Annotated in this window: 45 protein-coding genes and 3 pseudogenes (2 of these 48 only partly in view); 21 read left to right on the top strand and 27 right to left on the bottom strand. The window is 45.0% G+C overall.

What is annotated here, in order from left to right; translation table 11 throughout:
- The 3 genes from KE627_RS08355 to KE627_RS08345 all read left to right on the top strand — a co-directional run.
- Positions 1-177 carry the 3' end of a C40 family peptidase gene (locus tag KE627_RS08355; protein ID WP_013727323.1) on the top strand. It extends 315 nt beyond the left edge of the window, so the window shows 177 of its 492 coding nt (coding positions 316-492); the start codon falls outside the window, past its left edge; the stop codon is at positions 175-177.
- A gap of 218 nt (positions 178-395) precedes the next feature.
- The gene (locus KE627_RS08350) at positions 396-1,667 is read left to right on the top strand and encodes an ISL3 family transposase (RefSeq protein WP_013727284.1); all 1,272 of its coding nucleotides are present in this window, start codon (positions 396-398) and stop codon (positions 1,665-1,667) included.
- 134 nt (positions 1,668-1,801) lie between these two features.
- Positions 1,802-2,905, top strand: coding sequence for an acyltransferase family protein (locus KE627_RS08345; RefSeq protein WP_146971964.1), 1,104 nt, complete (start codon positions 1,802-1,804; stop codon positions 2,903-2,905).
- On the opposite strand, the pseudogene KE627_RS08340 reads toward KE627_RS08345, so the two are convergent.
- The 4 genes and pseudogenes from KE627_RS08340 to KE627_RS08325 all read right to left on the bottom strand — a co-directional run bounded on the left by KE627_RS08340 (position 2,897) and on the right by KE627_RS08325 (position 6,321).
- Positions 2,897-3,766: pseudogene (locus KE627_RS08340) on the bottom strand (alpha/beta hydrolase). The gene KE627_RS08345 and the pseudogene KE627_RS08340 sit on opposite strands and share 9 nt — an antisense overlap.
- A complete protein-coding gene (locus tag KE627_RS08335) occupies positions 3,766-4,998 on the bottom strand; it encodes a PTS transporter subunit EIIC (protein ID WP_013727320.1) in 1,233 nt (410 codons plus the stop codon). Before KE627_RS08335 ends, KE627_RS08340 begins: the two are co-directional and overlap by 1 nt.
- A 190-nt stretch (positions 4,999-5,188) precedes the next feature.
- Positions 5,189-5,638, bottom strand: coding sequence for a GNAT family N-acetyltransferase (locus KE627_RS08330; RefSeq protein ID WP_013727319.1), 450 nt, complete (start codon positions 5,636-5,638; stop codon positions 5,189-5,191).
- Positions 5,639-5,661: 23 nt separating this feature from the next.
- Positions 5,662-6,321 (bottom strand): histidine phosphatase family protein, encoded by a 660-nt coding sequence (locus KE627_RS08325; protein ID WP_013727318.1) that lies wholly within the window; start codon positions 6,319-6,321, stop codon positions 5,662-5,664.
- A gap of 162 nt (positions 6,322-6,483) precedes the next feature.
- On the opposite strand from KE627_RS08325, the gene KE627_RS08320 reads away from it, so the two are divergent.
- Genes KE627_RS08320 through KE627_RS08310 form a run of 3 tightly spaced genes read left to right on the top strand, consistent with a single transcriptional unit; the run spans position 6,484 to position 11,699 of the window.
- Positions 6,484-8,628, top strand: coding sequence for an LTA synthase family protein (locus KE627_RS08320; RefSeq protein ID WP_013727317.1), 2,145 nt, complete (start codon positions 6,484-6,486; stop codon positions 8,626-8,628).
- A 14-nt stretch (positions 8,629-8,642) separates the two neighbouring features.
- Positions 8,643-9,431: a potassium channel family protein gene (locus tag KE627_RS08315; protein WP_136861260.1), complete on the top strand. Its 789-nt coding sequence runs from the start codon at positions 8,643-8,645 to the stop codon at positions 9,429-9,431.
- A 6-nt stretch (positions 9,432-9,437) separates the two neighbouring features.
- On the top strand, positions 9,438-11,699 hold the full coding sequence (locus KE627_RS08310) for an ATP-binding cassette domain-containing protein (protein ID WP_056939234.1): 2,262 nt from the start codon (positions 9,438-9,440) through the stop codon (positions 11,697-11,699).
- Between the two features lie 52 nt (positions 11,700-11,751).
- Here KE627_RS08310 and KE627_RS08305 read toward each other — a convergent pair whose 3' ends face one another.
- Together KE627_RS08305 and KE627_RS08300 are read right to left on the bottom strand one after the other, a co-directional pair.
- Positions 11,752-12,747, bottom strand: a complete 996-nt coding sequence (locus KE627_RS08305) for an NAD(P)/FAD-dependent oxidoreductase (protein WP_013727314.1) — start codon at positions 12,745-12,747, stop codon at positions 11,752-11,754.
- Between the two features lie 10 nt (positions 12,748-12,757).
- Positions 12,758-13,840 (bottom strand): PrsW family intramembrane metalloprotease, encoded by a 1,083-nt coding sequence (locus tag KE627_RS08300; RefSeq protein ID WP_013727313.1) that lies wholly within the window; start codon positions 13,838-13,840, stop codon positions 12,758-12,760.
- Positions 13,841-13,988: 148 nt separating this feature from the next.
- Here KE627_RS08300 and KE627_RS08295 point away from each other — a divergent pair, with 148 nt between their 5' ends.
- Complete coding sequence (locus tag KE627_RS08295; protein ID WP_056939235.1) at positions 13,989-14,945, top strand: nucleoside hydrolase; 957 nt, start codon at positions 13,989-13,991, stop codon at positions 14,943-14,945.
- A gap of 113 nt (positions 14,946-15,058) precedes the next feature.
- Here the strand turns inward: KE627_RS08295 and KE627_RS08290 are convergent, their stop codons facing one another.
- From KE627_RS08290 to spx, 3 genes are all read right to left on the bottom strand, one after another.
- The gene (locus KE627_RS08290; protein WP_056939236.1) at positions 15,059-16,306 is read right to left on the bottom strand and encodes a M57 family metalloprotease; all 1,248 of its coding nucleotides are present in this window, start codon (positions 16,304-16,306) and stop codon (positions 15,059-15,061) included.
- Positions 16,307-16,423: 117 nt separating this feature from the next.
- Positions 16,424-17,218, bottom strand: a complete 795-nt coding sequence (locus KE627_RS08285; RefSeq protein ID WP_041805844.1) for a Cof-type HAD-IIB family hydrolase — start codon at positions 17,216-17,218, stop codon at positions 16,424-16,426.
- A gap of 297 nt (positions 17,219-17,515) precedes the next feature.
- Positions 17,516-17,911: a transcriptional regulator Spx gene (spx, locus tag KE627_RS08280; RefSeq protein WP_013727307.1), complete on the bottom strand. Its 396-nt coding sequence runs from the start codon at positions 17,909-17,911 to the stop codon at positions 17,516-17,518.
- Positions 17,912-18,105: 194 nt separating this feature from the next.
- Between spx and KE627_RS08275 the strand changes: the two genes are divergently transcribed.
- From KE627_RS08275 to KE627_RS08265, 3 genes are all read left to right on the top strand, one after another.
- A complete protein-coding gene (locus KE627_RS08275) occupies positions 18,106-20,097 on the top strand; it encodes a cation:proton antiporter (RefSeq protein WP_056939237.1) in 1,992 nt (663 codons plus the stop codon).
- Positions 20,098-20,196: 99 nt separating this feature from the next.
- Positions 20,197-21,126: an IS30-like element ISLpl1 family transposase gene (locus KE627_RS08270; RefSeq protein WP_146971951.1), complete on the top strand. Its 930-nt coding sequence runs from the start codon at positions 20,197-20,199 to the stop codon at positions 21,124-21,126.
- 99 nt (positions 21,127-21,225) lie between these two features.
- A complete protein-coding gene (locus KE627_RS08265) occupies positions 21,226-22,788 on the top strand; it encodes a bifunctional metallophosphatase/5'-nucleotidase (protein WP_013727306.1) in 1,563 nt (520 codons plus the stop codon).
- 516 nt (positions 22,789-23,304) lie between these two features.
- On the opposite strand, the gene rny is transcribed toward KE627_RS08265, so the two are convergent.
- Both rny and KE627_RS08255 read right to left on the bottom strand, forming a co-directional pair.
- Positions 23,305-24,903, bottom strand: coding sequence for a ribonuclease Y (gene rny, locus KE627_RS08260; protein ID WP_013727305.1), 1,599 nt, complete (start codon positions 24,901-24,903; stop codon positions 23,305-23,307).
- A 76-nt stretch (positions 24,904-24,979) separates the two neighbouring features.
- The gene (locus KE627_RS08255) at positions 24,980-25,924 is read right to left on the bottom strand and encodes an alpha/beta hydrolase (protein WP_056939280.1); all 945 of its coding nucleotides are present in this window, start codon (positions 25,922-25,924) and stop codon (positions 24,980-24,982) included.
- Between the two features lie 123 nt (positions 25,925-26,047).
- Between KE627_RS08255 and KE627_RS08250 the strand changes: the two genes are divergently transcribed.
- Both KE627_RS08250 and KE627_RS08245 read left to right on the top strand, forming a co-directional pair.
- Positions 26,048-26,455 carry a helix-turn-helix domain-containing protein gene (locus KE627_RS08250; protein ID WP_013727303.1) on the top strand — a complete coding sequence of 136 codons (408 nt, stop codon included), beginning with the start codon at positions 26,048-26,050 and terminating at the stop codon, positions 26,453-26,455.
- A 185-nt stretch (positions 26,456-26,640) separates the two neighbouring features.
- Positions 26,641-27,492, top strand: coding sequence for a hypothetical protein (locus KE627_RS08245; RefSeq protein ID WP_013727302.1), 852 nt, complete (start codon positions 26,641-26,643; stop codon positions 27,490-27,492).
- On the opposite strand, the gene KE627_RS08240 is transcribed toward KE627_RS08245, so the two are convergent.
- Entirely contained in the window at positions 27,464-28,039 is a 576-nt protein-coding gene (locus tag KE627_RS08240; RefSeq protein WP_013727301.1) for a methylated-DNA--[protein]-cysteine S-methyltransferase, read from the bottom strand. The two genes, KE627_RS08245 and KE627_RS08240, sit on opposite strands and share 29 nt — an antisense overlap.
- 145 nt (positions 28,040-28,184) lie before the next feature.
- Between KE627_RS08240 and KE627_RS08235 the strand changes: the two genes are divergently transcribed.
- Both KE627_RS08235 and KE627_RS08230 read left to right on the top strand, forming a co-directional pair.
- Entirely contained in the window at positions 28,185-29,603 is a 1,419-nt protein-coding gene (locus tag KE627_RS08235; RefSeq protein WP_056939279.1) for a DUF2252 domain-containing protein, read from the top strand.
- A 2-nt stretch (positions 29,604-29,605) separates the two neighbouring features.
- Complete coding sequence (locus KE627_RS08230; RefSeq protein ID WP_014939468.1) at positions 29,606-29,944, top strand: DsrE family protein; 339 nt, start codon at positions 29,606-29,608, stop codon at positions 29,942-29,944.
- A 141-nt stretch (positions 29,945-30,085) separates the two neighbouring features.
- Here KE627_RS08230 and KE627_RS12360 read toward each other — a convergent pair.
- The 3 genes and pseudogenes from KE627_RS12360 to KE627_RS08220 all read right to left on the bottom strand — a co-directional run.
- Positions 30,086-30,229, bottom strand: a pseudogene (locus tag KE627_RS12360) (transposase); the annotation flags it as partial.
- A gap of 379 nt (positions 30,230-30,608) precedes the next feature.
- Positions 30,609-31,316 (bottom strand): hypothetical protein, encoded by a 708-nt coding sequence (locus KE627_RS12355; protein WP_249291328.1) that lies wholly within the window; start codon positions 31,314-31,316, stop codon positions 30,609-30,611.
- A 345-nt stretch (positions 31,317-31,661) separates the two neighbouring features.
- Positions 31,662-32,318, bottom strand: coding sequence for an HAD hydrolase-like protein (locus KE627_RS08220; protein WP_013727299.1), 657 nt, complete (start codon positions 32,316-32,318; stop codon positions 31,662-31,664).
- 149 nt (positions 32,319-32,467) lie between these two features.
- Between KE627_RS08220 and KE627_RS08215 the strand changes: the two genes are divergently transcribed.
- A complete protein-coding gene (locus tag KE627_RS08215; RefSeq protein ID WP_056938720.1) occupies positions 32,468-33,247 on the top strand; it encodes a sulfite exporter TauE/SafE family protein in 780 nt (259 codons plus the stop codon).
- Positions 33,248-33,340: 93 nt separating this feature from the next.
- Here KE627_RS08215 and arcD read toward each other — a convergent pair whose 3' ends face one another.
- The 5 genes from arcD to arcA all read right to left on the bottom strand — a co-directional run bounded on the left by arcD (position 33,341) and on the right by arcA (position 39,346).
- The gene (gene arcD, locus KE627_RS08210) at positions 33,341-34,768 is read right to left on the bottom strand and encodes an arginine-ornithine antiporter (protein ID WP_013727297.1); all 1,428 of its coding nucleotides are present in this window, start codon (positions 34,766-34,768) and stop codon (positions 33,341-33,343) included.
- A gap of 28 nt (positions 34,769-34,796) precedes the next feature.
- Positions 34,797-35,498, bottom strand: a complete 702-nt coding sequence (locus KE627_RS08205; protein ID WP_013727296.1) for a Crp/Fnr family transcriptional regulator — start codon at positions 35,496-35,498, stop codon at positions 34,797-34,799.
- Between the two features lie 119 nt (positions 35,499-35,617).
- Entirely contained in the window at positions 35,618-36,559 is a 942-nt protein-coding gene (gene arcC, locus KE627_RS08200; protein WP_013727295.1) for a carbamate kinase, read from the bottom strand.
- A gap of 123 nt (positions 36,560-36,682) precedes the next feature.
- A complete protein-coding gene (gene argF / locus KE627_RS08195) occupies positions 36,683-37,714 on the bottom strand; it encodes an ornithine carbamoyltransferase (RefSeq protein ID WP_056938721.1) in 1,032 nt (343 codons plus the stop codon).
- Between the two features lie 399 nt (positions 37,715-38,113).
- On the bottom strand, positions 38,114-39,346 hold the full coding sequence (gene arcA / locus KE627_RS08190) for an arginine deiminase (protein WP_013727293.1): 1,233 nt from the start codon (positions 39,344-39,346) through the stop codon (positions 38,114-38,116).
- 542 nt (positions 39,347-39,888) lie between these two features.
- Between arcA and KE627_RS08185 the strand changes: the two genes are divergently transcribed.
- On the top strand, positions 39,889-42,990 hold the full coding sequence (locus KE627_RS08185) for a YfhO family protein (protein ID WP_056938722.1): 3,102 nt from the start codon (positions 39,889-39,891) through the stop codon (positions 42,988-42,990).
- Between the two features lie 65 nt (positions 42,991-43,055).
- Here KE627_RS08185 and KE627_RS08180 read toward each other — a convergent pair whose 3' ends face one another.
- Together KE627_RS08180 and KE627_RS08175 are read right to left on the bottom strand one after the other, a co-directional pair.
- Positions 43,056-43,544, bottom strand: a complete 489-nt coding sequence (locus tag KE627_RS08180) for an arginine repressor (RefSeq protein WP_013727291.1) — start codon at positions 43,542-43,544, stop codon at positions 43,056-43,058.
- Between the two features lie 177 nt (positions 43,545-43,721).
- Complete coding sequence (locus tag KE627_RS08175; protein WP_056938723.1) at positions 43,722-46,037, bottom strand: glycoside hydrolase family 65 protein; 2,316 nt, start codon at positions 46,035-46,037, stop codon at positions 43,722-43,724.
- Between the two features lie 346 nt (positions 46,038-46,383).
- Here KE627_RS08175 and KE627_RS08170 point away from each other — a divergent pair, with 346 nt between their 5' ends.
- On the top strand, positions 46,384-47,316 hold the full coding sequence (locus KE627_RS08170; protein ID WP_013727289.1) for a LysR family transcriptional regulator: 933 nt from the start codon (positions 46,384-46,386) through the stop codon (positions 47,314-47,316).
- Between the two features lie 73 nt (positions 47,317-47,389).
- Here the strand turns inward: KE627_RS08170 and KE627_RS08165 are convergent, their stop codons facing one another.
- Entirely contained in the window at positions 47,390-48,694 is a 1,305-nt protein-coding gene (locus KE627_RS08165; protein WP_013727288.1) for a nucleobase:cation symporter-2 family protein, read from the bottom strand.
- 207 nt (positions 48,695-48,901) lie between these two features.
- On the bottom strand, positions 48,902-49,252 hold the full coding sequence (locus KE627_RS08160) for an aggregation-promoting factor C-terminal-like domain-containing protein (RefSeq protein ID WP_013727286.1): 351 nt from the start codon (positions 49,250-49,252) through the stop codon (positions 48,902-48,904).
- 298 nt (positions 49,253-49,550) lie between these two features.
- Here KE627_RS08160 and greA point away from each other — a divergent pair, with 298 nt between their 5' ends.
- Positions 49,551-50,018 (top strand): transcription elongation factor GreA, encoded by a 468-nt coding sequence (greA, locus tag KE627_RS08155; RefSeq protein ID WP_013727285.1) that lies wholly within the window; start codon positions 49,551-49,553, stop codon positions 50,016-50,018.
- 83 nt (positions 50,019-50,101) lie between these two features.
- Here the strand turns inward: greA and KE627_RS08150 are convergent.
- A pseudogene (locus KE627_RS08150) lies at positions 50,102-52,918 on the bottom strand (cation-translocating P-type ATPase).
- Between the two features lie 332 nt (positions 52,919-53,250).
- The gene (locus KE627_RS08145; protein WP_056938724.1) at positions 53,251-53,862 is read right to left on the bottom strand and encodes a DedA family protein; all 612 of its coding nucleotides are present in this window, start codon (positions 53,860-53,862) and stop codon (positions 53,251-53,253) included.
- Positions 53,863-53,980: 118 nt separating this feature from the next.
- Here KE627_RS08145 and KE627_RS08140 point away from each other — a divergent pair, with 118 nt between their 5' ends.
- On the top strand, positions 53,981-54,934 hold the full coding sequence (locus KE627_RS08140) for an aldo/keto reductase (protein ID WP_013727282.1): 954 nt from the start codon (positions 53,981-53,983) through the stop codon (positions 54,932-54,934).
- Positions 54,935-55,335: 401 nt separating this feature from the next.
- Positions 55,336-56,166 carry a DNA/RNA non-specific endonuclease gene (locus KE627_RS08135; RefSeq protein ID WP_013727281.1) on the top strand — a complete coding sequence of 277 codons (831 nt, stop codon included), beginning with the start codon at positions 55,336-55,338 and terminating at the stop codon, positions 56,164-56,166.
- 46 nt (positions 56,167-56,212) lie between these two features.
- Here the strand turns inward: KE627_RS08135 and KE627_RS08130 are convergent, their stop codons facing one another.
- Positions 56,213-56,959 (bottom strand): glucose 1-dehydrogenase, encoded by a 747-nt coding sequence (locus KE627_RS08130; protein WP_013727279.1) that lies wholly within the window; start codon positions 56,957-56,959, stop codon positions 56,213-56,215.
- A gap of 167 nt (positions 56,960-57,126) precedes the next feature.
- On the opposite strand from KE627_RS08130, the gene tenA reads away from it, so the two are divergent.
- Positions 57,127-57,671, top strand: partial view of a thiaminase II gene (gene tenA, locus KE627_RS08125; protein ID WP_013727278.1) — the 5' portion only. It continues 115 nt past the right edge of the window; only the first 545 of its 660 coding nucleotides appear in the window; it begins with the start codon at positions 57,127-57,129; the stop codon falls past the right edge of the window.

Below are 57,671 nucleotides of genomic sequence, written 5' to 3'. Positions count from 1 at the left end.
TTCTTCGGTTGGAGCGCAGCATCAATTTCTCACGTTGGTTTATACATCGGCAACGGTAAGATGATCGATGCTCAAAACCGCGGTGTCATCACCGAAACTGTTAAAGCACCATGGTGGAATTACGTTGGTTCCGCTCACGTCGTTAACTTTGACTCAGATGACGCTACCGACGATTAATCTTTTTAACACATAGCAACATAACAACAATTCAATCAACTATCACCTGAAGAGGCTGGAAACATTCGGCTCTACAATATCTGTTGTTGGTAATAGATTTTTATCTATTACTGATGACAGATTTTTTGTTTTTCATTAGAATAAAAAAAGCGGACATTTCCTGTCCGTTCATCAAAACCAACAACCACGAAGATTTTAGAGAAAGAAGGAAATGCCCTATGTCAAATGATACTACGAAAATGTTGTTAGGAATAGATGATGAACACTTAAAAATTGAGAATGGCAAAATAGGTGATGATGGGGTAATCAGATTAAATGGATCACTGAACTATTCTCCCAAGGCCTGCCGCAATTGTGGGGTTATTAATGATCACCAGATCATTGGCTATGGTTGGCGGAAGACCACCATTAGATTCGCTAAAACATTGGGCAGCACGGTTATCCTATGCCTCAATCGGCGAAACTTTCACTGTAAGGCTTGTCATACCAACTTCCTGGCGCAGACGAGTGCAGTGCCGAAGCACTGCACGATTTCAAATACAACCCGGAAACAATGTTTAGAGAAGTTAACGGAACCAGTGAGCCTCAAACACATTGCCAATGAATTGTCCACTTCGGATTCATTCGTTGGTCGGCAGCTCTTGCGCGCTGAACACGACTTTCAAACCAACTGGCACTACTTACCCAAAGTTCTCCTCATGGACGAAGTTAAAAGTACTAAGAGCGCCACCGACGCGATGAGCTTTGAATTTATGGACGCGGAAACCCACGAATTGATTGACCTGTTGCCCTTTAGAACCATCTATCAGCTTCAAAAGTACTTCCAACATTATGACCAAGCCGCGCGAGAAAATGTGAAAATTATCGTTACCGATATGAACTATACCTATCCCAAATTGGTTGGGCAGATCTTCCCGAACGCCATCGTTGTCATCGATCCCTTCCACCTGGTTAACGCTTTAAACCGGGCTTTTAATAAGACGCGAGTGCGTCTCATGAAAACCCTGGCCACTTCCTCACGCCAGTATCACGCCTTGAAACGCTATTGGAAACTATTATTAACGCCGGCCAATCACCTTAACTACGAGGCTTTCCGTAAGTGGACAAACTTCCCTTATCCGGCAACTGCCACGGATGTGGTTGATGCTTTACTGGACATTGATCCCGAGCTCAAGCAAACTTACGACGTGATGAATCGGTTACGTGAAACCATCAAAAACCGCGACTGGCCCAACTATAATCAAGCCTTTCACCACCTGCAGGGGTGCTCGGAAGAGATGTTGGCAGCCCTCCAAACCTTGGCGGCTCATCATGATGAAATTGGCAACACTTTCACCCACCACTACACCAACGGGCCATTAGAAGGTTCAAACAACAAGATTAAAGTCATTAAGCGCACTGGATTTGGTTACCGAAACTTCTTCAGATTCCGGCTAAGAGTGCTGTTCGCTTTTCGAGTTCATACAAAAAGAGCCCTAATCACCAAGTGATTAGAACTCCAATATTTTGTTCACCAACAACAGTTGACGAAGAACCAAACATTCATTTGTTTCCAGCCTCTTTTTGTAATTTCGGCTTCACTTGGTATATTGGTAGTAGACAATTCTTCAAAGGAGCTACAGATATGGATCGCAAAATCAAATCTCCCAGTACCCCAGACATGGGCGATTACCTCAAGGTATTTGCCTGCGCGGCCGTCATGCTGCAAATCATTCTAGGTCGAGCCCTGCAAACTCATCCGACTGTCAATATCCAGATCGGCATTGGCATTTGTTACAACCTCATCAAATTCACGGCACCAGCGTTCATTACCGGAATCCTGTATACGACCATGCGAGTCACTCACGACACCGATTTAAGCTACCCGGGCTATCTCCAGCAAATGTGGCATGCGTCATTCATCCCCACCATTGCTTGGACCCTGATCTACTTATTAATCATGCCAAATGTCCAGCAAGTCGAGCATTATCACACGATTGGCGACTTTGCCTGGCAATTCATCAACGGGAATGCTGCACCCCACCTTTGGTACAATTCGATGATGTTGCAATTCATCATTCTGATGCCGCCTTTCTGGTGGCTGGCCAGCTGGTGTGGCCATAATCAACAGCGTGGCCGGCTGGTTCTGCTGCTGACTTCGGTGGTCCAGTTGGTCTGGTTAATCTTCTATGACACCCAAGTCTTTCACGGCCCGCACGCCAAGGATTGGTACCTGCTGGACAGACTATTTGTCAGTTTCTTATTATATGCAGTTGTCGGGACTCTGGCTTGGCAGTATCGCCAAGTGGCCCATCGCTGGCTCCAAAAACACGGGTTGATAACCGTTTTTGCTCTGGGATCGTTCGTTTGGATTAACTGTGAATTATTTGCCTTCAAGTTCCCCGTTCAACTGACTAACGCCCCATACTACAAACCATCGATGACCATTTATGACCTCAGCATCATTAGTTTGATTGCTGCTTTAGGCGACTCCCAGCTTAGACGGAAACTCCAGGTCACTCATCTGATTCACCGCTTGGCCAACTTTGCCTATCCAGCCTTTTTGTCCAACGTCTTTTGGAATCAACTGCTTTGGCGAACATTTGGCCAAGGGTTGATGAGTCGCCAACCAGTTTTAGGCATTTTCTCCGTCTACATTGGAACTTGGCTACTGTCATTTGCCTCAGCGATTACGATTCACCAAAGCTGGTCGTGGCTTAACAGACATTTTCGACGACGGTTAATGTAGTCGCGGTTCATTTTGCCTTGCTCTTGGAACCCGGGTCGAGTGGAGAATGTATCGGTTAATCAAATCAACAATCTGCTTGTTTTCCGGTAAATCAGAGTGCTGGGCGTTGGAACCAGACACTGTGATCGTTGTAAAATGACGAACGGCGCCTTGAAAGACATACCGGCCGGCAGCAACACTTACCAGCGGCACTAATCCATCAGACGTGTAGTTCTTAGTGCCGGCAACTGAGTAGACGCTCAAATTATTGGGCAGCTTGTTGCGATTCTTGATGAAATCCGATAACATTTGCGTCTTGTTATCAATTGACCGCTCATTGAAATTAAACGGCGACCCAATCGTCATCAACTTAGTCATCCAAACGTCATTAGAATATTGATCAAAATAATTTTCCAAAAATACGGTGTAAATTAAGCCACCATTAGAATGTCCTATCGCTTTAAAATTATTAAAATTCAATCGACTGACCAAGGTATGGAAAATGACGTTAAATTGGCGGGCCTGTTGCTTGATGTTACTATAACCGTCCTTGTTATTTTGAAAGCCAACCACAATGAATGGCTCGTTGTCCCCCGGTCTCAGCCGGCCGGTGAAGTGGAGTTTGTCATCGTTGGTAATTTTGACCTTCAATAAACTATGCGGATTCGTGCGGTTGTGGTTGATCTCACTGACTAAACCATCAAAACGGTTTTCGGTGGCCGAACTCCCCGGAATCATGATGACTGGCGATAACTGAGAGTTATGGTGCCGGGTTAACTCACTGACATTTTGGTGTGACCACTAGAGTGAAGCGACAATCAAGCCAACTGACAGCAACACCGCAAGAAGACTCCATAACCAGATTTTAACTGTCCGTTTCATCATTGCTCACCCCGGTTTCGATCAAGCCGATCATACAGTTTGACAAATGGCATATAGATCAGCACATCCACGAAAATCAGAACCGCTCCGAGAATGAGCGCCAACCAATTGCCATTGGTGCCCAAGAAACCAATCAAAGGCCCCGGCGTCCCTGAAGGTACCGGATAAACGGCTGCCGGAATCCATTTGAGCGCCAGAAAAGAAGCAGCAACCAGCATGTTAACCAGTGGTGCCAGCAGAAACGGAATCAGAAAAATCGGGTTGTAAACGATTGGGATCCCCAACATCATCGCATAATTATTATTAAACAGCGCCGGAAAAATTGACCACTTCGAGACAGTCAAAAAACGCTGTCGTTTGGAGAAGACTAAAATTGCAATAATCATCGCCAGTACCGCGCCATTGCCGCCAAAATTGGCAAAGCTGTGAAAGAGGGTCACATCGGTATATTTGAATGGCACATTGAAGGCTGACCCTGTTTTGAGAGCGTGATTCAAATTGGTCAACGCTGCTGGATCGGTAAAGGTCGGACTTGCAGAAAACGGTCCGCCAACCGCCATCCAAGACAGCAGATCCGTCAACAATCCCATGCCGATGACATAGGAAAGCGCGCTGGCCTGAACCGCATGCAAGGCAGTTGACGAGATGAACGATTGAACCTCCGGACTTCTGGTGAGGCTGACAACAACATTGACCACAATTGAAAACACAACCACCAGCAGCAAGGGCCAAATGATTTGGTAGGATCGTAACGCCCGGCGTTTCTCAAAGGCAACAATGATCCGCCCAACGATATAGCCAATTATCAAGGCAATTAACAGTCCCTGCCCCATCAAAGTGCTGTTAAACAGCAATCGCCCGTGGCTATGGGGCTGATAGGCAGCCATCAAGAACGCCAGCAGGCCGATAGCACCTGACAACGCCGATGTTTGGCGCCCGTATGCTTTTACCGTACAGTAGGCAATCCCGTAAGCGCCGTATAAGGCAATCATGTCAACCGTACAGTGGACAATCAGCCCCAATAGCTGTGAAATCTGCCTCGCAGCGGGCAGCCACTTGGTCACCCCGAATACGGTGGCAACAAACCCACTGGGCGTCAAAAAAGAATATTTCAAGACCTCGGCAAAACTTCCCAGTAACATAATTGGAAACAGCAGCGCCAAAGTATCCTGAATCACACGGGCAAACTTGCTCTGATAAGCTTTCATTGAACGGGCCATTAATTGATCCATGCCAATCCCCCCTGGAATCGTTCATTTAATCACTCTTATTCTGTTTTATCTGCCAATTTTGTCAAGTAAAATGTCACTTTAATGTCATGGCCTTGAGTGATCACGGACCGCAAAGCAAAAAGAGACCCAAGCGGTACCTGAATTCCGCTTGGATCTCTCTGTTAATATTTACATACAACCAACTATCATTTTATCGATCGTGGTGATCGGCGGCTGAGTGCGTTCGCCGCATATTGACGTGCGGGATGCCGACTTCTTCAAATGGCTCCCCATACTCCTCAAATCCCAGTGTTTGATAAAAGCCGATCGCCGTTTTCTGGGCCCCCAAATAAAACATTGGGGCATCTTCAAACATTGGTTGGCCCAGCAGGTATTCCAGGAGCTGCTGGGCATAACCGTGATGCCGGGCGGCTTTTTCAGTTGCCACTCGTTGAATATGAACGCCCTTTTTGGTGACGGTCGTTCTAGCAGTTACCACCGGTTCCCCATTCACATAGCCAACAAAATGAATGGCGTCGGAATCAGTACCGTCAAATTCGTCGGTTTCAGCAATTCCCTGCTCCTCAACGAAGACATGATGGCGAATGGTTCTTGCGTCTTGATAAATTTGATCCAATTGATCAGTTAATTTAATCTCCAAATTCATACCCGCCTAACTTGTTATTATTGTTGGTTAAAGGCCACCACATGGATGTCATCGCCGTCAACGGTCAATTTGGTCAAACTGCCGTTGGCTGGCCGCTCAGTCACATCAAATTGACCATTGCCATAGCGTTCCACAACGCTTAGCAATGTGTTACCATGACTGATTAATAAGACGTTGTCGCCGTCTTTGATTTCTGGGTTCTGTTTAATCAGGTCAAACCCCTGATCCAAACGTTTCCAGTATTCCTGATTGTTTTCAGCTTGATGGAACGGATCGGCTTCTTTTAGATAATCTTTCGCTTTGCCAATGGAATATTTCTCAACAATATCCCGGAAGGTCGGCAATCCGTGTGGGGCGCCAGCCAAATACCAAGCTTGGCTCATATCATTTCCTTCAAAGTAGCCGTAAAACTCCTCACGGAAAAACATTGACGTAATTGGCGCATCAATATCCGAGGCGTCATTTTCATCTAAAATTTTTTGAGCAGTTTGCTCCGCCCTGGTGGTATCACTGCAATATGCAGCCGCAAACTTGGTGTCCTTCAATTTCTCACCGGTATCGACCGCGTTTTGAATGCCCTTTTCCGTCAGTGGCGAATTGCTCCACCCCTGAAGTTTGTTATAAATGTTAAAGTAGGTTTGACCGTGACGAACCATGTACAAATTAAATTTACTCATGATGACACATCCTTTACCCTTAATATCTAAAGTATAACAATTTTTTGAGAATCCGCGCACACCAATCAACTTAAGATTTCTGCAAAATCTCTTGACAATGGTTATTTCTGCGCGTTTTTTTGATAAGATAAAGCAAGTAATTATTGTAAGGAGCACACTGTTTTGAAATATATTAATTGGGTCCTGGAAAAATGCAGCACTCGCAAGGGCTTCATCATTTTATTAATTGTTTGCTTTTGGGCCAAAACCATGTTGGCCTATTTTGTCGACCTCGGGCTGGGAATTACCAATCCCTTTCAGTTCCTGATTGTCTTAATTAACCCGTTGGCAACGACGACTTTGTTACTCAGTATCGCCCTTTATTTCAAAAAAAGCCGGTTCTTTTATCCGCTGGCGATCTTAATTTCAATTTTAAACACCGTTTTGCTGTACCTTAACGTGATTTACTTCCGTGAGTTCACCGATTTTATGACCGTCAGCACAATGACCGGCTACTCCAAGGTCAACCAAGGGCTCAGCGGCAGTTCACTTGCCCTGACCAATTTCCACGATATCTTTTACTGGATTGATCTGGTGGTCATCATTTTGCTGTTGGTTCTTCGCAAAATCAAAATCGACCCCCGGCCGCTGAATCGCCGAATTGGTCTGGCAGTGACCTCGTTTTCGGTCCTTTTTTTCGTTGTTAACCTGTCACTGGCCGAAATGGATCGGCCGCAGCTGCTGACGCGGACCTTTGACCGGGCTTACATAGTGAAGTACCTCGGCCTGGATGCCTTTACAGTCTACGATGGCTTAAAATCCCAGCACAACAATGATTTACGGGCCACCGCTACCAAATCGGAATTAAACGACGTCTTGAAGTTCACCCGCAAGCATTATGCCAAACCGAATAAAAAGTTCTATGGGATTGCCAAGGGTAAAAACGTCATCGTGATTCACTTGGAAAGTTTCCAACAATTCCTGATTGGCAAGAAAATCAACGGCCAAGAAGTGACCCCATTTTTAAACAAACTCTATAAGAGTAAATCCTCTTACGCTTTCAAGAATTTCTTCCACCAGGTTGGCCAAGGGAAAACTTCTGACGCCGAAAACATGCTGGAGACCAGCACTTACGGTTTGCCGCAGGGATCTCTGTTCGCCCAACTTGGCAGCGACAACACCTTCCAAGCCGCTCCAGCCATCTTAAATCAGCGCCGTGGCTACACTTCTGCAGTCTTCCATGGAAACATTGCCAGTTTCTGGAACCGCAACAACGTTTACAAGAACATGGGTTATCAATACTTCTTTGATGCCAGTTACTACAACACCACCGGTGACCGCTCGTTGGGCTATGGTTTAAAGGATAAATTGTTATTCAGGGATTCGGTCAAATACCTCCAGAATCTCCAACAGCCGTTCTACGTTAAATACATTACGGTCACCAACCATTTCCCATACGATTTGGATAAAGAAGATACCAATTTCAAGACCACCAATACCGGCGATGACGTGGTGGACAACTACTTCTTGACCGCCCACTATCTGGACCAAGCCGTCCATGAGTTCTACAACTACCTGCGCAAAACCGGCCTGCTCAAACACTCGTTGATTCTGCTTTATGGTGACCACTACGGCATTTCCAATTCGGAAAACACCAATTTGGCCAAGGCATTAGGCAAGAATCCTGACGACTGGGACGATTTTGATAACGCCCAGCTGCAGCGGGTCCCGTTAATTATTGATGTACCCGGCCAAAAGAACGGGTTTGTTTCTAAAAAATATGCCGGAGAAATTGACGTCCTGCCGACTTTGATGCATCTCCTAGGCATCAGCAGCAAGCGCTACGTCCAATTTGGGACCGACATTTTATCCAAGCAGCACGATCAAGTCGTTGCCTTTCGAAATCAGGACTGGGTCAGCCCGGCGTTCACTTCACTGAGTGGCGGCATTTACTCCAATAAGACCGGCCAACTGTTGAAATTAACCAAACGCCAACAGGCTCAAGTCAAGAAGGATAAGGAGCGGGTTCAAACTGAGCTTTCACTGTCAGATTCGTTGAACGAAAAGAATCTGTTGCGCTTCTATCATCCAAAGGGCTTTAAGGCAATTGACCCACGGAATTACAATTACGCCGACCTTTATCAAAAAGAAAAGCGGATTGAGAAACGTTTGGGTAAGAAGTCCACCAGTATCTATTCCAAGAACGGTGACAAGTCGACTTGGAAAGAATACTTCACCGACGCGCCGGAAATTCACCATAAGACAACCGACAGCAACCGAATCAAGATTACCAATCCAGATGCGAATAACAACGACAGCAGTCGCTAAGGGGGAAATCTGAGATGAAACAAGCCACCAAGAACATGCCAATCTTGCTTTACAATATCCTTGTCGTTTCATTGGCACTGGTTTCCTTTGTCTTGGCAGTTCTTGCCCTCGTGACTAAAATTACCCTCAATGAAGGGCCATACCGAGTGATCTTTGGACTCATATGGCTCTTTTTCCTGATCGATTATTTAATTCGTTTCAAACGGGCCAAGTCAAAAAAAGATTTCCTAATCTCCAATCTATTTGACTTGATTGCGCTGATCCCCTCGCACCCAATCTTTATCTTCTTCCGGATTGCCAGGATTTATTCGATTGTCCGTTATTACAACCTGCTGTGGCGATTTGGTCTCTCTGGCAAATTAACCAACGCCCTTCACAAATTTCTCTATGACACCGGCTTTATCTACCTGTTATCAATCAGTCTGGTAATCCTCATCTTCAGCTCGCTGATCTTTGCGTCTTTTGAGCATGATTCCCTGCAGAATTCACTCTGGTGGGCCATTTCGACCGCGACCACCGTTGGTTACGGTGACATTACCCCCAAGACCGACGGCGGCAAAATCATTTCGGCCGTCCTGATGCTGGGTGGAATCGGTTTTATTGGTTTACTAACTTCCACCATCACCGACTTTTTCACTTCTCAGGATAAACACAATGACGAAACCGATGTGCTGAAAGATTTAACCAAACAAGTCACCCGGCTGTCCAGACAGGTCAATCAGCTGCAAAAAGAACTTAAGAAAGAAGCCGTTCCCAAAAAGCTCCCAACTGCTAAAAATCATCAAAAAAATAGGAGGTCCTAAATTTATATGTTCGAACATGGTGCAATTGAAGTTCACGATGCTTATCAAAACAACTTAAAGCACGTTGACCTAAAGATTCCCAAGTACGCCATTACAGTCTTCGCTGGTCTGTCTGGATCAGGGAAATCCTCGTTGGTGTTTGACACAATTGCCGCAGCCTCAAGGCGGGAATTGAACGAAACTTTTCCCAGTTTTACCCAGCAGTATCTGCCAAAATACGGGCAGCCGCACGTTAAAAATATCGAGCACCTGCCGGTTGCCATTGTGATTGAACAAAAACGCATCGGTAAAAATGCCCGCTCGACTCTTTCAACCTACACGGGGATTTACTCGTTGTTGAGATTACTGTTTTCAAGGGCTGGTCAACCCTTTGTCGGCTATTCAGACACTTTTTCATTTAACCTGCCCCAAGGAATGTGCCAAAAATGTCAGGGATTGGGCTACGTCGATGATATTGATGCCAACGCGTTAATTGACCCGGAAAAGTCACTGAACCAAGGGGCAATCACTTTTGTCAGCTTTGGTCCCAACACTTGGCGCTGGCGGCGGTACACGGACAGCGGCCTATTTGACAATGATAAGCCTTTGAAAGACTACACTAAAAAAGAAATGGATACTTTGTTATATGCACCTCAACAAACGCTGAAGGATGCGCCGGCCGCATGGCACCGAACTGCCCTTTACGAAGGCTTGATTCCCAGAATTCGTCGATCAATTATCGGCAAAAAGGAAGCTCAGCATCACAAGGAAGCCTTGGCTAAAATTGTCACCAGAAGGCCTTGTCCTGAATGTCATGGGACTCGCCTTCGTCCTGAGGTGCTCACTTGCAAAATCAACGGCAAAAATATTGCCGACGTTTTGTCAATGGACCTGGTTCATGCCTTAAAGTTTCTGCACGAAATCAAGGTGCCATTGGTTACGGACGTCATTCGTGAAGTCGCAACCAAAATTCAGTCGTTGATCGATATTGGCTTGGGCTACCTGACTTTGGACCGCAGCACCGAAACGCTTTCCGGTGGCGAGACGCAACGGATTAAAATCGCCAAATTTTTGACCAGTTCACTGGTGGATATGGTCTACATTTTGGATGAGCCCAGCGTCGGCTTGCATCCCCATGATATTCAGCTGATTAAGAATGCTTTGATCAATTTGAAGAACAAAGGCAACACAATCATGGTCGTTGAGCACAACCCCGAGCTGATGCCAATTGCGGATTATGTGGTGGAAATTGGCCCCAAAGCTGGCCGTGGTGGCGGTCAGGTGACCTTTACCGGTACTTATGACCAACTGCTCAATGGGCACACGATGACCGGTGAATACCTGAAACAACCGCTGACATATCGGAAGCCAAGACCATTTAAATCAGCCATTTCACTTAAGGATGTCACCACCCATAATCTCAAAGACGTCAGCGTCAACATCCCGCTGGGGGTTGAAACGGTCATTTCGGGAGTTGCCGGTTCAGGAAAAAGTTCGTTAGTGGATGCCTTACGGCCAAAGCTCCACGAACCGTATATCGACTTGGCGCAGGGAGCAATTGGAACGAATATCCGCTCGACGCCTGTCACCTACCTCGATATTTTGGATGATATTCGAAAAATTTTTGCCAAAGTTTCCGGGGCTTCCACCAGTCTGTTCAGTTATAACGGCAAAGGTGCCTGCCCCCGCTGTAAAGGAAAAGGCGTTACGATCACCAATATGGCATTCATGGACCCAGTCGTCCAAAAATGTGAGATGTGTGACGGCAAACGTTACAATAACGAGGCTCTCAGCTACCTGTATCAAGGCAAGAACATCAGTGAAGTCCTCAATATGCCAATTGAATCGGCGATTGACTTCTTCAAAGATATGACCAAAATTTATGACAAACTAATCAACATGCAAAAAGTCGGCTTGGACTACCTCACCCTCGGCCAGCCGCTCACAACATTGTCCGGTGGTGAACTGCAGCGATTAAAGCTGGCAGTTCAATTGAACCAAACCGGAACCATTTACTTACTGGATGAACCAACTGCCGGCCTGCACATGAAAGATGTCGCCAAGCTCATCAAACTGTTTGATGAGCTGGTGGCAGCCGGCAACACCCTGATCATCGTCGAGCACAACCTGGAAGTCATCAGTAAGGCTGATTGGCTGATTGACGTCGGTCCGGATGCCGGGATTTATGGTGGTCGGATTTTGTTCTCCGGGTTGCCAAAAGATTCCCAACAAGAATCACAATCTCGGACTGGTCAGGCTTTGAAACAATATAATTTAGATAGAAAATAAGACACAAAAAGACGGTTATCCGCAAAATTGAGGATAACCGTCTTTTTGTGTCTTATTTTCTAATGGATGTACTGTGAATCGGACCTCTGCGATCCGGATACAAGCTTTTCATAATCGAATTAACGGCAATGGGCGCTTCGCCAAAAGCTGTGGCGATCAGTGGCTGTTTGCCTTCGTACTTGGAAACATCCCCAATCGCAAAAACGTTCTGTAAATTGGTTTTGCCACTGGGTTGAACTTCAATGGTGCCCCGGTTGATTTCCGGATGAGCCTCCCATTTGTTCAAGGCATCATCTTGAGCAATAAAGCCGTAATTGACGACAATCTTGTCAACGGCCAGCTTCTTGATCTCTTCGGTCTTCATTTTCTTTGCTTCGACTTCCACTTGACCATTATCTAATTGAGTTAAGCCTTTAATCAGATAAGGGGTCACCGGTTCAATGGTCGACTGGATCAATCGTTCAACGTTATGCTCCAAGGCACGGAACTTATCACGGCGATGCAGCAGGTACACTTTTTTGGCCACGCCGTGCAGGAGCAGTGCCTCATCAATGGCAGAGTCACCACCGCCGGCAACTAAGACGGTTTGGTCGCGGAACTGATCCAGATGTTTGACACTATAAAATAGGCTCTTGCCTTCAAAATCTTCACTGTTATCAACTGCCAGCTTACGGGGATTAAAGGCCCCGACCCCGGTGGCAATAATAATTGATTTCGTCTTGGTGACTTCTTGATTAGTGGTGACCTGATAGCCGCCGTCAATCTGTTGGACATCGATCACCGTCTGATTTAATTTAACGGCCGTATCAGAGCCGCTGAGCTGTTTTTCCAACTCATCGACTAATGTTCTGGCTTTGATGTTTGGATAGCCGCCAACGTCTAATATCGTCTTTTCAGGGTACAATGCCGTCACCTGACCACCCATTTCTGCCAAGCTTTCGATAATTTGGGTCTTGGCATTCCGCAAACCGGCGTAAAAACCGGCAAACATCCCCGCCGGACCGCCGCCAATAATGGTAATGTCATAAAATGAATCAACTTCTGTCATCAGGATCCTCCTAGCGTTTATTAACGAACTTCTTCTGTTTACTTCGATGAATGATAATCTGTTGCCCCTGCAGTGTCTTGACTTCTCTTAACCCGGCATCGATCATGACAAAGATTAGGAACCAGCCGATCGCAATATCAATTAATTCCTGCAGTAATGATACGCCAATTCCGGTGTTGGGGATATCCCAATCCCAAAATGTGTGCAGGCAGATGACCACGAGAAAGAATATAAAAAATTTGGGTTTCGTAAAGAAGTCCCGCACGGTAAATTGCTTTTTCCGCGTCTTGCCGAGAATCACGGCCCCACCGATAATCGCTGCCCAAATCGCATGGGTGCCGATGGCTTGAAAACTCCGGGTAAAAATTGTGGCCAGACCGTATTCACTGACATAACCGGAACTTTCGAAAACCGAGAACCCGGCACCAATGGCCGCGCCGATTAGGACGCCATTGAAAATGTAGTTGGCTTTATAGGTATTAATGAACAAAATAATCACGACACATTTGGCCAGTTCTTCAACAATCCCAACAATCAAAGCAGATTCAATACTAACCTCGGTTCGAATCGGCAGGATGAGATAAAAGGTCATCGTCACAATTAACGACAGAATCCCGCCGACTAAAAAGATCACCATGGTTTGTCGCACAGAAATGTTTTGATAGACGTTGATCTCAAAGAACATCATCAAAAGGGAGAATGGCACTGCCAAAGACCCGATAAAAATAATTCCGGGAATGACCTTGTTACTTTTGAAGACAAACAGTAAGGCCATTAGCATGACGAAGCTGACTGCCAGAACTAAAAAGACGCGGGTAAAAAACCACGGCGTGACCGGCCGGCTGGATACTTTCCGCAGGCTGGGAGTCGTTGTTTTAGTGCCGACGATGAATAAACGGTCGGCTTCGTCTCTGGAATGCCGTTTAAAGACTTCCGAAAACATCCGTGATAAATGAATCTCAACCGGACTGTTGGGCTCGGACTCTCCCAGATGTTTGGCGATGTTATCATCCAAATTATCATAATTTCGACGAACACCGGTCCACACCAAAGAGAAAAAATGACTACCAATTGTTTTAACACTTTTTTTCATAATTTACTCCTAAGGTTGATACCATTAAGCGTAACTTACAAATTAATCGGTTTCAAGTTCGAAGCGGAATTGAGTTTCCAATAAAATTCGGTTATGATTAGGTAAAGGGTTTTCATCCTTGATAATACACAAACGGAGGTAGTTCTTAATGGCTCAGAAAAAAATGATTCTCGACCTGGACACCGGTATTGATGACGCAATGGCAATTGCCTATGCGGTCGCCGATCCCGATGTTGATTTAATTGGTATTATCGGTTCCTACGGTAATGTGTACGTTGAAGACGGGGTTCAAAATTCACTGAAGATTTTGGAACTCTTGGGCGCAACGGACGTTCCGGTTTATCAAGGACTGTCACACTCATCCGAATCCGATCACTTCGACAGAATGCCGGTTAGTGCCCAGATTCATGGTGAAAACGGCATCGGCGATGTTCAATTGCCCGACCCCAAACGTCAACCGGAAAAAGGCGATGCCATTGACTTCTTTATTGACGCCGTTAAGCAATACGGTAAGGATCTCATCTTGGTTCCAACTGGTCCATTGACCAACCTTGACGCTGCCATTAAGAAGGCTCCGGAAATTACCAAGGAAATCGGCAATATTACCATCATGGGTGGCGCTGTTACGGTTCCTGGAAATGTAACCAACGTCGCCGAGGCTAACATTCAACAGGATGCAACCGCCGCTGATCACGTCTTTAGAAAGGCCCCACTGACTCAAGTTGGCTTGGACGTGACCCTCAGAACCCTATTAACTTACAAAGAAACCCAGCAATGGCGTGATCTTCACACCAAATCAGGTGAAGCCTTCGCCGACATCGTTGATTACTACATCAAGGCTTATGAAGTCACCAGCCCAGACCTTCACGGCTGTGCCCTTCACGATCCGTTTGCGGTTGGCGTGGCAATTAACCCAGGTTTCGTTCAAACCATCGATTTGAACATGTATGTCACCACCGATGAGAAGTATTACGGCCGAACGACCGGAGACCCGGCAAGACTGGATGATCCAAACACCAACGTTAAAGTGGCTGTCAATGCAGATGTTCCAGCCTACCTGAATGCATTCATGACACACTTGACTGGACTGTTCAGTAAACATTAATTCGAAATAGAAGTTGCCTTATAAGTTACACAAACAAACCGCCTATTCCCCAGACAGGAATAAGCGGTTTGTTTGTGTCTATGAATCTAATCGATGATGCGTTTAACTTCGTCTTACCAGTAACCCAAGAGTTTAGTCAGCTTGGCACGATCAATGTCTCGCTGACTCAATGTCGCGGTTAAAGCGCCGCCTTGGACGTTGTCGGAATCTTTGTAAGTCGTCCAATCATACTTGGCATTTTCTTGGCTCTGGCCATCTTCGGTGCTGGCCGGAGCTGCCATGATGTCTTGGAAGTATGGGGTATGATCCAGACCGAGAGCATGGCCCAATTCATGGGTAATCACGCCGACCCAGTAATTTTCCAGCAGTTCAGTTGGCGTACCGCTGACGGTGGTGGTCAAATAATGAGCGCTAGTATCACGATGAGTGGCAGCTGACTGTTTGACACGGGTTGCTGCCATCCCCTCAGCGGCCCCGTCAACATCTGTATCATCAGTCGACAATTTAATCTGGATGGTTTGCGATGAGGGCAATGGCATCGGACCATATGGATAAGTCCGATCGTGGAAGTCGTAATAATCGACCTGGACACTGTCGCCGTCAAAGACACCATCCCAGCCTTCTGATTGGCCGTTACCAAATCCCAATGTCAAGCTGTGGTTTTGTGCCGTCCCAAGCGTAAAGACAGTGGTGCCTAAAGCAGTGTTCCATTTATCGATTGCCTTTTGCACGTAAGGCTGCAGGGTTGGTGATTTGACATAAATTGAGGCCTGATCATCTGTAAAGACACCCTCATCGGCATAGTTTCCAACATTGAAATTCTTATTGAAAACCGATTGATAGGTCTTATAATCAGCTGAGGTCAGACTCAGTAACTCTCCAGTCGGATCCAAGTCCGGAGAAGCCGCAATTAAGGACGACAATGACGATTTGGAAATGACTTGGGGAGTGGAAATCGAGTTATCTGATTGAGAATTCGATGAACTGGTCGATGTCGTCTTGGTTGGCTGATACAGTTTTAAGTATTTCGAGTAGACATAGCCTTTGATTTTGCCGCTCTTATTGGCAACGTAAGTGTAGTATGCCGTCTTGTTGTTGGTGGTCTTAATGGTGACCCGCTTTTTAGAATAAAAAGTCGTCTTCGGATAATTTTTTAAGTTATGAATTTTCTTGGTGAGCTTGGGTGAATTATACATGTAACCCTTGGTTGCCCGATAAGCTTTGGTCGCAACCTTCTGAACTTTGACCACTTTGACGGTCTGCTTGGCACTCACGTCAGCTGTCGAAGTAAAACCGCCGAGCAGCCCGATTGAAAGGACCGCAGCAAAAATTAATGTCATGATGCCTTGTCTTTGTTTCATAACGATTCCCCCGTTCATGATTGTTGATTTGAATTACATTTATCATAATACAAATGAAAAATCGAAAAAAGACTGTCAGATCAATCTTAAACATTTTACCGGGAGCTGGGGTTCGGGTTATTTAAAATAGTGATTAACGTACTGAGCCACCCCGTCAGCGTCGTTGTTGCCGGTAATGACATCCCCCGCTTGTTTGACTGGGTCTTGGCCGTTTTCCATGACCACGCCGATCTCGGCATTTTTGATCATTCCCAGATCATTTTCAGCATCACCAAAGGCCATTAAATTGCTGAAGTCCATGTCAAAGTGGGCCAACAATGCCTTCAAGCCGACAACTTTATCCATACCGGCGGCCAAAAATTCCATGATCTGCGGTTGTGACCGGACAATGTGATATTGGCTGCGTAAGGTGTCATCAATGGCGCTCTGATACTGATCCAGTAACTCAGGCTTGTCACTGACAATGGCTTTGGAGTATTCATCAGTCGTGCTCAAATCAGAAAAGGCCCGGGGAACAAAGTCAATATTTCCCTTGAACTGCTGCTGGTACATCGACGGCTTTAAATCGGTCATTGGATAGACCTGCTGGAAGTCCAAGATGTCTAATGGTGCATTCTCGGCTTTGACAAAATTGTGCAGCGGCACCAAATCGGCCTTCTCAATCCCACTTTTTGCCAACTCGGCCTTATCATTGTTATGAACCACTAGTGCACCGTTGAAAGTTATTGTATAATCGGTGTCTTCAGTTAATCCTAACTGTTCAATGAACCGCCAAATGGCATTAATCGGCCGGCCGGTGCAGAGCACCACCTTCACGCCGGCGTCATGAATGGCTTTTAAAGCCTGCTCATTGCCTTTGGAAATTGTTTTGTCACTGGTTAACAAGGTACCATCTAAATCAAGTGCGACCATTTTAATCAACTTGTCCGTCTCCTTTATTTATCTGATTTGATTTTAAGCAACAATCACGTGAAACACAACACTAGGAATTTTCCGTCGTCCTTACATTATGTGAGAATCATAAACAGTTCCTTAATTGCTTTTAATGTTGTTCCGTACAAATTAAAATTGCCCCAAAGTTATCGATAATTTTATCCGCGTGGGAGAGTAATGATTTGGGCCGATTTCACAAACTAAAAAAGGAACTTGAGTAAGATATTACCCAAGTTCCTCAATTGATCCGTATAACTGATTAGTTATTTTTATGAATTAACTAATTTGTGATTCCAGTTCACGAAGTTCTGCTTCACGAACACTTCGTGGCAAGAATCTTCTGATTTCTTCTTCGTTAAATCCAACCTCAAGACGATGATCGTCAAATATAATCGGACGTTTAATCAAATCGGGGTACTTAACGACAAGATCAACCAACTGTGAAACAGTTAAGTTGTCCAGGTCCAAATTCAACTTCTTGTAGATGTTAGACCGTGTAGAAATAATGTCTTCACTGCCGTTTTCGGTTAAACGTAAAATTTGTTTTACCTCATCAGCGTTAAGAGGGTTGGAATTGATATTTCTTTCCTTAAAATCAATGTGATGGCTCTTCAACCATGCACGTGCCTTCCGACTTGAAGCGCTGCTTTGTGCTACATATAAATTCAGCATTACAATTCCCCCCTGCTCAGTAACAAAAAATACAAACGAGAAACAACATCCTTCGATTACTATATTATCATACTGACAATATTTGTCAATACGGTTACTTACTTATAGTAACTTACTTGTGAAATTAATTATACACCATTTATCTGCTCAATCAACTATAATATTGGTATTAAAATCATTTAAAGGAGAAAAAAATGCTAGTCTTCTATTCACTCACCCTGTTAATCGTGGCTGCGATCATTGCTAACATCTTGTACACAATCTTTCCCAGCCTCCCGTTAACCTTCTATCAAATTGGTTGCGGCTTCTTATTATCATTACTGCCATTCTTCCAGAATTATTCTTTGGAGCCGGAAATTTTCATGCTGATGGTGATTGCGCCGTTGATGTTCAATGACGGCCAAAACACCAGCGCGAGCTATTTTCGACATTCAATCAGACAAATTCTGAATCTGGCAGTCATCCTGGCGGTGGTGACCGCCGTCATCATCGGCTTAGTCGCCCACTTGCTGCTGCCGCTGATCCCGCTGGCACTTTGCTTTGCAGTGGCCGCAATCGTTACTCCAACGGACTCTGTGGCCTTCAAATCAATCACTAAAGATATTGAACTGCCGACAAGCGTTTCCGGTGCACTGGAAAATGAATCCTTATTCAACGATGCTTCCGGAATCGTTATCTTCAATTTAGCCCTGGCATCCTTTATCTCCGGGGATTTCTCATTTGCTCAGGGGCTGACGCGGTTTTTGATCAGCTTCTTCGGCGGCCTGGTGGTTGGCGCAGTCGCCGGTTTGATCTTCGTAAAAATTCAAACGCTATTGGTCAATAAATCAATGGATACTGCCAGTGTGATCGTGCCATTTAGTATCATGACCCCGATTGCCATTTACTTATTTTCCGAGGAACTGGGATGTTCCGGGATTTTGGCAGTCGTGGCTGCCGGCATCATCTACGGCATCAATCAAAGCCGTTTAAAGCTCACTTCGACCAGTGTGCGGCTGGTCACCAATGCGACCTGGGGTGTGATCACCAGCCTCTTAAATGGGGTGGTGTTCGTCCTCTTAGGCGTTACCCTGCCGAAAGTCATCAAACGAATGATTCCCTATTCAAATACCTTAATTATCAAATTGGTCTTTGATGCACTGGCAATTTATCTGGTTATGTTACTCATTCGGTATATTTGGATGCGGACCAACCTGTTTGGCGTCCAAGATAAAGTCCCAACGACGCGCGAAGCCCTGGTCAGCGCTGTCGGTGGGGTTCATGGAACGATTACTTTGGCCATGGCACTGTCAATTCCGCTGACGTCCCTTGGCCAGCCGTTTCCATTCCGCGACCAGTTGATCTACATTGCCACAATTGTCATCTTATTAAGCCTGATTGTCCCAACAATCACCCTGCCCCTGTTATGTCCGAAAAAGCAAGTTGAGGATCAGGGTCAGTTCAATCAATACCGTGGTGAAATGGTCAACTACGCTATTTCCCAGGTCAAACAAGACTCGACGATCGCACTTTTGGACCGCAACTATGTCATTGACATGTTGAACAGCCAGAAAAATAATCCGGAAGTCGACCGCAAACAGGTCCAGGAAATTATGGCCGGCGCCCAGCAAGTCAGCGTCCAAGCGGTGGTCGATTTAGCCGCCGAGGGCAAAATCGACCAAAAGATTGCCAATTTGTTTTCACGACGGATGATCACAGCGCCCAGCAACCACTTGGGCTTTTGGACAAGGATTAAGTATATTTTTAAATACCAGCTGCGCCGATTTAAATCGCGGAAGAAAACCAAACAAATCAAACAACGAATCCAAGCAGCCATTCCCAAGCAAACCCGCCAGCAGATTCATGACCAGCGCCAACAGACTAATCTATTGATCAAAGACGCCATGTTTACCAGTGCCAACAGCTATTTAGACCAAATTGAAGACGATCAAAACAGCAATGCAGTTAATTTTGTCCGCAGCTCATACAGCTTCCGCCAGAGCCGTTCTGCAGGTGACACCCAAACTGACAGTGACAGAAATAGCTTGTTAATTAAATCATTCCAATATGAATACGCCTACGTGGCAGATGCCTTCAAAGCCGGTAAGATTTCCAAAAGCCTGTCAGACCAGCTCAGCCAAAGTATTTCCACTGATCAGATGGCTTACATGGAGCAGGGATCCGGAACCGATTTCCTGTTGGCTTAAGGTAGATTGTAAAATTAATCCGAACGCTGTTCGGGCAAAAAAGATCAGCTTCCTTTAAAATGGTGTTTACCACAAACCCATCTTTTAGGAGCTGATCTTTTGTCTAGTATAACCTATTCCGAACGAATTAAAATCGAAACCTTTTGTGAACTAGGGCTGTCCAATATCCAAATGGGCGTTCGGCTGAACCGATCACCGTCAACAATTTCTTATGAATTATCTCGATGTCAACCTTATCAGGCTGAATTAGCACAAACAGATGCCGAATACAAGCGATCACGATGTGGTCGGAAAACTAAGCTGAGCGATGAGTTAAAGCAAAAAATTCTCAACCATTTACGTCTAAGCTGGTCACCAGGAATGATTGCTCACGAATTTAAACTAGCTACTAAATCTATTTATAATTGGCTAAATCAGGGGAGAATTGATTTCTCCTTGAATGATCTACCTGAACATGGCGTACGCCAACGGCGTAACGTTGACCAACGATCCAAATATAATCAATCTTTGGGGCGATCAATTGAACAGCGTCCCATGATGATTAATCAACGTAATCGCATCGGCGATTTTGAACTAGATACAGTCGTTGGTCCTCGTGGGCATAGTAAGGCAGTTTTATTAACTTTAATCGATCGCAAATCACGGTTCCTTTGGGCATACCGGTTAAAAGATCGGACGACAGCGACTGTTAATGAAGCACTAACTAAGTTCCTAACCACTTTTAATGGTCCGGTGCACAGCTTTACTGTGGACCGTGGCACTGAGTTTAGTGGGCTAGTATCACTTGAATCACAATATGGTATTAAGACCTATTACTGCCATGCTTATACGCCAGCTGAGCGCGGCAGTAATGAACGATTTAATCGGAACTTACGCTATTTTTATCCTAAGGGGACTTATTTTGAGCACATTAGTGCTCAAGGCTTGAAAACCACCTTACTCGAAATTAATCAGAGACCACTTAAAATACTTGACTGGCAAACACCTTATCAGGTCATGCTGACCAATTTGTCAAAAAATTCGGATTAAATTTGCAATCTACCTTAACTACTTTGGCCAACCCTAATTTACAATCATGGCATAATTGACTATACTTGACGATATACTTGATTTTGTGTGGGTGAAAATATGAAAATTACGCTACTAGCGACCAGCGACACGCACGGGTTTATTGAACCTACCAACTACGTTGATTCAGGTCTTGATAAACCCTTCGGTATTGAGAAGGCGTGTTCGACGATTAAAAATTATCAAAAGACCCATCCCGATGAAAAGATCATCGTGTTAGATAACGGCGATTTCCTTGAGGGATCACCGATGGCTTATTACGTGGCCAAGCGAGCAGATAAGCAGGACCAAGAGGCATTTTTTACTGCTTATAACCAAGTCGGCTACCAACTCGGCACCATCGGCAACCATGAATTTGATTACGGACTGGATTATCTCAACTACATGATGAAGAATTCAGACCGCCATTTTGTGTGCGCCAATATCGTTGATAACAATAACGAACCGCTGTTGGCCGACCCATACACAATTATGGATGTCGCCGGCGTCAAAGTCGGTTTCTTGGGCCTGACCACCACTTCTACTAAAAAATGGAAGAACGTCAATGATCTCAACGATTTTAATCTCATTTCGGAGTTGGACGCGTGCAGACGCTACGTCCCGGAAATGCGCAAGAAGGCCGATGTGGTCGTCGTCGTGTATCACGGCGGTTTTGAACGTGATCATACCGGTAACTGGAACGATATCAACCCAGGCGAAAACCGCGGCTACGACATCTTGAAGAATATCCCGGGGATCGATGCGCTCATCTCTGGTCACCAACACCGCAAAATTGCCAGCCAGTTATTTAACGTGCCAATTGTTCAGCCAGGTTCTCGCGGACAATACGTGGCCAAGATTTCGATTGAGACCAAGAACCACACGGTCACAAGAAGTGAGGCCGAATTGCTGAACGTTAAAGACAGTGAACCCGACCAGACAATCAAATCAACGGTTACCGATTTATCCAAACATTTGGAAGCGTGGCTGGACAAGCCGCTTTCAAGAATCAAGGGCAGCTTAACTTTCGATGACCCATTCAAAGCCCGAATTCACGAATCAGCATTTATCGAATTAATCCAAAAAATTCAAATGGATAAGATGGGAACTGACCTTTCGGCAACCGCCCTTTACAACAATGAGGCCCACGGATTTGAAGATCCCATTACCATGCGCAACATCATTACCAACTACGTGTATCCAAACACCCTGGTCGCCTCAAAGATTACCGGCGCCGATTTGCGCGGCGCTTTGGAAGTGACCGCTCAATACTTCACGGTCCGGCACGGTGACGTCGTGGTGAACGAGAAATTTGTTTTTCCAAAGGAACGTTTTTATAACTACGATATGTATGAAGGGATTGATTATACCCTGAATATTTCCAAACCGGTTGGTCATCGAGTCACCCGATTGAAGTATCATGGCAAGGATGTCCAAGACGATCAAGTCCTGACCATCGCCCTTAACCGTTATCGAGCAAGCGGCGGCGGCCACTATCCCATGTATACCAGCGATAAGATCGTCAAATCAAGTGATATGACAATCAGCCACGTGATTATGGAATACTTACAGAAGCATCCGGTGATTGAAGCCACCGTCAATCATAATTTTGAAATTATTTCTGATTCTGAGAAGCGCAATTAATTTATTCGGCAAGATCAAAAGGCTCCTGTTATTTTTAAAATGCTCTTATAACCCCAACTAAATGAAGAAAGGGTCTGTAATTATCAATCGATCATTTAAAATCCAAATTAGATTATATCTGGTGTTTTGCGGTTTGATATTCGTCCTCATGCCGCTCGTCCGGATTGGCCTAAGTTTTTCATATCAACTCTCATTTTGCTTTCTTGCTATCATTGGCCTTTATCTATGGGCAAGCGAAATAATGCCACCGTACAGGAATGTTCCGGCATACAAAATCCCGCGTTTGGTCAGGAATATCAGTATTGTCGGTGTTCTGCTTTTCTTGGTTTATGCCTTAGCGACAAACTTTATTAAATGAAATTAGAAACTGTTCCATCGCACCCTAAAAGAAACTGGAACAATAGGCCAATTCCTGCCATTTAACATAAAAGTGCAATCATTCTTGGTTTTAGAATGATTGCACTTTTGTGTTAAATGGTAGGAATCAAAAGGTCCCTTGTCCCCGTCTTTTTTTAATTATGCTTTCTTCAATCGTTTATGCACTTTTTTCTTCTCAGCGCCAACATAAGCCACCGCTTTAAAGTCACGGATCGAGGTAACTTTGATCTTACCTGGATAAGTTAACTCATTTTCAATCTCATCCTTAACTTCATTAGCCAACTGTTGGTTCTGTTGATCGTCCAGTTTCTTTGGATCAACCACAATCCGGATTTCCCGGCCCGCTTGGATGGCATAACTTTCTTTGACACCCTGCTTGGAGCTGGCAATGCGTTCCAGATTTTTGAGTCGGTTGACATACTCTTCAACAGACTCGCTTCGAGCACCTGGGCGCCCACCGGAAATTGAATCTCCAGCCGCAACCAGATGAGCGATTGGCGTTGTTACTTCAACATCCCCATGGTGAGAGGCGATGGAATTGATGACTTGTGGGTCCTCACCATAGGTTTCGGCAATCTTAACACCCAACTCAACGTGAGTGCCGTCCACTTCTCTATCAATTGCCTTACCAATATCATGGAGTAAGCCGGCCCGCTTGGCAATCTTGACGTTCAAGCCCAATTCGGCAGCCAGCATCCCTGAAATATCAGCGACTTCAATCGAGTGATTCAAAACGTTTTGACCATAACTGGTCCGATACTTCAGTCGACCAACAATCTTTAACAGATCCGGGTGCATCCAGCCGATGTGAAGCGAACCAACCACTTTTTCACCGGTGCGCCGGAGCTCGTTCATCAAATCCAATTGAGCGCTCTCAACCTGGTGCTCAATTGATTGCGGATTAATCTGCTTAGTGACCGCCAAGTTGGTAATCACCGTCTTGGCAACTTCTCTTCTCAGTGGATCCTGGGTGACCACGTGTAACAAATGCGGATCATCTGGATCAAACACCAAATCGGTACCCGTCAAACTTTCGATGTAGCGAATATTAGAGGCCTCGCGACCAATTAACTTCTGCTTAGTATTGTTGTCGTTAATTTGCACTGAATGCTCAATGTGTTCACGCGGCATGTCGACGGGTCCGCGTTGGATGGCGTCGTCAGCCAAAATTTTGGCCATCTTTGGCGCGTTGACCTGTGCTTCGTCATCTTGATATTTCAATTCAATATCTTTTTCACGCTTCAACGCCGTCTTCAATTCATCGAGAATTTGTTGTTTAGCCTCGGCTAAACTGATTGAACCGCGCTCCTGCAACGTTTTTAATCGTTCCTGGGACAAATCATTTGCGGTGTGGTGAAGCTGTTCAATTTCAGCTTTTTGCTGATTAATTTCATGACTTTCGTCAGCCAGCTTTGAATGCAGCTGATCCAGACGAGATTCGGTTTGCTTCAAACCGGTTTCCCGTTGTTGGATTCTGGTCTGTCGGGTGACGTTATCGGCTTGGTAGCTGTCAAGTTCTTCTTCAATTGAATCCTGGTAGTCAATGGTTTGTTGCTTGCCATCGGCAATAATCTTGGCAGATTGTTTCTTGGCGTCTTCATTGGCGTTGTTCAACAGCTTTTCAGCAGTGGCTTTCGCATTTTGAATCTCCTGCTGGAAGTGACGCTTTTGCAGCTGCATGCCGCATGCAACACCCACGATGGCCGCCAAAATTCCTAGAATTATGATTAGTAACAAGTGCGGACCTCCTTTCTAAAAACAGTCCTAATAGTAGTTTAACATACTCACTGATTGAAGTCGCCAAAGTTTATAGTTAGTTCAAATAGCGATTCAAAAACTTTTTGACGGTATCCGTATAGAGTTTCGGGTGGGTACTAAATGAACGTGAATGAGCGGCTCCCGGAACGATCAGCAGCTGCTTTGGCCCCTTGTCAGCCCGATACAGTGGGTAAACCATTTTGGTCGGGACAAATTGGTCTTTGGCACCATGAATAAACAACATCAGCCGTTTGTTCTTCGCAACTTGATTCAAAGCGCTGGCTTTTTTGAACGAATAACCATTTTTCATGTGATTAATCCCGCTCACAATGTCGACCAACGGGAATTTGGGTAGATGATACATTTCCTTGGCCTGGTAGGCAATCTCGGAATAGACATCCGTGTAGCCACAGTCTTCAATAAACGCTTTAACTTGAGTGGGCAGGCCTTTGACTCCACTGACCATCATCGTCGTCGCACCACCCATGCTGGTTCCAAAAATCGCAATTTCAGACTTTTGACCGGTGTGGTGGATGACCTTTTTGACCCATTTAACGTAGTCCAAGCGATCCGGCCAGCCATAGCCGATATAGTTTCCTTGACTGTCGCCGTGACCGCGGGCGTCCGGTAATAAGACGTTGTAGCCCAGGTTGTGGAACAGGTAGGCATAGTCGAACATGCGGTTCTTGTTGGACATGAAGCCATGAGCAATAATGATGGTCTTCTTGGTGGCCTTGTCAGCTGATATGTAATTGGCATCTAATTTAAGGTGCCGAGTAGCAGACATTTCAAACCAATGCTGCTTGTCAGCACCCTGATACCATTTGTAGGCCGGATAGCGCGAGTTGCCGGGCTTGATTGGCTCAGTCTTGCTTAAAAATGATTTGGGAGCCGGTACCACGGCAACATTGTAAAAATACATCCCGGCACCAAATAGACCACCACAGATGATCACAACTGCAGAAGCCAATCCAATAAAAACTTTTGTTTTTCGTTTCATTCATCCATCCCACCAATTCAATTTTTCTCGTGATAAATATACCACATTCTGAATTTTAACGCCGAAATTTGGTGATTAGCAAAAAAGTCGTATAATATAAGTAACGAACAGGACGGTGATCACATGTTTCCAGAAAGATTACGAGCATTAAGAAAAGGCCAACAATTAACTTTGGAAGAACTAGCCCGCGCGATCAACAAAGATTCCCCGACTGATAAGGAGCATGAAAGTACCGGCTCTCAAATCGGTAACTGGGAACGTGGCATCAGAACGCCCAACTACATCGAAATCCAGCGCCTCGCCAAGTTCTTCGACGTCACCATGGATTATTTGACAGGGTTATCTGAAAATAATACCTATGACTTGGCGCGACTATTTATTTCAGATAAAACCTTGCAATTTAATGGTCAAGATTTGAGTTCCAAGGACCGATATGAAATCTATCAGTTAATCTCAGGTTACGTCCACGGAAGAAGCAATGCCCCGCACGATCAAGGACCGCGGACGGAACAAGGAGAATTAGATCTTTAATGTCTCAAGCAAGCTGTTTAACTTCTGAGCATTTATTCAATAACGAGGTTTGATGCGTTTTCGCGCATCGAGCCTCGTTATTGGATAATGCGGTCGAAGTTGGCTTGGTGAGCGTATTTACGTACCGTCACATTCAGTGCTAACCAAAAAAGAAACTCAAACGCTTATCTCAAAAGGAGTCCAGTATGCTAACCAATAAACAAAAGAAAAAGTTGCTCAAGAAAAAGCACCCCACTACCCAACCGGCTGAATCCAACTATATCGCCCAGATGCTAAAATACCGCGATCAATTTGCTGCCTATCCACAGGTTAAATTTCTCATCAATAATGTCATTGAAAGTGACCATTTAATCAAACAAGGACTCCTACCGCAAGACTTGCCGGAATTAATTCTCCCCGATGATATCCAAGATCAAATTTTCAAAGATATCAACGGTCGATTCAAACCCGGTGATCCCAAAGGCGACCAGCTTTGGAACGAGCTGTCGGATGCGCTGCCCAAACTTGATAAACAATTGCGTTCATTCCGGGATTACTTAGAGAGTCAATACGGGATGTGGGCCTATATCTCTGCCCCGTTTATCAAGGATCTCGCCGACTCCATTGGTGACTCACCGGTGCTGGAAGTGATGGCCGGCAACGGATATATTTCCAAAGGACTGAATGATCTTGGCGTAAAAGTCTTCCCAACCGACAGTCTTGAATGGGTTGACGAAAATCAAACGGGTAAGCATCAGCTGATTCCCGTTGAAAAACTGGATGCGCTGGCTGCAATCGCCAAATATCAGAGCCAGGTGAAATACGTTATCATGAGCTGGTCACCGGACAAACAAACGATTGATGTCGACGTCCTCAATGCCATTAGAAAAGCCGACAACGATTTGGAATTAATCGTTGTCGGCGAAAAAAATGGTGCTACCGACTCCAAAGCTTTCTGGCAACAAGCCCATTTCATCAAGCCCGAGACTGCCAAACAGCTGAACCGACATCACCAACCATTTGATTTAATTAAAGATCAGATTTACCTAGTTGACTAAGCTTAGGCAACGGTAACTTGCTAATCAAAGCATGCTTTTCAATCGGCTTCTTCTCCAACTCGAGAAGGGCTTTTTTAGTTTCTTTACCGCCACGGTACTCGCCGATGTCGCCGCTGCTGCGTACCACCCGATGACACGGAATCACGATCAAATCCGGATTCATAGCCACGGCGTGAGCCACCGGCCGGATTGCCTTGGGTTTACCAATATTTTCAGCCAACTGCTTGTATGTGACTGTCTGCCCATATGGGATCTTTTGAATTTCTGCCCAGACCTGGTGCTGCAAATCGGTGCCGATATTCTCCAAATCCAGCGGCAAATCAAAGTCTTGACGCTTTTGATCAAAGTAATCGGTAAATTCAGATAAATAATCAGCGGTCACCGAATCGTCGTACATAAATTGGTCATCATAACGATCGGGGTAAAAATCAAAAAGTTCAGACAAGTACTTACCGGGGCTGGAAACAAAGTTCAACCCTTTTTCAGTGACTGTGAAGAAGAATTTTTGATTATTCACTTCGATGCTTTCCCAATACAATTTTTTCATAAATGTAATTCTCCATTACCTACAAATCGTCTATTTCCATTATTGTAACATATCAAGCCGGCGGATGAGTTGGCTTCGCTTGACTCACGGACCGGGAATTGCCACAATGATATTATAGATTGTCAAAATAAAGGAGCCGACTTAAATGGCAGACACCAGCAAGACTTTTACCCGAACAACCACGGGCTTGCACTACGACTTAAGTAAAATTAATATTAATAAATCGATTCACGAACTGATTGATGACGGAAAAAAGATTCGTGACCGGATCTCATTTGACCAGCTGGGAAAATTTGTCCCGGTTAAGCGTAACGTGGTTGAAGGAATTTCTCACGTTGAAGAAAAGATGATCGGAGATTTAATGCCGCTGCGCCACAAGCGTCTGGCAGCCTCGGCCTTCGCATTTTTCCGCGGCACGGATGAATTGATGGCTTTCGACCTGTCGAAACAGACCTCCACCAATATTCCGGTGGTCATTTCCGGTGACGCTCATTTGGGGAACTTTGGTTTTTATGCGTCTCCTGAGCGAAAACTTCTGTTCGACCTCAACGACTTCGATGAATCCACCATTGGCTCATGGGACTGGGACCTCCGGCGCCTGCTTGTCAGCATTGTCCTCCAAGGAGAGCAGCTGGGACTAGCCAGCGACCAAATTAACGAGATTATGCAGGGAGCGGTTGAAACCTACCAGCAGATTCTCAGCCAATGTTTTGATGACCACTCGGCAATGGAACGCTACTACTTCTCCACAGAAGTTGAATCCTTCCTGCAGTCGGAGGACTCCGATCACAAACTACCAAAAGTTTGGCGCAAAATTCGAGATAGTGCCGAACAACGGAACTCTGATAAAGTGGTCAAAAAATTCACGACATTGGATTCCCGGGGACATCTTGTCTTTAAAGAAAACGCTCCACGAACCGTCCATGTCAGTGATCGCCGCTTCAACGAAATTCGCGAGCACTTGCGGAGTTACACCCGCTCGGTCAGCCCGGACGTCACCGTCCTCCTTTCACAATTTCATATCAGTGATATTGTCCGCCATAGCGTCGGTGTTGGTAGTTTTGGCACCCGGTGCTACCTGGTCTTGTTAACCGCGATTGACGGCAGCCACCTGGTTCTCCAAATCAAGGAGGCCTTGCAGACTCGGCGTTTTAGAGGTTTTGATGTGACGACCCCATTTAGCCAGAGCAAGCCGGATAATGGTGAGCGAATCGTCACCTGCCAGCAAATTTTACAGCGGGCGTCTGATCCACTGCTGGGCTTCTATCACAACGATGATACCGGCCGCAGCTTCTATGTCCGTCAGTTCTGGGACATGAAAGAATCGATTAACTTGGACAAATTAGACGCCGATGATTTTGCCACCTACGCTAAAATCTGTGGGCTCCTGCTGGCACGGGGCCACGCCCAAAGTCCGACCGCCGCGATTGTTCACGGATATGTCGGCACCAAGAAAAAACTAGTCTCCGCTTTAATTAACTGGGCAAATGAATATTCAAAACAGGTCCACGAGGATTACCAGGAATTTTTGGATTCGTTGGACGCGGATGAAACGAGGGAATAATGATGCATAAAGTTGTCTTTCACATTGATGAATTGGATAAGTGGGATCACACACTGAGCAATATTAGTAACCTGCTGGATTATGGACGGGTGAATAAGGAAGAATACCACATTGTCGTCTTAGTCAACGGCGATGCCATCAAAGGCTATTTGGACGAGCATCTGCGAAATGCCGTTGAGCAATTCAGCCGAGAAGGGGTTAGATTCCACGCCTGCAATAATTCGATGAATAGCCATTCGATTAAGGAAAATCAGTTACCGGCAAACGTTGAAATCGTCGCTGCCGGTGTCGCTGATTTGGTTTCACTGCAGGAACAGGGTTTTGCCTATATCAAGCCTTAAAGTGAACCAAACGATCATAGTCGTTATCTGGGAGCACGCTTTTTTAATAGAAATTTTAGTCACTAACAAGAGGCTGGGACAAAACTAAAAATTTTGGTTCTTCGTCAACTGTTGTTGGTGAACAAAATATTGGAGTTCTAATCACTTGGTGATTAGGGCTCTTTTTGTATGAACTCGAAAAGCGAACAGCACTCTTAGCCGGAATCTGAAGAAGTTTCGGTAACCAAATCCAGTGCGCTTAATGACTTTAATCTTGTTGTTTGAACCTTCTAATGGCCCGTTGGTGTGGTGGGTGAAAGTGTTGCCAATTTCATCATGATGAGCCGCCAAGGTTTGGAGGCTGCCAACATCTCTTCCGAGCACCCCTGCAGTGTGAAAGGCTTGATTATAGTTGGCCAGTCGCGGTTTTTGATGGTTTCACGTAACCGATTCATCACGTCGTAAGTTTGCTTGAGCTCGGATCAATGTCCAGTAAAGCATCAACCACATCCGTGCAGTTGCCGGATAAGGAAGTTTGTCCACTTACGGAAAGCCTCGTAGTTAAGGTGATTGGCCGGCGTTAATAATAGTTTCCAATAGCGTTTCAAGGCGTGATACTGGCGTGAGAAGTGGCCAGGGTTTTCATGAGACGCACTCGCGTCTTATTAAAAGCCGGTTTAAAGCGTTAACCAGGTGGAAGGGATCGATGACAACGATGGCGTTCGGAAGATCTGCCCAACCAATTTGGGATAGTATAGTTCATATCGTAACGATAATTTTCACATTTCTCGCGCGGCTTGGTCATAATGTTGGAAGTACTTTTGAAGCTGATAGATGTTCTAAAGGGCAACAGGTCAATCAATTCGTGGGTTTCCGCGTCCATAAATTCAAAGCTCATCGCGTCGGCGCTCTTAGTACTTTTAACTTCGTCCATGAGGAGAACTTTGGGTAAGTAGTGCCAGTTGGTTTGAAAGTCGTGTTCAGCGCGCAAGAGCTGCCGACCAACGAATGAATCCGAAGTGGACAATTCATTGGCAATGTGTTTGAGGCTCACTGGTTCCGTTAACTTCTCTAAACATTGTTTCCGGGTTGTATTTGAAATCGTGCAGTGCTTCGGCACTGCACTCGTCTGCGCCAGGAAGTTGGTATGACAAGCCTTACAGTGAAAGTTTCGCCGATTGAGGCATAGGATAACCGTGCTGCCCAATGTTTTAGCGAATCTAATGGTGGTCTTCCGCCAACCATAGCCAATGATCTGGTGATCATTAATAACCCCACAATTGCGGCAGGCCTTGGGAGAATAGTTCAGTGATCCATTTAATCTGATTACCCCATCATCACCTATTTTGCCATTCTCAATTTTTAAGTGTTCATCATCTATTCCTAACAACATTTTCGTAGTATCATTTGACATAGGGCATTTCCTTCTTTCTCTAAAATCTTCGTGGTTGTTGGTTTTGATGAACGGACAGGAAATGTCCGCTTTTTTTATTCTAATGAAAAACAAAAAATCTGTCATCAGTAATAGATAAAAATCTATTACCAACAACAGATATTGTAGAGCCAAAATTTTGTTCCAGCCTCGTTTTGCGCCTAAATATTATCTAGCAGAACTGTGGGCCAATAAGCAGCTTCCGGCCGTATAAGGGAATTACCCAAATATCCAAGTTCTGGATATTCGGGTAATCCCCTTATACTCTGAAAGCTAACCGCTTATTGGCCCACGCTCTTGGCGTCTTTAGCTGATTAATTTCTCTACCCCGCCCTGAATCTGCTCGGGCTTATCCACCAACGTATTCGCATGGGCGCCCAACAGTTCGGCAACGTCGCCAAATCCATAAGTAACTCCCAGCGTCTTAACCTGATTGTGATAGCCGCCAAGCATATCGGTGTCACGGTCGCCGATCATGATGCTGTCGTTGGCGTTGGCATGAGTTTGTTCCAAGGCATATTTGAGAACCGCTGTCTTGGTCATCCGGGTTTTCTCGTCAGTCCCCGCACCAAATCGACCGGTAAAGTATTGCGTCAAATCTAGTTGATCCGTCAATTCATGAATCAAATCTTCCGGCTTGGCAGAGGCGATATTGACGTCGTAGCCCTGTTCGTTCAAGGCCTGCAACTCCTGGACAATGCCGGGATACAGATCGAGTTGGAACATCCCCTCGCTACGGTAATAATCGGCATAGTATTTTAACGCCTGCATCTGATCCGCTTCAGATAGCTGGGGATAAAATTTTTGGAGGCTGGTCTTGAGTGCCGGGCCAATAAATTTCAAGTATTGATCATGTGTCAGTTCCGGCAATTTCATTTTGTCGACTGCGTACTTCAGCGATTTGAGAATGCCGGCTTCCGAGTCGGCGATCGTCCCGTCAAAGTCAAAAAATAATTGTGTCATGGGTAACCTGCTTTCATCTTGTGTTGATAGTTAAATATTATCAAGGGTTGGGCATCAGAAATCAAGCCCCTCACAAGATGAATTCGACTACTTTGTAAAATGTAGTATATTAGAAGTATCAAAAAATTGAAAAGAGGTCAGCCCAACTCATGGTGCTTACATTTATTTTCCTAATCATTGCCGGCTTCGCAGCGGGATTGCTCGCCTCAGTCGCCGGGCTGGCTTCACTTGTCTCCTATCCAGCCTTGTTAGCGGTGGGGCTTCCGCCAGTTATTGCCAATGTTACCAATACCACTGCCCTGATCTTCTCAGGAATCGGTGCGACGGCTTCTTCGCTAAAGGAACTCCGAGGGCATTGGAAAAAATTGACCCTGTACGTCATACTTTCACTTATCGGAAGCATCGGTGGTAGTGTGCTGTTGCTGATTGCACCGGCTTCGTCGTTTGAAAAAGTGGTTCCTTTCTTCATCCTCTTCGCCGGCATTCTGTTATTCATGTCCGGTCGAAAAAAGGACGTTTCCACTGCCAAATTGAAGCAGGCACACCAAACGCCAACCAAGCGCTTCTGGGTGTCACTGATCAGCCTGACCGGAATTGTCCTAGTCGGAGCTTACACTGGGTACTTTGGTGCTGCGGGCGGCGTTATCTTCCTCGCAATTTTATCAATCATCACTGATGATCGTTTTACCGTGGTCAACGCCATGAAGAATGTGATTGCCTTTGGTGGCAACTTGATTGCAACCGTTATTTTTATTTTCAAGTCAAAAATTGACTGGCTATTGGTGATCCCGCTTGGATTTGGCTTGCTAATTGGCGGCTACACCGGACCGATCATTGTCCGTCACTCAAATATCCATTTGCTGCGGATTTTGATTTCATTAGCTGCATTTGGTTTGGCTGGGTATTTGTTTGTGACTGCTTATTTTTAAAAGAATCAATAACTAAGGGAGCGGCTCATTTGAGCTGCTCCCTTAGTTACAAATATACGGCTGTTCAAATTCATTCTCCGTCACGAATTACAATTAGAAAGTAATTTGTCCAACAATCAATCCATAAATCGCATAGATTGCGGCCAGCACAATGAAGATTGCCAGCAACATTTCAATCGGTCCAAAGACCTTCTCGGCGTGGTTATCCTTCTTCTGTAAGATCCAGAACACTGGAATTCCGGCAGCAAAGAGCAGTGACATCAAGAGAAGGAAGTTGGCTCCAGCGGCAAACAACAGCCAGCAGGCATACAGACTGGAAATAATTCCAACAATGATGTTGCCGGTTCGTCCTTTGCCATGATCTTCCAGGAATGAATACTTCAATTGATAGAATGCTGAAAATGCGTAAGGAATCAAAATTGCGGCACTGGCAATTGAATAGAAGAAGTTATAAGCAGAAGCCGTAATCAGGTACGAGAACATGAAGATTTCCACACAGATGTTGGTAACGGTCAATGAGGTAATTGGTGCCCCATTCTTATTTTCCTTGGCAAACATCTTCGGGAAGGATCCTTCTTTGGCAGCTTCGTATGGCAATTGACCGGCGAACATGGTCCATGACAGCCAGGCACCCACAACGGAAATGATTAACCCGCCGTTAACAACCATGGCGCCCCATTTACCAACCAGGCTTTGAAGCAGTTCGGCCATCGCAGGTTGAGTTAAGTGTGCCAACCCTGCACGACTCATAACACCAAATGATAGCAATGTGATTAACATATAAATCAAAATAACGGTGATAATTCCAAGAACTGTTGCCTTACCAACGTCAGAACGTTTCCGGGCACGGCCAGAGAAGACGACCGCCCCTTCGATTCCGATGAAGACCCAAACAGTTACTAACATCGTACTCTTGGCTTGTGCCATAACACTACCAAATTCAAATTTCCCACTTGGTGTAAACCAGAAATCACTGGTAAACATATTCATCTTAAACGCAAACAATACGATAATGATGAATAGGAAGATTGGAATCAATTTGGCAATGGTAATAATTGTGTTAACAAACGATGCAGATTCAACCCCGCGTAAAATCATAAAATGGCAGGCCCATAAAATAAACGATGCTGCAATGATTGACCAGATGTTTTGGCCATCCCCAAATACCGGTAGGAAGTAGGCAACGGCACTCATTAACAGTGTCGCATAACCAACGTTTCCAAGCCAAGCGGACAACCAGTAGCCCCATGCAGAATTAAATCCCATGTACTTACCAAAGCCAGCTTCAGCGTAGCTATAGACACCGGCATCCAGATCTGGACGCTTCATGGTCAAATTCTGGAACGTCAAGGCTAACATCACCATTCCAATGGCGGTAATAACCCAACCAATGATGATCGCACCGGCTCCGGCTCCTACGGCCATGTCGTGCATCAGGTTGAACACACCACCACCGATGATTGATCCAACAACCAATCCGATCAGTTCGAGCAGCCCTAATTTACCATCATGCTCTTTCATTTAGCTCACTCCCTTGAATAATATTCAATTAATATGAATCATCGTCAATCTCTAAAATTTTGAAATATTTGCGATTATATTGAACCTTGTTCTCGGCAACCAACTGCTGAACCATCTGGCTGGTCGTTTCCCTCGTTGTTCCACTCACCTTGGACAGTTCAACCAATGTAATTGGATACGGAACAAGGATTGTCTCATCTTCTTGATAATCACCAATTTGTTGACCAATGAAGAGAATTGCGTTCCAAACCCGGCATTTTGCACTGGTGGTCACCATGCGTTGAAGCTGAGTCTCAGAGGTGTTGATAATTTGACTCATTTCTTTGACAGCATTGACCATCAACTCAGGGTTCTCACGCAAAATTTCCTCATAAATCGGCATCGGGAACTCGGCTAATTTGACCTCGGACATTGTCTGGACCGTGTATGCATAGCGATCGTCTTCAAACAAACCAATATATGGGAATGCCTTTTCGGGTCGAATATACAGATACAGCTGTTCGCCGCCGTCTTTGTCCCAGTGAAAAGATTTACAAACCCCATCGATCAAATAATAGAACCGATCACGGGTATCTCCCTGGTCAAACAAGATTTGACCGCGATGATAGGTTTTAACAGTCATCTCATCAATCAACTGATTGATATACTTATCACTCAGCGGACTAAATTCAGGATGGCGGCGCAGTTTTTTAGCATAATACTCATAATCACTCTTATTCTTTAAAATCATAAATACACTCCCAAAAACGGTTACATAATTGTGTTCTCATTAGAAGTGTACCTCAAATAACCAGATTGTACATTAAACAAAGTCTAAGATGATTTTAAGGACAAAATCGGAATTATGTGTTATTTTGCCGAAATAATTGTCCCCGACCCATCATTAATAAATCCTTCGATGTTATCCAAAGCGGTTACAACCGCCTCGTTGCCAGTTGCTTCAACAAAGTCAATCGCTGCTTGAACCTTAGGCAGCATACTTCCCGGAGCAAATTGCTTTTCACCGATGTATTGATGCAAATCAGCGACTGATACATGCTCCAATTTCTTTTGATCAGGCTTGTTGAAGTTGACAAAGATATTTGGAACCGCGGTCAAGATAATCAATGCGTCAGCACCAACCAACTCGGCAAGTTTTTCACTGGCGAAATCCTTATCGATAACTGCTTCCTTACCAGCCAGTCGACTACCATCACTGACAACAGGAACACCGCCGCCACCAACTGAAATCGGCACGATGCCGGCATCAACCAAGGCGTTGACCGCTTTCGTCTCAACAACCCCAATTGGCTTTGGTGAAGGAACAACCCGCCGATAGCCACGGCCGGCGTCTTCCACGAAGCTGAAGTCCGGGTTCTGTTTCTTAGCGAGATCAGCATCTTCTTCGCTCATGAATGGCCCAATTGGCTTGGTTGGGTTGGCAAATGCCGGATCGTCAGCACTGACCTCAACTTGGGTAACAACTGTCGCAACAGTCTTGTCCAAGCCTTTTTCTTTAATCACTTGGTCCATGGCGTTTTGCATCCAATAGCCAATGCTGCCTTGGGTCATGGCAACACAAGAATCGAGCGGCATTTCCGGGTTATCACTGGTGCTGCCACCAGCTTGTTGTAATAACAGGTTACCAACTTGAGGACCATTTCCGTGAGAAATGATCAGTTGGTCACCATTTTCAATGAATTTAACCAGGTGCTCAGCGGTATCGCGCAACGCTTGTTGTTGCGCGGCAGCTGAAGCATCTTTTGATAGGATGGCGTTGCCTCCGAGGGCAACCACAATTTTACGTCCCATAATAATTCTCCTCCGTCTTAGAAAATAATAAGGGACTGGGACAAAACAAATGTTTTGTTGCCAGTCCCTTGTATTGTTGAGCTATTTTTCAAGGTGGGTACTAGGCTGAAATTTTACTTTGTCCTATACACGTGGAATAAACAAATTCCCAAGTGTTGCGGCCATCATAGCCTTGATTGAGTGCATTCTGTTTTCTGCTTCTTCAAATTGACGAGCATACTTGCTGGTGAACACTTCATCAGTAACTTCCATTTCAGTAATGCCATATTTCTTTTCAATATCCTTGCCGTATTCGGTTTCAGTATTGTGGAATGCTGGCAGGCAGTGCATGAAGATTAATTGATCGTCAGGTGTGCCGGTCTTCTTCAGGGCTTCCATGTTAACTTGATATGGTGTTAACAACTTAACGCGTTCTTCCCAGTTGCTTTCGCCCATTGATACCCAAACGTCGGTATAAACAATGTTTGAGCCCTTCATACCTTCATCAAGGTCGTCGATAATCAACAGTTTGGCACCAGATTTTTCAGCAAAGCCCTTAGCGATGCTTTGAATTTCGTCAGTTGGGAATAACTCTTTAGGTGAAACGATGTGGATGTTAACCCCCAAGATGGCACCGGTTACCAACAATGAGTTGGCAACGTTGTTACGGCCGTCACCCATAAATGTCAAAGTTAAACCTTGAAGTTTGCCAAAGTTTTCCTTCACAGTCATGAAGTCAGCCAACATTTGAGTTGGGTGCCATTCATCGGTCAAACCATTCCATACTGGAACGCCACTGTCTCTGGCAAGAATTTCAGCATCGCTTTGTTTGAAACCACGGAATTCAATGCCATCGAACATGCTGCCAAGAACTTTGGCAGTGTCTGAAGTTGATTCCTTCTTACCTAATTGAATGTCGCCTGATCCCAAGTATTCTGGGTGGGCACCAAGGTCAATCGCAGCAGTGGTAAATGCTGAACGAGTACGAGTTGATGACTTTTCGAAGAGTAAGGCAATGTTTTTACCTTCCAAATAGTGGTGCGGAACGCCAGCCTTTTTAAGTGCCTTCAAATGGAGACCAAAATCGATCAAATATTCGAGTTCGGCTGCTGTGAAGTCTTTTTCGGCTAATACGCTGCGTCCTTGAAATACGTTTTGCTTGAAATCTTTTGTCATAATCGAATTCTCCTTGATGATGATTGTTTTTGGGTACGGTACACTTGCTTTAATTGTTTGTAGAGTAGAGTTGAGTTGGTGGTTTTTTGTCAGCTGCCTGGATGAGGAAGCCTCGTAATCACGCTTCGACGCAACTGAGGCTAACTTCTAAGTGCACTTTGCTTAAAGTCCCAAACCCAGGGACTTCAAGCAAAGTACCCTTAGAAACCGCCTCACCCGTTGCTCGTCGCGCTCTGATGTAAACACGCTCCGACGGCCGGCTGAAAGCCTGCCTAGCCTACTTGGCGACGGCCCTGACCCCTAACTGTGTAAGCCAAAAATTCCAATGATGAACTAAAGGCGTTCATCATTAAAATTCCCGGCTTACACTCCGGGGTCAACCCGGGCCTAGTCGCGCTCTCAGATGTCCTCTCTAACAATTGGGCAGCTCATGCAACGTGGACCCCCACGTCCTCTTGACAACTCACTTGAGATAACCTCCAGCACTTTTAAGCCATGCTTTCTGAGTAAGTCATTTGAAACGTAGTTCCGGTTATAAGTTACCACAACGCCTGGAGCAATTGCCAAAGTGTTTGAACCATCGTTCCATTGTTCACGGCCGGCGATAATTGGGTCGCCATTACCGGTTGGGATCAAGTCCAAATCATCCAGCTTAAGCGCATCCTTCAAGACTTGCTTGAGGTCAGTTCTGTGGTCCAAGTTCAAGTCGCCGTTCTTACCTGGAGTAATTGTCCAAGTGTCGATATGGCCGCCCTCACCAAGGATTCCTGGATGAACCGTAAATTGATCGTAGTTAATCATTGTAAACACAGTATCCAAATGCATCATTGCATGGTTATGCGGAATCTTAATCGCAATAACTGTGTCAAAGTGACCTTCTTTAAATAAGCTCTTAGCAATATCTTGAATGGCGTCAGCGGAAGTTCGTTGAGAAACACCGATTGCCATTACGTGATCGTTCAAGACTAATTCGTCTCCACCTTCGATACGGGTATCGTGGTTACGGTCACGCCATACATGAACCCCTTTGTCAGCAAAACGTGGATGATACTTGATGACAATCTCGTTAAAGAGTGACTCACGTTGTCTTGCAGGGAATGTCATGTGGTTGATACTCAAACCTTTACCGATACATGCCGAAGGGTCACGGGTGAAGTATAAGTTAGGCATTGGATCCATGTAGAATTCGTAGTTCTCGGTTTCAGCAGCACTTACTAAGTCTGTTGGCACGAAATCTACTTCATTCTTACGGATACCCTCCATGATCTTGTTGACCATGTCTTGGTTGTTCATGCTGCTGAGATATTCTTTCAATGCATCATGGATGGTTCCTGTTGCATATCCGGATTCAGTCAGCATTTGCTCTAAGAAATCATTACGAACTTTGTCACCAGCTGCGTCTAAAGCTTCAGCAGCTAATTTTTCGAGGTACAATACTTCGACACCGTTGTCGCGTAAAGTATCGGCAAAGTAGTCATGTTCCTTTTGGGCAATTGGTAAATATGGAATGTCATCGAATAATAACCGGGGCATCATGTCAGGTGTAAAGTTTTCAATTTCTCTACCCGGACGTTTCAGTAAAACTGTTTTCAACTTACCGATTTCCGATGTTACATGAATTGGACTTGTCATTTTGTTACCTCCTCTTCCATTAATACAAGTACATCATAACCCCTTTGAAAAAGGTTACCGTACATTTTTGGACATTGTGAACGTGAAAAAACTCACACAATTAAGGCCGAAAATGATTGCGGTTTCATTTTATAAATTATCCTGCTAATTATTCCTTTCACAAAAGGCTTTTAGCGGTTAATTATGCAAAACAAAATGTTTAAATTAGAACATAAGAATTTGATTAGATTTAAGAATGCTCTAACTATAACACTTTCTTCACAACATTCATACTTTGTTCTCATCTGTTTGGTATAAATATGTTTCGACTTCATAAAATATTCACAGTTTGGTAAAAGAAAATTCACTTTTGCTGGGACCGGATTTGAACAAATCAGTGGCTATGTAAGCGTTTTACTCAGCTTACTAAAATTCATCGATGAATGTTCATGCACATTGTTTCAACTTGAGGGCGTCAATGTTACAAACATTAAAAATCTGTCAATAGCCTTGTCTATCGGCCTCAATGCAGGCAAAATGGGATATGTATTGGAGGTAATTTCATGGAACCGAGAATTGATACTCGCAGAAAGTCTTTTCAGTTTCGAACTTATTTGATCTATTCCATCGCTTTTCTACTTGTCTGCCTCGCCACCTACACGATTCCCTGGCTGGCCGGCAAAACTTTGATCTGGAACGTCGATGGCATTGCCCAACATTTTCCAATTATGGCGCAATTTCAGCGAATGCTTCAAGGAACCGCCCATCAGGCAATGAGCGGCTGGTCGTGGAACCTTGGAGCTGGGGCCGATCAACTCACCACCTTTGCCTTTTACATAATTGGTGATCCATTCAGCTACCTGATTGCCCTTTTCCCGGCTGCCAAGCTGGAGCTCGGCTTTCAAGTCTTAATCTTGCTTCGTCTTTACTGTGTCGGCCTGTCATTTCTGGCTTGGGCCAACGAGCGCGATTTCAGCACCCACAGTAAATTAATCGGGACGTTGATTTATACATTTTCCGGCTACAACTTCTATGTCTCGATGCATCACCCATTTTTCTTAATTCCCATGATTCTGTTTCCGCTGTTGGCAATGGGGATTGAAAAGGTTCTCCACAAGCAGAACTGGCTGCCGTTGGCGGTTGCCGTTGCCTTGGCCCTCATCAGTAACTTTTACTTCGCTTATATGCTGGCAATCGGGACGTTTGTCTATCTATTGACCAGATACTTCAACATCCGTCACAACCACCCTGAGCAGCTCAAGAACGGCAGAATTATCTACGGTTTGGTGCAGGGTGTCGTGACTGGCCTGCTGACTGCTGGGGTCATCTTGATTCCAACTTTATTGGCCGTTTTTCAATCAACTCGAATTGCTTATCATGCCAAGTTTGCCAACGGACTGATTCTTTATCCACTTAAATACTATCTGGCGATGCCCAATCAACTGATCACCAGTACCACCACCAAGGATTACTGGCTGGTGCTAAATTTCTGCGGATTGACATTTCTCGGAGCAGTGTACGTCCTCAGACATTTCAAACGCTACCGATCACTGGCAACCATTATCACGTTAACGATCATTGCGTTGATGCTGCCGCAGTTTAGTGCAGTGGCCAACGCCATGTCAACACCGTCCAATCGCTGGTTGTTCCTGATCGTGTTACCAATGAGCTTGGCAACGATGATTCTGGTTGATCAACTCAAGAACCTGACTCAAAACGATTTGCGCTGGTTGATTGGCGCCAGTGCCGGCTTGATTGTACTCGTGTGGATCACCAAAGGCTTTACCCTCAAATTACCGCAAAACGATTTGGTATCTTACGGATTATTGCTGAGCTTTCTACTATTGTTTGCCTGTCAAACGTCGCTTAAAATATCTCCCAGGCACGTTGGCACCATTTTGGTCGGACTCGTCTTCATTAACGTCATTAGTGCCGGGCAAGGCTGGTTCAGCCCCAATAATAGTAAGAATATCAATTCCAACCTGGCATCCGGGTCGGCTGAACAGTGGCTTCACAAGTATTATGATGGTGCTCAAAATGGGTTGGCAAAAAACGGTGGCTTCTATCGAACAACCACCATTCACAACTACTATCCCCACCGAACCGCCGGCAACAATATCCCGATGGTCTTGGGAACCCATGACTTGGGGGCTTATTACTCCATCCAAAACGGCAGCCTGTTTCAATTCAGCAGATCACTGGATAATTCACAGGCGGTGGTCAACTCCGTGCTTGGTGAAGCAGATGGTAGAACCACCCTGCTGAACCTGCTGGGTGTTAAATACATGTTTGCCAAAACGGATATTGTCAAAAAGCCCCAAGCCATTCCCTATGGGTTCCATTATGTTCGCGGGAAAAACGGCAAAATTGTCGACTTCCCGGAACAACCGGTGAGCGGGTTAAGCAACCATTCCGGGACGATTTTGCTAAAATCCAATTTGGCTTTGCCGTTAGTCTATACACAAAAATATGTCATTTCAGCTGCCAACTACCGCAACATGTCACCGCTTCAACGTGAACAGGCTATGTTATCGGGGGCTGTGGTTGAAAAGCCGGTTGATGGCGTTTCGATGACCGAACCGCAGAACAACATTCAAAATGTGCCGTATACGACACGATTATTTGACGAACACATCGCCAATAACCCAGTCAAGGCTGTCTTGGATCGGCTGCGGATTTCACCAAACGCCCGCTACCGTGATACCGCGAAGAAATACAAGACCACTTTACCGGCCAACAAGGTCCGGATCTGGGAGAAAGCCACTGGCATCAATCCCAATGCCAAGCCGCTACAAAGTGTGCTGGCTAAGAATTACCGGATCGTTGCCGAAAATCAGGCTGCAAATGCCAACGGCCTTCATCTGATGGATAATGATGCGCAGGGACGCCATCTTTCATATCAATTAAACATTAACCAGCCAGAAAAATATCGTCATTCAGAGTTGTATCTGGTGATCGATGGCATCTCCCACACCACTCATTCCACTGCAGACCGACTGAACAGCCTGACTGCCGATTCGATTATTGATGGCACCCCGGTTTCCAAACTGCAAAAAATTGATCGTATCAGAACTGCTCTGCAGCATCCGGATCTCGGTGCTTACACATTGTCGGTTCAAACCCCCAACAACTTCACTTACGTCCGTCAATTACCGGAAAACAACCTCTCCGATTACGAGGATAGACAACACATTGTTTTGAATCTGGGTTACGCCGACAATCTGCAAAAGTCGATGACGATTCACTTTAATGGCGTTAAGCAACTGAAGTTCAGGAGTGTCAAGTTGATGGCCGTACCATTTAACCGGCAGTACAACACCCGCATTCAACAACTTCAAAAAGCTGGTTTGACCAGTCAAAAAGTCACCAATAATTCTGTGAGTGGCTATACGGATGCAACGGAGCGCACCCGCATATTGACCACGTCAATTCCCTACTCCACCGGTTGGCATCTAAAGATCGATGGCCAGGCCGGGGACATCTTCAAGGTCAATCACGGCTTTGTGGGTGCCAGAATTCCGGTTGGCCGCCACTTTGTTTCACTGAAATATCAAACGCCGGGACTCGCGCTTGGCAAACTGGTCACCGCAGTCGGCATCATTTGGTGGCTGGCATTTCTGATTGGGGCGATTGGTCGACGCATTTATCGACGATTCGCAAAATAATTACCAGCACAAAAAATAAGACTTCCTCAAAGCTGAGAAAGCCTTATTTTTTATATTATGAATGCCTATTCCCCATCCTGAATGGAAGAAACCAGCAAGTCTGGATTGGCGTGCTTGGTAAACAAATCATTAATCTCACGAGCAGAGTCTACGGACGGGCTGAAAGTCACAATGGTATCGTAGCCGGCCAACGTTCCGGAAACATTTTCCATGTGGAGATCATCGATTACCGCAGCCAATGGGTTGGCATAACTGGGCTGAGTGTGAATCACGTTCACAAACTGAATCTGGCGAATGTCGGTTACCGTGCCGTTAATCATCCGATACATCCGCTCGATTTCATTTTGGTTACCCGACTTAAAAATCATGTAGCGTGAGTTGCCTGAACTATCCGGCTGTTTAACAATCTGCATCTCGCGGATATCCCGGGACAAAGTGGCCTGAGTGACGCTAATACCAGCCACCTTCAGTTTCTCCATCAGTTCGTCCTGTGTTGTAATGGTATATTGATTAATAATCTGCTCAATTTTGGATTGACGAGCTTCCTTCTTCATTATAAAGTGCATCCCTTTCACATCAGATAAATTGACTCGCCCAAAACGATCAAGGGCTTGTTTAAATATTCAGCAATCAACGATGAATTTGCATAACACTATCATAACAAATCATAAACCAAAGTTCGCCTGTTTTCCAAAAAAGACGTTAATATTTCAGACTTTCTTCAAAAAAATTTAGTATTGCCAAGTTTCGCGGTTATTGTCCGGAGTGAGGTGTTTACGATGGCTATAAACGGTGATATCTGTCCCCTCACCGCTCAGCAGCTCGACTTCAACCGAGTCTTGATAAATCGTAAATTTAAATTCATTCCCATAGAGATGAACCTTGAACTTCAGGCAGTTCCAAGTAGATGGTAAATGGGGCTCGAGGCTAAAACTCGTCGCATTATTGACGATTCCTGCGAAGCCGTACATGATCCCTTCCCATGCAGCGCCCAAACTCCCGGCGTGAATGCCATTTTTAGTATTATGATGAACATCCATCAGATCCGTCTGAACGGCCTGAGAGAAGAAGTTGTAGGCTTGCTGATCCTTACCGATCCGAGCCGCAATAATCGCGTAGATCGCCTTAGAGAGGCTGGAATCGTGGGTAGTGATTGGTTCATAGAATTCATAGTCGGCTTTTAGCTGATCCAAGGTGTTGCCTTCAGGGAACATAAAATCAACCATGATCGTATCAGCCTGCTTATTAACTTGGTGACGGTACAACATTAATGGATGATAGTGTAAGAGCAATGGGAACATGCTTTGATCAATGGCAGAAATATCCATTTTCGGAAGCTGTTCAAAGTTTTGGAACTGCAGCTTAACGTTCTTCTCCTTGTCATAAGGCAGATACATGGCATTGGCGGCCTTTTCCATAGCGTCGATCTCGTCGTCAGTAACGTGAAGTCGACTCAAAATGCCGTCGTCGCCCTTGAACTTGCGAACATATTTGACTGCCAAACGGAGGTTACTCTGGGCCAATACGTTGGTGTAGTAGTTATTGTCAACTAAGGCACTATATTCATCCGGACCGGTGACCCGGTTGAGGACAAATTGGCGCTTGCCGTCAAGTTCGGCATAGTTGCCGTACTCCATCCAAAATCGGGCAGTTTCCAAAATAATTTCAAATCCATAATCACGGATAAAGTCATCGTCACTGGTAATCTCATAATATTGTTCGACGGCAAAGGCAATATCAGCGTTAATGTGGAACTGCGCCTGGCCTGCCAGCCAGTAAGCACTGGATTCATAACCGTTGATTGTCCGCCAGGGATACATGGCGCCTTTGCCAAGACCAAAGTCGCTGGCCTGCTCCTTGGCAATTTGAAGTGTGTGATAGCGAAACATCAATAGATCCTTGGCAACTTCCGGTTGGGTGTAAGTGAAAAACGGCAGCATGAAGATCTCGGTGTCCCAGAAGAAATGACCGCCATAGCCATTACCAGTCAGTCCTTTGGCTGGAATACTGGTTAAGGCATCTCGCCCAGCTGACTGGTTAAGCTCAAACAAATTGAAACGCACGCACAGCTGCAAAGCAGGATCGCCATCGATTTCAACGTCGCTGTGGAGCCAAAAAGTCTGCCAAACTTGTGCCGAAGCCATCAATTCTGATTTGAACGTGGTGTCATTAATGTAATTATTCAGCGATGACAGGTACTGATCGGAATACATATTGGCATTGACCAGTGGATGGATATCGCCAATCGCAAACAAAAATTCAAAGTCTTTGGCGCTGCCCGATTTGGCGTAATATTTACTCCGATAACCGTAGTGATGATTATCGTCTCTGAAATATTCAATTGGCGGGTTCGGGGCAAAATTCTCACTGGCTTGGTAGGTGATAATCGCTCCCTGCTGGCTTCGAAAAGTGGTTACCAAGTAACTGGGTTGGCCGTTATCAGGAATAAAGTCCAGCTGCATTTGCCCCAGATCAGTGCTGACGCGGACGTCTTCATCCTGCTGGTGAACAGTTTGGTTGACGTAATCGTGAACTTTGATCACTTCGATTTCATCGGAAAAGTTGGTTGGAATCACAGAATATCGGACTCCGTATACATTCAGCTTGCTCAGGCTGGCAAAGCTTTCAACCACCAGATTAAAATTCCGGTTGCCAGGAGTCGTGACGCTGAAAAGCTCGTGCAGCAGTCCAGTCTGCATGTCCAAGTTCTTATCAATATTTTCAACTTTGAAATGATCGGTCAACGAATCTTCGTTACCGACCTTGATACGAATAAAGCGTGGATCAAATAACCGGTTAATTACCTGGTTATTGTCCGGGTACCCACGATACTTCTCACCATAGGCGACTTCTTCGTAATCAAAGAAGCCATTAATAAATAAGCCCGGGGAGCCAATATAATCATGGTTGTTTCCCTGGAGCGGATTGGAGTCGCGGACGCCAAAGTGACCATTGCCGACATTATAAATAGTTTCGAGAAATAATTCTTCCTTGCTTCTTAAGGTTTGTAAATGAATTTGAAATTCAGGTGATTGTTCAATTCTCAATGTGATAACTCCCTTCTAGTAGGCTATGTATCCATTTAAGGGATAAAAGTTATGACACTATTTTACCATTCAACGAGAAAAAAGCATGATTTGTTTCTTCACTGATAACGATTAGGTACTAGTACCTAATGGTAATATAAATAATGAAATCTTAAGATTACTATAATACCCGGGCTAAAAGGTTCATGTCCTTTACTGGCGCACGGGGAATTGCTATACTTGATTGTAGCTTTTTTGTGGAATACCAACATTAGAAGTCACTATTCATGCATATATTACTAGAATATCATATAATCTGGTTAGAAGATAAACTAAAGGCGAGAGGTCTTCAAAGGAGAATTACATTATGAACAGCAAATTACTTTCGTTTCTTGAAGAAATCAAGGCACAAGGAAATATGTCCAAAGCTGCCCAGGCATTATTTGTTACCCAGCCTTATATCAGTCGGGTTATCAAAAATGCCGAAGTGAACTTTGGTGTTAAATTGATTGATCGATCATCTCATCCAATCCAGCTGACGTACGCCGGCGAACGACTTCTGGCTTTTTTACAGGAAGAAAACCGACTGCGAGCCAACTTGGATCGCGAAATGACGCACCTGTCACAGTTCAAATACGGCCATTTAACCATTGCTTCCAATGAGGTTGTGACCAACGACTTATACAAACCGGTTCTGGTCCGGTTCTATAACAAGTACCCTAATATTCATGCGCAAATCACCAGAATGACCAGTCGAGACGCCGAAAAACGGCTCTTGTCAGGAACCCTCGACTTTTTCATTGGCCATGCGCTTCAAAGCCACAAGGTCGAATACAAACCAATCGCCCAATTACCATTGGTTTTAATTATTCCTGAAACTTCCAAGCTGTATGATCCTGATAAAGTCTTCTTGAATTATGAAGATCTTGACCTTACCAAGCTTTCAGGTGAAGAATTCATCGGTACACCGCAAGAAGATAACTACCAACGATTGGTCACCAGCTTCCTGAACGACATTGGCGTTTCAGCTGAAATCAGCGTCGAAGTTCCCGACCTGCACTTGGCTTCCGATCTCGCATTGGAACATGTCGGAGCAATCATCACGCCGGAACCATTTGCCAACCCACGTCGTTTGACTGATGAACAGAAGAAACACATCAACGTCATCGAGATTCCAACGGATGTCCTGACAGCCAACTTTGGTATTTCATTCATCAAGAACAAACAGACGTCAGAACCAGTGACTGATTTGCTTAATATCATTTCTGAATATGTCGAAGAATACGTTCCAAAACGATAATTTCTGAGACAGTCGTTAACCAAAAAAAGACCAGCGATTAACTCGCTGGCCTTTTATTATTGATTTAATTAAATTATTCTTCAACTTTTTTGCTCAAAGCTGTGTGGTTCAATAAGATGTTTAAAATCACAGCGGTAAAGCTTCCGACCACCATTCCGTTACTCATGATTACTTGAACGGTTGCTGGTAAGTACTGGAACAAATTGGGTTGCGTGGTAACTCCCAAGCCAAGCCCGATCGAAACGGCAATGATCAGCAGATTCTTGTTATTGAGCTTCACTTGTGAGAGCATCTTGATTCCTTGAGCACCCACCATTCCAAACATGACCAGCATTGCGCCGCCCAATACGGAAGCGGGAATTAATGTTGCGATGGCGCCAAACTTGGGGATCAATCCCAAAATCATCAGCATGAATGCTGAGTAATAAATTGGCGTTAACTTTTTGATTCCTGAAAGTTGAACAATTCCGACGTTCTGAGAGAAAGTGGAGTATGGGAAGGTATTAAAGACCCCACCCAAAATGGCAGCAATTCCTTCTGAACGATAACCGTGTTCAAGATCGCGGTCTTCCAACTTCCGGCCGGTAATGTCGCTTAAGGCAAAGTAAACGCCGGTTGATTCGATCATACAGGTGAAAGCGGCCAAAATCAGGGTGGCAATCGACGACCATTCAAACTTCGGCACACCAAAGTAGAAGAACTGTGGCAACTGAGCCCAGTGAGCTTGGCCAACGGCGGCGAAATCAACCGTCCCCATCAAGATGGCAACAATTGAACCCACCAAGATACCAATTAAAATTGAAATTTGCTTCAAAAATCCCTTAGCCCAAATGTTTAAGACAATAATGACAAGCGCTGTGAAGAAGCCAAGGAATAGGTGCGTCGGATTACCAAATGCTTTGGCAGTGGCATCCCCACCCCCGATGTTTTGAAAAGCCACCGGCATCAAGGTAAAACCAATCAGTGTGATCAAAGAGCCGGTCACAACCAATGGGAAGTACTTACGCATGTGCGCAAATGGCTTGGCAATGAGGATAATAAATAACCCAGCGACGATAATCCCGCCATACATATAACCCAAGCCAAAATTCTTCCCAATCGACTGTAGCGGTGCAACGTACTCGACCGCACACCCTAGAACAACCGGCAACCCAATCCCGGTAATCGGCGTTCTGCGGATCTGAAGCAATGTCGCCACGCCACACATGAAAATATCCATCGATACCAAATAGGTCATCTGAGCGGCATTGAATCCCAGTGCCCCACCAATTAATAACGGTACCAAAATATCGCCAGAATACATGGCGAGTAAGTGTTGAAAACCTAAAATTGCATTACGAACAGGTGATTTCTTGCCTGGAACAGAAACATTTTCCATTATGTTCTCCTTTTTATTCGTGTTTAAAACAATAATTTTATATTAACATGAATTTTGAGGAATCACAACGGAGATTCCGAATAATGGTTCATTACAGCGGTTACAATTTTGAAGGAGGCTCAAATTCAATCAATAAGCAAAAAGAAAGACCAAACAATGAACAAGTGTTGTTCATCATTTGATCTCTTAACATATTCGTATTATAGCTTAGTACCAGCCATAAGCCTTCCAATGCTTCTTAGCATTGACCCAGCTGCCGTACCGCTGACTAACGTAATGGTCAGCAACTTTTTCCTGGTTGCTCTTTGAGTAGTTACCGTGAAGATATGAAGCGCTTAATTGGTAACGACCGATGTAGCGGCCATTTCTGGCATGGTATGAACCGCGTGATTCGTGGTAGGCGATCCAGTTCTTGGCTTTTTGATTAGCCTTTGATAAGTTTGATTTGTATACTTTAGTAGCCTTAGCTTCAGCGATTTCAGTGGATGCGGCAACGTTCATTGTGCCGTAGAAAGTTAATGCAGTCATTAATGCGATAATGATCTTTTTAAGTCTCATGAAATATATTTTTCCTTTCGTGTTTAATCAACAGTGAAAAATATACTCCAACCTATTTACAGAGACGTGTCCAGAAAATTACAACCTTGTTAAACCAAATAGGGATTTGGTAATATTCCCATAACATATCATCAACAAACGCTTATAAAACAAGGTTTCAGTCTGGTAATTTTGCGACTAAATCGCCGTTATTTTCAATAAAAATGTTGGAAATTTCGCCGATTTTTATAAGTAATTAGTTTAATTGGCTATAATTTAGACATGTTGTATACTTAAAAATGTCAGGAGGGATACATTCATGGAACCTCATTTCAACAAAATTACCAAGTTTGGCTACGAACAAATTGAATCTGAAATTCGTGAGCTTGAAAATTCCCGGCCCGCTAAGATCAAAAGTTTGGCGGATGCAAGAGCGCTTGGTGATCTTTCCGAAAACGCCGAGTACAGTGCCGCTAAGCGAGATCTTCGCCACCTGGAGAGCCGATTGCGATTCTTACGAAAACAGCTCCAGTACGCCCAGGTTTATACCCCATCGAACAATGATACCGTGGAAGTTGGTAAGACGGTCAAATTTGAATTTCTGGATGACCACTCAACTGAAACGTATGAAATTGTCGGCACGCCGGAAGTTGATATTGACCACGGTAAAATTTCAATCGCCTCTCCCATCGGTTCGGCACTACTGAACCACCATTCCGGCGACATTGTCACTGTCTCCGCGCCGCAAGTCACTTACAAAATTAAAATCATTTCCATCTCAATCTAAACAATCTAAGATTAGTTCCAGTGAGAAATTGACGGCTGTCAGCTTTCTTACCAGACTTAATCTTAGATTGTTTTTGTTCTATATTAATTTGCTTGAGTAACAGCCACTGATTCGGTACGATTTCGACCCATGAATTTCTTAATTCCAGAAATCACAAAAGTTGGTACCGCAGAAATCAGGATAATCAACACGTACATCGTCATCGTTAATGGCGCGGTTCCCATCACATTATTGAAAAATGGCATCAACGTCACCAAGATTGAGGATGTCGCCGCAAACCCGACCGCCAACGTTAATCTTGAATTGGAAAACGGATTTCGATCGAACAACGTATTCACACTTCTGGCATCATAAACGTGCCATAACTGCCCGAATACCAATGTCAGAAAGGCAATCGTCTGACTTTGAGCGACCGTATAGCCCTGTGATGCTGCCCAAATGAAAGCCAGAAAGACCATTGCGCCCATCACGCCACCACGGAACAGAACCCGCCGCAGCATCCCATTTGCCAAAATAGATTGTTTGGTATCACGGGGACGCTGCTGCATCACATCTGATTCGGCTTCATCATAGCCCAGTGCAAACGATGGCAGTGAATCACTGATCATATTGACCCACAGAACCATCAACGCTGTCAGAGTTGGTGTCACTTCGGTGATATTTCCAATGGAAGAAGTAATCAAGAAGACTCCCAGCAATAATGACAGCACTTCAGCAACATTGGTCGTCAGTTCATGTCTCATAAAATTCAAAATGTTGGCAAAAATCGTTCTGCCCGACTCAACCGACTTCTCAATGGTGGTAAATTTATCATCCAGCAAGATCAAATCGGCGGCATCTTTGGTCACTTCCGTCCCATTGATTCCCATCGCGATACCAATATCAGCGGCTTTCAGTGCCGGAGCATCGTTAATGCCGTCACCGGTCATCCCAACAACCTGCTCATGGGCCTGCAGTTGTTTAATAATCCGCTGCTTGTGTTCTGGCGTTACCCTGGCGTATACCCGCGTGTCCAACACCACGTCTGCCAGCTGTTGGTCATCCATGTCTTCCAAGTCACGGCCGGTAATCACCCGGGCGTCATCGGACTCGATAATTCCCAGCTGTTTGGCAATTGCCTTGGCGGTCATCGCGTGGTCACCTGTGATCATGACAACGTTGACCGATGCTTGAGTTAATTTGCGAACAGACGCTTTGACTTCCTCACGCGGCGGATCAATGATCCCCACCAGCCCAAGAAAGGTCAGTTCACGTTCCAATTCGGCACTGGATGCGTTCAAGGCATCTTCTTTGGAAATCTCCCGCTGAGTAATTGAGATCGTCCGTAAGGCATCCTTGGCAAATGCCAGCATGGTTTTTTCAATATTTGCGGCCACTGAAGCAATTGGAACCGGCTGCCCATCAATCATGGTCGATTTGGTCAATGGCTTGATCACATCCGGCGCGCCCTTGGTCAAACTGTAGTACCGGCCATTTTCTTTAATCACAACGGTCATCATCTTCCGCGTACTGTCAAATGGGAGGATTCGGACAATATCGATGTCCCGATCACCCTTATCTTCCAACAGCACGTCGCGTTTGACGTTATCTTTAGCTCCCAGCACGACTAAGGAAACATCGGTTGGGTTACCAAACGGCCGCCAATTTTGCTTGGTATCCGGTTTAATTTCAGCTTCATTATTTAAGACAGCGACTTCTAAGAACCGCTGGTAATCTTTAGGATCGCTTGGAGTGCCATCATCCCTGATGAAATCGCCAATTGGTGTGTAACCATTTCCTTCAACATTGTAGACTTGGCCATTTGCCAAAAAGCGGGTCGCGGCCATCTCATTTTTAGTTAAAGTCCCCGTCTTATCCGAGGCAATATAGGTGATTGAGCCCAGCGTTTCTACGCTGCTCAACGACTTAACCAATCCCTTTTGGCTGGCCATCATCTTGGCACCGATCGTTAACACAATCGACAGCACCACCGGCATTGCATCGGGAATTGAGGCAACAGCAATGGCGATGGCCGTGGCTGAAATCCCGCCAAAGATGTCCATTGAAATACTGCCGACCTGAATTAATTATTTTACTAAGTCATAGCCAATCGTCACGGCGATGATAACTGCAGCGATGATCATCAATTTCTTACTCAACCCGTGGACTGATTTTTCAATCGGTGTCTTTTGGTCGTCAACCTGCTGCATCAGTCCAGAAATCTTACCCAGTTCGGTTGCCATCCCAGTTGCCACAACCACACCAATTCCATTTCCATTGACGACCATCGAACCAGAGTATCCCATGTTGGTACGATCTGCCAACTCGGTATCCTCAGGGAGAGAGACGGTACTTTTTTGGATGGCATCAGACTCCCCGGTCAAATGAGATTCGTTAATCTACAGTTCTGACGTCTTTAGCCAGCGCAAATCACCTTCGATAAAGTCGCCGGATTTGACACTAACGATGTCTCCCGGGACTAAATGATTGGCTGCCACTGACGTCCAGTTGTTATCCCGAAGTATTTTCATGTGGTGCTGACGCATATCAGAAAGCGCGTCCAGTGATTTTTGCGCGGTCCGGGTCTGATGAAAGGTCAAACCGCTGTTGATAATCACAATTAAGACAATGGCAATCGCTTCGTACACAGAAGCCATCGCATGCCCGGAATCACCGCTGATGAAGAAATCGTAGGCGGCACTAGCCAATGCCAGACCAATGGCGATGAGCAGGATAATGATCATGGGTTCTTTAAAGCTCTTGATTAACATTTTCCAAGCGGGTTCGCGTTCTTCTTTGGCTAACTCGTTGGGTCCAACTTCGGCAAGCTGTCGTTGAGCTTGCGCCTCACTCAGACCATGGATCCGACTTGTATCAAGTTCTTGTAATATTGTTTCTGCTTCATGACTGTACCATTGCATAGTGGGCCTCCTTGTGGGGGTTCAGCTGTCGTGGTGCATTACTTATAAATATCATAACAAATTTTGCCGAGTAATTTGTGAAGTTTGTGAGGAGTTTATTGGAAAGTTTGGGGAATTTTAAGGAAAAGTAAAAGAGAGTGCAAATGAAGGCGCTTTGATCCCAGAATATAAAGGACTTACTCATTTATTCCAAGATCAGGAATAAATGAGTAAGTCCTTTATATGGCCGGGATCAGCCTTCATTTGCACGTTTCCGCTAGGTAAAATGACAACCAAGGAAGAGTAATCCTATTAGGCAAAAACATCAATACTCAACAAACAGCTGCCCGATCCTAATCCGCCTTCCGAGAAAATCGATAATACAAATAACATCCCACGATCACAACAATCACTACCAAAATCACCATCAGCCACTGATCGATCATCCCCAGAATCTGATCCCAAGCCCGACCGGCAAAATGGCCGATCAGAATCAAAATGGTGTTCCAAATCAGCGTTCCGGTAATCGTCAGGAAGCAAAATCGATTAAAGGGATAGCCGGTCATCCCCGCCGGAACGGAAATCAAACTGCGGACAACCGGGATGCAGCGACCAAGCAGGATCGCCTTACCCCCATGGTTGTTAAAGTACCTGGCCGCTTTTTCAATATCTGCCGGTTTCAACCGCATGATTTTGCCAAATCGCCCAGACACCAGTTTTTCAATTTGTTGGACGCTCAATAAACGGCCAACACCATATAAAGCGATTGCCCCAATCAGTGCGCCAGCCGTGGCAGCCAGAATCGACCCCCAAATGGTCATCTTGCTGGTAACGGTTAAATACCCAGTGAAGACCAGCACCAGTTCAGAAGGAATTGGTGGAAAGATATTTTCGATTGCAATTAGAAAAGCAATGCCGAGGTAGCCATACTGATTAATTAATTCAGTAATTGTATTTTCACTCAAATTGGTTCCTCATTTCGTTTTGTAAGTATTCGAATTATAACATATTCTTTTTTACAAGACCTTTGGAACCGCCCTCAGAATGCCGTATAATTAAGGTAATCAATGAAGGAGGACGATCATGAAAACTGTAAAGATTGGTAATACAAATTTTGAAGCTTCCGCAGTTGCCTTGGGAATTATGCGCATGGCTGGTATGGAAACCGCTGACGCTGCCAAGACATTGGAAGCCGCTGTTGATGCTGGCATTAATTTTATTGACTCGGCTGACATCTACGGTGACGGACAATCGGAAACCAAATTCAAAGAAGCCTTGAAAGCTTCTGGAATTTCTCGGGATAAATTATTTATTCAATCCAAAGGCGGGATTATTTTAGATCCTGCCAGGAGTCATGATGGCCTGGTATTTGGCCAACGGTACGACTTCTCCAAGCAACACCTGATTGACTCGGTCGACGGGATTTTACAACGAATGGGCATCGACTATTTGGATTCATTCTTGCTGCACCGTCCAGATCCGTTAATGGAAGCAGACGACATCGCCGATGCATTTGACACCCTGCAGCGGGAAGGAAAAGTTCGTCACTTCGGTGTATCGAATTTTAATCCTCAACAAGTTGAAATGGTCCAATCCTGGATCAGCCAACGCTTATTGATTAACCAATTGCAATTCAACGTGGTTCATTCCGGAATGGTCAAAGAAGGCATGCACGTCAACATGATCGACGATGCCAGCATCGTGAGAGACGGCGGCATTATGGAATACTCACGTCGAAAGAACATGACGATCCAAGCTTGGTCACCATTCAATTATGGCTTGTTTGCCGGCATGTACATCAACGATCCAAAGTTCAAAAAGTTAAATGATAAGTTGGAAGAACTGGGCAAAAAGTACGGTGTCTCAAAGAACGCGATTGCCACAGCGTGGATCTTAAGACATCCGGCAAAGGTCCAAGTACTGCTGGGAACAATGAATCCGGAACACATTAAGGACAGCGCAGCCGGAGCAGATGTCGAACTCACAAAGCAGGAGTGGTACGACCTGTTCTTCGCGGCGGGAAATGATTTGCCATAAAGATCAGAGTGCGGACCAAACCGGGTAGCTTTTGAGCATTTATTTAATAATCAGAGTGCGAAAAGACCCGGTTAGGACCCAGAGCACAAGCAATAAAAGCCAATGATGAACGCCTTTTGTTCATCGTTGGCTTTTATTGCTTGTGTGGCCGGGTCCTGGGTCTTTGAGCACGTTTTCGCTAGATAAAAGTGTAAAATAAAAACCTTTTCCAAAAAATTTCAAAAAATAAAAATATTCCCCAACCATTTCACCGTATATATAAAGTGATGGCCGCAAAGCCATCTTTGCTTTCCCCGGCAAATTGCACACAGGTGTGCATACTCTCCTTATACTCTTGCCTTCATCCATGCCCTTCTGGTATGTTTGAAGGCAGAGCTTACATATAGAATTGAGGCATGATCATGAGTCAACATAAAAAATATCCCAGAAAGTCCAGAGGAAAAAGACGCAACACCGGCCTAAAGACAATCTTTGCCTTGGCAATCATCCTTGTCGGCATGTGGCTGGGGGTCGGCCAACAGCCTAGTAACCTCGCTTCAATGGTCAACAATCTGACCAGTTCTTTGTTCCATTCGAACAAAAGTGTCAAATCAGATCAACTGGCGAAGCTGGATTATCATTCCAGTGATCCCAGCTACATCTTTGTGAACCACAACAAAGCACAGTTGGATCCAAGTTCTTGGAAAACCAATAAGGTGATTTATTCCGATCTGGACAACTTTAATAGGACCAGCACCGGCAATTTGGCTTACTTGGAACCTAGAAATGTGGTTTCTGACAATAACCGGGTCCGTCAGTATGTGGAGCCAACCGCTTGGCACCAAGAATTCCTCGATGGCCAGCCGATTATCAATCGCGGCCATTTAATTGCCTATTCGATCTCCGGTGGTATCAGTGCATCCGGCCAGTATAATCCAACCGACACGTCAGGCGACCAAAACAATCCCAAGAACCTATTCACCCAGACCAGCTTCGCCAATCAGCGGGTTCAGACGATTTTTGAAGGTAAAATCAGAGAATCCCTGCGACGTGGAAACAAAGTGATCTTCTTTTCCAAGCCTATTTTTCGGGGAAATGAATTAATGGCCCGCGGCATCCATCTTGAAGCGATTTCAACAGATCGGACACTGAACTTCAACGTCTATTTGTTCAATGTTCAGCCCGGCATCCAGTTTGATTATGCCACTGGTCGCTCACACGTTGATCAGACCATGAAAGTTCCAGAACCTTAGGAAATACAAAAAGCCCTGTCAAGGCAGGACTTTTTTGTTAATCGTTTTATGCCCGTTGCGCACCATCAATCACAAAATCAGCGCCGTTGGCGAATTTTGATTCATCACTGCCGAGGTAAACACACACCTCACCAATATCGATTGGTTCGCCCATGTGACCGACCGGGATCGTCTTCGTGAGAGCTTCTTCAAAGCCTTTAGGAACGATATCAGTATCAATCCAACCAGGATGGACATTATTAACCCGAATGTTGAGCTTTTGTTGGGCCAGGGATAACGCCGTCGCATGAGTCAGCAAACGGCTGCCACCTTTACTTGCGGAATAGGCTGGGCTTAGCGGCAATCCAACTAACCCGGCGACTGAGGAAATATTGATGATTGAACCTTTTCCACCAGAGTATTTCTTCATCGCCTTGATCCCATATTTCTCTCCAAGAAAGGTCCCGGTCAAATTCACGTCAATAACTTGCTGCCACTCTTCCATAGTCAATTCATCGAGTGGGCCGTTTTTTCCGCCAACACCGGCATTATTCACGACAATGTCGACCTTGCCAAATTTAGCGATTGCTTTTTGAACGGTGTCCTGCCAGGATTTTTCATCCGCAACGTCCTGCTGGACGAATAGAGATTGATCATCTCCAAATCTGTCGACAGCCTGCTTGCCGCCTTCAACGTTATGGTTGGCAGTCAGTACCACTTTGGCACCTTCGCGAACATAACACTCTGCGATTCCCAATCCAATTCCGGCCACGCCACCGGTAATAATTGCGACTTTATCTTTTAAACGATCCATTACAACCTCTCCCTTCAGTTTTGAATCGTCATAAGTGTACCTGAGCAAATTCCCAATAGCAATCAATTTGCTCGCTAATTCACATATTAATTCAAGTCGTTATCGCTTAATAATCATGGTAAAATTATCTCAAACATGTCCCTAACTAACCTAAGGAGTTAAGCGTAATGGCAAAAATCACCGACACAATGCGTGAACAATCAGAACCACTTTGGGAAGCCAGTTTTAACCATCCCTTCATCAAGCAGCTTTCAGGCGGATCACTTCCCCAACAAACATTTCGTTATTACCTCAAACAAGACCGTTATTATTTGCAGAATTTTGCCGTCCTCCATGGCACAATTGCCGATCAAATGGACGATCCGGATATCAAAGAATTTCTCTATGCTGGAGCCAAAGGCTTTAATGACAGCGAAAAGGAAGTCCGGACTGAATTTTTCCAAGAGTTGAACATCACCCAAAAAGAGATTGATCAAACTGAGATTGCCCCCAATGCCTACAGTTATGTGACCCATATGTACCATGAACTCAATGAAGGCACCCCTTCTCGCGCCGCCGCGGCATTGCTGCCCTGCTACTGGTTATATAATGAGATCGGTCAGCGATTGATAAAAGCAGGTTCGCCAATTAAAATTTATCAGCAATTTATTGAGACTTATGACAGCCCCGCATTTACCACGGCAACTGACAAAATGAAAACCATTGTCGACCA

Source organism: Lentilactobacillus buchneri (assembly GCF_018314255.1).
GTDB lineage: Bacteria > Bacillota > Bacilli > Lactobacillales > Lactobacillaceae > Lentilactobacillus > Lentilactobacillus buchneri.
This window is presented reverse-complemented; position numbering and strand designations above follow the sequence as displayed.

Bases quoted from the DNA above. Each gene is read 5' to 3' on its own strand.
- KE627_RS08350 (WP_013727284.1), top strand. From the start codon at position 396: ATGTCAAATGATACTACGAAAATGTTGTTAGGAATAGATGATGAACAC.
- KE627_RS08345 (WP_146971964.1), top strand. From the start codon at position 1,802: ATGGATCGCAAAATCAAATCTCCCAGTACCCCAGACATGGGCGATTAC.
- KE627_RS08335 (WP_013727320.1), bottom strand. From the start codon at position 4,998: ATGGATCAATTAATGGCCCGTTCAATGAAAGCTTATCAGAGCAAGTTT.
- KE627_RS08325 (WP_013727318.1), bottom strand. From the start codon at position 6,321: ATGAGTAAATTTAATTTGTACATGGTTCGTCACGGTCAAACCTACTTT.
- KE627_RS08315 (WP_136861260.1), top strand. From the start codon at position 8,643: ATGAAACAAGCCACCAAGAACATGCCAATCTTGCTTTACAATATCCTT.
- KE627_RS08310 (WP_056939234.1), top strand. From the start codon at position 9,438: ATGTTCGAACATGGTGCAATTGAAGTTCACGATGCTTATCAAAACAAC.
- KE627_RS08305 (WP_013727314.1), bottom strand. From the start codon at position 12,747: ATGACAGAAGTTGATTCATTTTATGACATTACCATTATTGGCGGCGGT.
- KE627_RS08300 (WP_013727313.1), bottom strand. From the start codon at position 13,840: ATGAAAAAAAGTGTTAAAACAATTGGTAGTCATTTTTTCTCTTTGGTG.
- KE627_RS08295 (WP_056939235.1), top strand. From the start codon at position 13,989: ATGGCTCAGAAAAAAATGATTCTCGACCTGGACACCGGTATTGATGAC.
- KE627_RS08290 (WP_056939236.1), bottom strand. From the start codon at position 16,306: ATGAAACAAAGACAAGGCATCATGACATTAATTTTTGCTGCGGTCCTT.
- KE627_RS08285 (WP_041805844.1), bottom strand. From the start codon at position 17,218: ATGGTCGCACTTGATTTAGATGGTACCTTGTTAACCAGTGACAAAACA.
- spx (WP_013727307.1), bottom strand. From the start codon at position 17,911: ATGCTGAATTTATATGTAGCACAAAGCAGCGCTTCAAGTCGGAAGGCA.
- KE627_RS08275 (WP_056939237.1), top strand. From the start codon at position 18,106: ATGCTAGTCTTCTATTCACTCACCCTGTTAATCGTGGCTGCGATCATT.
- KE627_RS08265 (WP_013727306.1), top strand. From the start codon at position 21,226: ATGAAAATTACGCTACTAGCGACCAGCGACACGCACGGGTTTATTGAA.
- KE627_RS08255 (WP_056939280.1), bottom strand. From the start codon at position 25,924: ATGAAACGAAAAACAAAAGTTTTTATTGGATTGGCTTCTGCAGTTGTG.
- KE627_RS08250 (WP_013727303.1), top strand. From the start codon at position 26,048: ATGTTTCCAGAAAGATTACGAGCATTAAGAAAAGGCCAACAATTAACT.
- KE627_RS08245 (WP_013727302.1), top strand. From the start codon at position 26,641: ATGCTAACCAATAAACAAAAGAAAAAGTTGCTCAAGAAAAAGCACCCC.
- KE627_RS08240 (WP_013727301.1), bottom strand. From the start codon at position 28,039: ATGAAAAAATTGTATTGGGAAAGCATCGAAGTGAATAATCAAAAATTC.
- KE627_RS08235 (WP_056939279.1), top strand. From the start codon at position 28,185: ATGGCAGACACCAGCAAGACTTTTACCCGAACAACCACGGGCTTGCAC.
- KE627_RS08230 (WP_014939468.1), top strand. From the start codon at position 29,606: ATGCATAAAGTTGTCTTTCACATTGATGAATTGGATAAGTGGGATCAC.
- KE627_RS12355 (WP_249291328.1), bottom strand. From the start codon at position 31,316: ATGTTGTTAGGAATAGATGATGAACACTTAAAAATTGAGAATGGCAAA.
- KE627_RS08220 (WP_013727299.1), bottom strand. From the start codon at position 32,318: ATGACACAATTATTTTTTGACTTTGACGGGACGATCGCCGACTCGGAA.
- KE627_RS08215 (WP_056938720.1), top strand. From the start codon at position 32,468: ATGGTGCTTACATTTATTTTCCTAATCATTGCCGGCTTCGCAGCGGGA.
- arcD (WP_013727297.1), bottom strand. From the start codon at position 34,768: ATGAAAGAGCATGATGGTAAATTAGGGCTGCTCGAACTGATCGGATTG.
- KE627_RS08205 (WP_013727296.1), bottom strand. From the start codon at position 35,498: ATGATTTTAAAGAATAAGAGTGATTATGAGTATTATGCTAAAAAACTG.
- arcC (WP_013727295.1), bottom strand. From the start codon at position 36,559: ATGGGACGTAAAATTGTGGTTGCCCTCGGAGGCAACGCCATCCTATCA.
- argF (WP_056938721.1), bottom strand. From the start codon at position 37,714: ATGACAAAAGATTTCAAGCAAAACGTATTTCAAGGACGCAGCGTATTA.
- arcA (WP_013727293.1), bottom strand. From the start codon at position 39,346: ATGACAAGTCCAATTCATGTAACATCGGAAATCGGTAAGTTGAAAACA.
- KE627_RS08185 (WP_056938722.1), top strand. From the start codon at position 39,889: ATGGAACCGAGAATTGATACTCGCAGAAAGTCTTTTCAGTTTCGAACT.
- KE627_RS08180 (WP_013727291.1), bottom strand. From the start codon at position 43,544: ATGAAGAAGGAAGCTCGTCAATCCAAAATTGAGCAGATTATTAATCAA.
- KE627_RS08170 (WP_013727289.1), top strand. From the start codon at position 46,384: ATGAACAGCAAATTACTTTCGTTTCTTGAAGAAATCAAGGCACAAGGA.
- KE627_RS08165 (WP_013727288.1), bottom strand. From the start codon at position 48,694: ATGGAAAATGTTTCTGTTCCAGGCAAGAAATCACCTGTTCGTAATGCA.
- KE627_RS08160 (WP_013727286.1), bottom strand. From the start codon at position 49,252: ATGAGACTTAAAAAGATCATTATCGCATTAATGACTGCATTAACTTTC.
- greA (WP_013727285.1), top strand. From the start codon at position 49,551: ATGGAACCTCATTTCAACAAAATTACCAAGTTTGGCTACGAACAAATT.
- KE627_RS08140 (WP_013727282.1), top strand. From the start codon at position 53,981: ATGAAAACTGTAAAGATTGGTAATACAAATTTTGAAGCTTCCGCAGTT.
- KE627_RS08135 (WP_013727281.1), top strand. From the start codon at position 55,336: ATGAGTCAACATAAAAAATATCCCAGAAAGTCCAGAGGAAAAAGACGC.
- KE627_RS08130 (WP_013727279.1), bottom strand. From the start codon at position 56,959: ATGGATCGTTTAAAAGATAAAGTCGCAATTATTACCGGTGGCGTGGCC.